Genomic DNA, 56,230 nt, shown 5'->3' with positions numbered 1-56,230 from the left:
CGATCTGGCCCTTGCCGCCGTTCTCGCCGTCGCTGCACGGCTGTTTCGAGCGATACTGGCGTCCATCCAGCATGAAGAACTCGGCCAGCCTGCCATAGCGGACGCGACGATAGATCGGCATCTGCAAGGCGGCGCTCAGGCGCGTGCGGCGGATGGGCATGGCCTCGTAGAAGGCCTGATAGGCGGCGGCGCGGCGTTGCAGGAAATCGCTGGGCGCGACGCCGGAAACCTTGGACCAGACGCCGGAATAGTCGTCCTGAACCTCATGGTCGTCCCAGATGGCGACGCAGGGGGCGACGGCGTGCAGACGCTGAAGGTTCGCGTCGGTGCGATGCAGGGCGTAGCGGTTGCGATAGCCGGCCAGCGTCGTCGCTTCTTCGAGGTTGTAGGGACGCACCACCTGATCGGCGCGATCCGGCCCCAGGCTGTATTCATAGATGTAGTCGCCCAGGAACAGGGTCAGGTCAGGCTGTTCGTCGGCCATATGGCCATAGGCGCTGAAATAGCCGCGCTCCCAGTGCGAGCAGGAGGCGACGGCCAGACGCAGGCGGTCGGCGGCGGCGTTCGGAGCGGGCGTGGTCAGGGCGCGGCCGGTCGGACTCTGCTGGCCCTCGGCGGTGAAGCGATACCAGTAGGGGCGGCCGGGGGCGAGGCCCGCGATCTCGACATGGACGCTGTGGGCGGCGTCGCTTGAGGCGGTCACATCCCCGGCGGCGACGATGCGGCGGAACTGGTCGTCGGCAGCGACTTCCCAGCGCACCGGAATGTTTGCGGACAGGCCGCCCAGCCCATCGGCGGCGAGGGGATCGGCGGCAAGCCGGGTCCAGATGACGAAGCCGTCCGGAGCTGGGTCGCCGCTGGCGACGCCCAGCGGAAACAGATAGGCGCCGCCCGCCTGCGCCCGGCCGAAACTCAGCACGGCGGGCGCGACGACCAAACCCGTGAGCAGGGCGCGACGATCAAGGCGGGGGGCGGAATAAGCCATCATACCATCAGCAAAAGGCGCAAGGCGGGCCGGCGGAACCGGCCCGTCTTGCTTGGGAGGGAGCCTTAGAAGTCCATCGACAGCCGCACGCCATAGGTGCGGCCCTGGCTGGGCGAGGTGGTCGGCCGCGATGAGCTGTTGAAGCCGTTGCGGGTCTCTTCGTAGTAGGTGTTGAACATGTTGCGCACCCACAGGCCCGCCCGCCAGTTGGCGCCGGCCGGTGAAACGCTGAAGTTGGCGTTCCACAGCCAATAGGCGTCGATGATCGAGGCCGAGCTGACCGAATAAAGTTCGTCGCGATAGTTGTAGTTGGTCTCAGCGCGCAACTCCCAGCCTGCCATATCCCAGTCATAGCCGACCGACCCGCCATAGTTCATCTTGGGGAAGCCTAGGCGCTCACCCGAGCGGTCATTGGCGATGATGATGTCCCAGGGGCCGTTTTCGGGGTTGGCTGCGACGGTCGCGGCGGAATCAATGGCGAAATACTCGTCATATTTGCCGGATTTGTATCCGACGTTCTGGGTGATGGTCAGACCATTGATCGGCGCCCATACCAGTTCCACCTCGCCGCCCCAGATGTGAGATTTGGGCACGTTGGTGATCTTGCCGAGGCGGCCGGTTTCGCGGCTGAACTCAATCCCTTGAACCTGCTGGTCCTTGTAGTCGTAGTAGAACAGGGCGCCGTTCAACCGCAGGCGACGATCGAACAGATCGGACTTGATCCCGGCTTCATAGGCGATGACGATTTCCGGCTTGAACGGCGTGGCCGAGGTCGCGTTGTAGGTCGTGAAGCCCCCCGATTTAACGCCTCGGGCGACGCTGGCGTAGAACAGGGCGTCATCCGTCAACGCGTATTCCAGACCCAGGCGGCCCGAGACCTCGTTCAGATCGGTGTCGTAGGTCACCGGCGGCGGCGGGGCCGCAGGCGCCACGACGGTGCCGAAACTCGTCAGGCTTCGCGTTTCCGTCTCCCAACGCAGGCCCGCGATCAGGTTCAGCCGCTCGTTCACCTGATAGGAGTTGTGCGTGAAGATGCCGAAAGCCTTGACGCCTTGATCGTAAGCCGTGTTGATCAGGCTGGACAGGAAGTCGGGCGGGGTGGACCCCCGGAACTCGGTGTAAAAGCCCCCGTCGATACTCTCATTTGCGTAGTGGGCGCCGATCATCCACTGCAGAGGGCCGTCGCTGGTCGAGCTCAGGCGTAGTTCCTGAGCGAAGACATTGATGTCATTGTAAAAGTAGACATCAGACTCCTGGAAGCGCGTGCCGTCCCAGTCGTTGTACTCCTTGCGGGAGAAGGTCTGGTAGGCGGTGATGGACGTCAGGTCCGCCCAGCCGAGATCGGCCTTGATGCGGGCGCTGAGGTCGAAACCGTCGTTGTCCCTAAACGGTTTGGCGTCGGTGGAGACGCCCGCCACATCGGCCAGGCGCTGGGAAATGCCCCAGCCGGTGATGCGCCAGGCGGTGTCTTTGGGATAGGTGACGCTGCCGTTGGCGACCTTGTACGGGCCCAGCAGGCGGAAGCCGCGCCCGTCGGACTTGTCGATCGAATAGGTGGCGGCCAGGTCGGCGGTGACCGTCTCGCTGACGTCCCAGGTCAGGCGGCCGCGAATGGCGGTCTTGTTCAGGTCGCCCAGCTTTTCGCCGGTGTCGCGGTGGTATTGCCAGGCGCCGCCCTGCTCGGTGACGGCGGCCAGACGGCCCAGCAGGGTCGGGGCGATCTGGCCCGAGACATAGCCCTCGACCTTATAGCGGTCGAACGTGCCGTATTCGGCGTTGAAACCGGCCTGGAAATCGGCGGTCGGGGCGTTGGTGATGATATTGACGGCGCCGCCGGTGGTGTTGCGGCCGTACAGGGTGCCCTGCGGTCCGCGCAGGACTTCCAGACGGGCGATGTCGAACATCGCGCCCTGCGTGGTCACGGTGTAGGGGTGGGCCACTTCATCGACATAGATGCCGACGGTCGAAGCGTTGTTCGACGAGTATTCGCGCGCGCCGATGCCGCGGATGCGGAACTGGGGCTGACCGCCGCCGAACTGGCTGTCGACCTCCATGTTGGGGACGGCGTTCTCAAGATCGTTGACGACCGAGATGCCCTTCTCATCGAGCTGTTCGCCGCCGATGACGCTGAGCGATACGCCGACGTCCTGGCTGGCCTGTTCGCGGCGCTGGGCGGTGACGATGATCTCATCGACGCGCGTCGCCTGCTCTCCCGAGCGAGCGTTGCTCTGAGCATTGGCGTTGGAGAAAGCAGCTATTGTCAGTAAACTGACAGAAGATGCCAAGATATATTTGTTCATATCGTCCCCCTCAATACCATTGTTATTCTAACTTATGGTTTTGATGATGCTGGAAAGGCGATCGATCAACTCGTCGATCTGGTCGCGGCTGATAATCAAAGGAGGCGACAGCGCGATGACATCTGCTGTAACCCTTACTAGAATTCCGTCATCGAAGGCGCGGTGGAAGGCTTCCGTGGCGCGGGCGCCGGGCGCGCCGGGACGGGGTTCAAGCTCAATTCCCGCGACCAGACCCATGTCGCGGATGTCGATGACATGCGGCAGCCCTTTCAGACTGTGCACGGCGTCCTGCCAGTAGGGCGTCAGTTCGGCCGCGCGCTGGAACAGGCCTTCGTTCTCATAGACGTCCAGCGTCGCCAGCCCGGCCGCCGCCGCCAGCGGGTGGCCGGAATAGGTGTAGCCGTGGAAGAACTCGATGCCCGGCCCGGCCGCGCCCTCGACCACGGCCTGATAGACGGCGGCGCTGACGCCGACAGCGCCCATCGGCACGGCGCCGTTGGTCAGCCCCTTGGCGCAGGTCATCAGGTCGGGCGTGACGCCCAGGGCCTCGGCCGCCGTCAGGGCGCCCAGACGGCCGAAGCCGGTGATGACCTCGTCAAAGATCAGCAGGATGCCGTGCTGCGCCGTGATCTCGCGCAGACGCTCCAGATAGCCAAGCGGCGGCACGATCACCCCGGCCGAACCGGACATGGGCTCGACGATGACGGCGGCGATGGTCTCGGCGCCGTGGGCCTCGATCAGAACCTCCAGCTCATCGGCCAGGTGCAGGCCCCAGCTCGGCTGGCCGCGCGTGAAGGCGGCTTCCTCGAGATTCAGCGTGTGGGGTAGGTGATCGACGCCGGGCAGGGTGAGAAAGCCGCGCCTGTTATTCTCCAATCCACCCACGGAAATGCCGCCGAAGCCGACGCCGTGGTAGCCCTTCTGGCGGCCGATCAGGCGGGTGCGGTTCTCGAACCCTCTGGCGCGCTGATAGGCGAGGGCGATCTTCAGGGCGCTGTCCACCGCCTCGGACCCCGAACCGGCGAAGAAGACGTGGTTCAGGTCGCCCGGCAGCAGCATGCCCAGACGCGACGCCAGCTCGAACGCCAACGGATGGCCCAGCTGGAAGGTCGGGGCGTAGTCGAGAACCTCGGCCTGACGCTGGATGGCCTCGACGATCGGCCGGCGGGCGTGGCCGGCGTTGACGCACCACAGGCCGGCGGCGCCGTCCATCACCGCACGACCGTCCGGCGTGAAGTAATGCATGTCCTTGGCCGAGGCGAACAGGCGCGGCTGCGCCTTGAAGGCGCGGTTCGCCGTGAACGGCATCCAGAACGGATCGAGGTCGTTGGCGGCTTTGGCAGCGGTCATGCGGTCATCCTCTGTCTTTCGCCAGTAGCGGCCGAACCGCAGCGAAAGGGAAGACTGTTACTTCGGTGATTTAATGTACGGATAAATATAGACAATTTGTCCGCGTGCTCGATTATGTGAGCGCTCTCAACGCTCAGTAGCGAAGCGTCAGCCGCGCGCCGATCGTGCGAGGACGGCCCGGCTGGGCGATGTCCGCGCTGGTGAAGAAGTTGCGCGTCAGATCGTAATCCTGATCGAACAGGTTGCGCGCCCAGAAGGCGATGGACCAGTCGGCGTCTTCAGGCCCCACGGTGATGCTGGCGTTGGCCAGCCAATAGGCCTCGACGTCGTATTTCTGGCCCAGCCAGGACGGGTATTCGTCGCGATAGCTGTAGTTGGCCTCGGCCGTGACGGCGAAGCCGCCGACGATCCAGTCATAGGAAATCGAGCCGCCGTAGGACCAGGCGGGGAAGGGAATCTTCTGGCCTGACTTGTCGATGTAGACGGCTGTGCCGGGCGTCTGCTGGCAGGCGCCGATGTCCAGGTCGACGAAGTCGGTGTACTCGCCCTTCTTGTAGCTGAGGTTCTGGCTGATACGCAGGCCCGCCGCCGGGCGCAGGACGCCCTCAAGCTCGGCCCCGTAAATCTTGGAATCGGCGTTGGTGAAGCGGCCGACCGGGCCGTTGGCGCCGCAGACGGCCGACAGCACCTGCTGGCCGTTGTAGTCGTAGTAGTAGGCCGCGCCGTTGATCTGGACCGCGCGCGACGGGTCGGCCTTGAAGCCCAGTTCATAGGCCCACAGGATTTCAGGATCGAAGGGCTCGATGCCGCTGCTGTCGCCGGTGTTGTAGGTGGTGAAGCCGCCCGACTTGGCGCCCCGGCTGGCCGAGCCATAGAGCAGGATGTTATCGGCGGGTTTGAACTCCAGCGCCGCCTTGCCGGTCAGCGGGGTCATCTTGGTGTCGACGCTGGTCGGGGGCAGGGCGGTGGCGCCGCCGAAGGCCGAACCGAAGCCTTCCAACTCGCGGGTTTCTTCTTCGTAGCGCAGGCCCAGAATGGCTTTCCAGCGCTCGGTGAAGGCGTATTCGGCTTGGCCGAACAGGCTCCAGGACTCGACCTTCTGGTCATAGGTGACCTGGGCGTAGGTGTTGTAGATGTCGATGAAGTCCGAGAAGTAGCGCTCGTGCAGATCCTGTTTCGAATAGTAGAAACCGGCCACCCAGGTCAGGGGGCTGTCGTTGTCCGACGCCAGACGCAGTTCCTGTGAAATCACGTCTACGTCACTGCCGAAGAAGGTATCGGCCTCGACCGAGGGGCTGGAATCCCAGTCGCCGTATTCGCTGCGCTCCAGCGTCTCATAGCTGGTGATGCTGGACAGGTTCATGCCCTTCAGCGCCAGATTGGCGTTCAGCGAGGCGCCCCAGGATGAGTTGTCCCGTCCCGGTTTGGCGTTCACATCGCGGCCGATGGCGGCGGCGAAGCGTTGCGACAGGCCCCAGCCGGTCTTGGAGCGGTCCTTGTCGGCGGGGATCAGATAGCTGGGGCGGTTGACCGCGCCGGTGTGCAGGTCGCTGATCAGATACAGGCCCTGGTTTTCCGATTTGTCGACGCCGCCGTGGACGTCCAGCAGGGCCGTGAAGGTCTCATTGGGCGTCCATTCCAGCAGGGCGCGGGCGCCGGTGCGGTCGGCGTCGCCCAGGCTTTCGCCCGTGTCGCGGTTTCGCTGCCAGGCGCCGCCTTGCTCAGTCGAGACGGCCAGACGGCCGCGCAGGGCGCCAGTCAGCGGGCCTGAGACATAGCCTTCGCCCCGGAACAGGTTGTGACTGCCCCATTCGGTCATCAGGCCGGCGGACAGTTCCTCGGTCGGGCGCTTGGTGACGAAGCTGATGGCGCCGCCGGTGGTGTTGCGGCCGTACAGGGTGCCCTGCGGCCCGCGCAGCACCTCGACCCGATCGATGTCGAAGATCAGCCCCTGCGTCATGACCGGGACCGGATAGGCGACCTCGTTCACATAGACGCCGACGGTGGGCGAGTTGTTGGAGGCGTAGTCCTGAAAGCCGACGCCGCGCATGCGGAACTGGGCCGCGCCGCCGCCGAAGGCCGGTTCTACCTCCAGGTTGGGCGTGGCGTTCTGAAGCTGGTTGACGTTAGTGACGCCCTGCTGCGTCAGGCTTTCGCCGCTGAGGACGCTGAGTGCGATGCCCACGTCCTGAGCCGCCTGTTCGCGGCGCTGGGCGGTGACGATGACCTCGTCCACCGTGGTGGCGGCGGGCTCGTCCGGCGCGCGCTGCGCGGCGACGGAGGTGGCGGACAGGGCCAGCAAGGCCCCGGCGGAAACGCTGACCATCAGACGATTCATCGTCTTCCTCCCCATGAGGCCGCCGCAGTCTTTGAAGCCGCGTTCAGCCGTCGCGACCGGGACAGCCCGATCGCCGAACTATCTTCGTAGCCGACATTTTGTGCAATGCAGCATTCGTTTGCCGTTGCAACGATCGGCCGCGAAAAACCCTCTTCCCTCGGCGATCAGTAGCCGCTTGATGAGGAATTTGGGCAAGGCTGTTTCTTTGTTTGCCTAGATATCTGTCCAATATAGAGAAAATATTCCAATGATCGGAATATCGATCATTCGCAACGGCCCCGTCAGAAGGTTGGCGGCGTGCATGCGCTGATGACCACGCAGGGGCAGTCGCCGATGTTGCGGAAACGGTGCGGCAGGACGCTGGGGAACAGATAGCCTTCGCCCGCCTTCAGCACGCGCGACTGGCCGTCGACGGTGACTTCCAGACGGCCCGAGATGATCATGCCGCCTTCTTCGCCTTCGTGAGACAGCATGACCCGGCCGCTGTCCGAGCCGGGCTGATAGGTCTCGTAGAGGATCTGAAGGCTGGAATCCTGGCTGGAGCCCAACTGGCGATAGGAGACCTCGCCGCGCGAGATGTCGGTCAGTTCGTCGTGGCGATAGAAGTATTTGGTCGGGGTCTCGAACTCCGAGCTGAAGAAGTCGCCCAGCGAGATGCCCGCCGCGTCCAGCAGCCGTTTCAGCGAACCGACGGATGGGCTGGTACGGCCACTCTCGACCAGACTGACGGTGCTGGACGGCACCCCAGCCTTGCGGGCGAGCGCGCGTTGCGACAGGCCGAGGCGATCCCGAAGGGCGCGCAGGCGCGGGCCGATGATGTTTTCTTCTTCCATATCGCCACGCGCCACCCTGTCAGCTCCGTTTGCGGGTCAGCAGATCATAGGCCGCCCGCGCCATGACCTTGGCCGAGTTGGTCATGTCGTCGATGCCGACCCATTCGTCGGGCTGGTGCGCCAGGTCGAGCACGCCGGGGCCATAGGCGATGCAGTCTTTCAGCCGGCCGATGCGGTCGATGTGCTTCTGGTCATAGGTGCCGGGCGAGCAGACGAACTGGGCCTTTTTACCGAGCACCGTCTCGATGGCGGCGGCGGTCGTGCTGGCGACGGGACCGTCGCGGTCGGCCATGCTGGGGGCGACTTCGAACAGGTCGCGCATCTCATAGCGGAAGCCGTGACGCTGGGCCGCCAGCCCGTCGAGGATGGCCTTCACCTCGCCCTTCACGTCCTCCAGAGACTCCTCGATCAGGAAGCGGCGGTCGATGACCATGCGGCTGGAATCAGCGACGCAGGGCGCGGGCAGGCCGTCGAAGCCCTCGGCCTGGCCGCCGTGGATGGAGTTGATGTTCATCGTCGACTGGCGGGCGCCCTCGGGCACAACCGGCATGTCTGAATGGCGGGCGGCCATGGCGGGATAGAGCTTGGATTCGAACTCTTCCATCACCGCGCCCATGTGGCGGATGGCGGAATCGCCCAGGAAGGGCATGGAGCCGTGGGCGATGCGGCCCTTGGTCTCGATCTCGGCCCACCAGACGCCGCGGTGGCCGATGCAGACCCGGTCCACGTTCAGCGGCTCGGGGATGATGACATGGTTGACCTTTGGTTCGGAGAACCAGCCGCGCTCGGCCAGATAGGCGACGCCGCCGTAGCCGCCCGATTCCTCGTCCACCGTGCCGGAGATTTCGAGCGCGCCGGGCAGGGGCAGGCCGGAATCGATCAGGGCCTCGACCGCGATGATGGATGCGGCCAGCCCCCCCTTCATGTCGCAGGCGCCGCGACCGTAGACTTTGCCGTCCTTCACCTCGCCGCCGAAGGGATCGACGGTCCAGCCGGCGCCGACCTCGACCACGTCGATATGGCTGTTGAAGTGGACGCAGGGGCCGGGCTCGCTGCCGGTCCAGCGGGCGATGACGTTGGTGCGCGGGTACTGGTCGCTGTCGCCTGGCGAGCCCTCGCCGCGCACATATTCGACGGTGAAGCCGCGCTTTTTCAGTCGCTCGCCGATGTATTCGGCGCAGGGGCGATAGGCCTCGCCCGGCGGGTTGATGGTCGGAAAACGGATCAGATCCTGGGTCAGGGCGACCAGTTCGTCGGTGCGGCCGTCGATCAGGTCCATGACGGTCTGCAGGGTCGGGGCGCTCATCGGTTGAACCTCATTCGGCGGCCAAGGCGGCCAGCACCGCGTCGGTCATCTCAATGGTGGAAACGGCGGCGACGCCGGGGTGGGCGATATCGGGGGTGCGGACGCCGCTGGACACGACGCGCCGCACGGCGCGCTCCAGTCGGTCGGCCAGGTCCGCTCGGTCGAAGGACCAGCGCAAGCACAGGGCGAAGGACAGGATGGTCGCGATCGGGTTGGCGACGCCCTGGCCCGCGATATCGGGCGCCGAGCCGTGGATCGGCTCATACAGGCCCCGGCTGCGCCCGCCTTGCTCAAGGTCGGACAGGGAGGCGGAGGGCAGCAGGCCCAGCGACCCCGTCAGGGCCGCCGCCGCGTCGGACAGGATGTCGCCGAACAGATTGTCGGTGACGATGACGTCGAACTGGTTCGGCCGACGCACTAACTGCATGGCGCAGTTGTCGGCGTACATGTGCGACAGCTCCACGTCGGGATAGTCGGCGGCGATCTCGGTGGCGACCCCGCGCCACAGGGCGCCCGTCTCCATGACGTTGGCCTTGTCCACCGAGCAGACGCGGCGCTGGCGGGTGCGGGCCAGCTCGAACGCCGTGCGGCAGACTCGGGCGATCTCGGCTTCTGTGTAGGCTTGAGTGTCGTAGGCGCGGCGTTGGCCGTCGGGGGCGACCTCGTTGGCGCGGGGCAGGCTGAAATAGACGCCCGCCGTCGCCTCGCGCACGATCAGGATGTCGAGACCCCGGATCAGGTCGGGCTTCAGCGCCGAGGCGTCCAGGAGTTCGTCGAAGCAGACGGCGGGGCGCAGGTTGGCGTAGAGATCCAGCGCCTGACGCAGGCGCAGGATGCCCATTTCGGGCCGTTGGGCGCGGGGCAGGTGGTCCCACTTCGGCCCGCCGACGGCGCCGAACAGGACGGCGTCGGCGTTGAGCGCCTGCTCGACCAAATCCTCGGCGATGGGCGCGCCCACGGCGTCGATGCTGGCGCCGCCCGCAAGGGCCTCGCTCAGTTCGATGCGCAGCCCGGCGTTCCGTGCCCAGTCGACGACGCGCAGGGTCTCGCGGATGATCTCGGGCCCGATGCCGTCGCCCGGCAGGACCAGAAGCTTGAACGGACGGTCAGATGCAGCGGCCACCGTCGACCTCCAGCGCCACGCCTGTGATCATCGAGGCGTCGTCAGAACAGAGGAAAGCGGCGGCGGCGCCCATGTCCTCGGGCGTCGAGAAGCGGCCGATGGGGATGGAGGCCAGGAATTTGGCTCGCACCTCGGGGGTGTCGGCGCCCATGAAGGTCTTCAGCAGGGGGGTGTCGCCCGCCACCGGGTTCAGGGCGTTCACCCGCACCTGGAAGGGCGCCAGTTCAACCGCCATGGCCCGCGTCGCCGTGATGACCCAGCCCTTGGAGGCGTTGTACCAGGTCAGGTTGGGCCGGGGGCTGACCCCGCCGGTCGAGGCGATGTTCAGGATGGCGCCGGACCCTTGCGCCTTCATCGCCGGGACGAAAGCCTTGGACATCAGATAGATGGCGCGCATATTGACGTTGGCGATGCGGTCGAAGGCCTCGTCCGACAGTTCGTCCAGCGGCTGGGGCGTGTGGCCGACGCCCGCGTTGTTGACCACGATGTCGATCCCGCCCAGCAGGCGCTCAGCGGTCTCGGCGAGTGCGGCCACGTCGGCGGCGCTGGACACATCGACCTTCACGCCCAGATCGGCGTCGCCCAGTTCAGCGGCCAGCGTGCGGGCGGCTTCAAGGTTCAGGTCGGCGACGATGACGCGGGCGCCTTCCTCGGCGAAGCGGCGCGCGATTCCGGCGCCGAAGCCGGAGGCTCCGCCTGTGACGATCGCTCGCTTGCCCTCCAGCCGCTTCGATCTGTTCTCCCCCAAGACGCTACTCCCTTGCGCTATCCGTGATGGGCCGCGACGGTCTTCAGGGTGGTGAAGGCGTAGAGCGCCTCGAACCCCTTCTCGCGACCGTGGCCCGATTTCCCGACGCCGCCGAAGGGCAGTTCCACCCCGCCCGCCGCGCCGTAGTTGTTGATGAAGACCTGTCCGGCGCGCAGCCGTTTCGCCAGCCGCATCTGGCGCCCGCCGTCGGCGGTCCAGACGCCTGCGACGAGGCCGTAGTCGGTGCCGTTGGCGATGGCGACGGCCTCGTCTTCCGTCCCGAACGGGATGACGACGGCGGCGGGGCCGAAGATTTCCTGCTGCGCCAGCGGATGGTCGGGCGCGACATTGGCGAACAGGGTCGGGGCGACATAGGCGCCGCCGGGCGGCAGGTCGGCCAGCGTCGCCTGCGCCACAATCAGGCCGTCGGCGCGGCCCTTGTCGATGAAGCTCTCGACCATGGCCTGCTGTTTCTTCGACACCAGCGGGCCGACGTCGCGGTCGTCCATCGCGGGGCCGACGGACAGGGCGGCGAAGCGTTCGGCCATGCGGCGCACGACTTCGTCATAGACGCCGCGCTGAACCAGCACGCGCGATCCGGCCGAGCAGGTCTGGCCCGCATTCTGGACGCCCGCGTTGACGAGGAAGGGCAGGGCCTTGTCCAGATCGGCGTCGTCGAACACCAGCTGGGGCGACTTGCCGCCCAGCTCCAGCGTCACCGGCACGGCGTTGACCGCCGCCGCCTGCTGGATGGCGACGCCCACGCCGGTCGAGCCGGTGAAGGACAGGTGGTTGATGCCCGGATGGGCGGCCAGCGCCGCGCCCGCCTCGGCGCCCGTGCCGGTCACGACGTTCAGAGAGCCTGCGGGCAGGCGGCAGTCGGCGGCGATGTGGGCGAAGGCGAGGGCGGTCAGCGACGCCTGCTCTGCGGGCTTCAGCACCACGGCGTTGCCGACGCACAGGGCGGCCACGACCGAGCGGCCGATGATCTGCATCGGATAGTTCCAGGGGATGATATGCCCCGTCACCCCGTGCGGCTCGCGCAGGGTGTAGACGGTGTAGCCGTCCTGGAAGGGGATGGTTTCGCCGTGCAGCTTGTCGGCTGCGCCTGCATAGAATTCGAGATAGCGGGCCAGGGCGACGACATCGTTGCGGGCCTGTTTGAGCGGCTTGCCGACGTCCAGCGCCTCAAGTTCGGCCAGCATGTCGATGCGGGCTTCGACCTCGCGGCTCATGCGGGCGAGGATGCGGCCGCGCTCGACGGCCGTCATGCGGCCCCAGTCTCCGTCGAAGGCGGCGCGCGCGGCCTGGACGGCGGAGTCCACGTCGGCGGCGGTCCCGGCGGCCAGAGCGCCCATGACCTCGCCCGTCGACGGGTTCTCAATCGGCAGGGTGGCGCCGTCGGCGGCGGATCGCCATACGCCGCCTATGAAAATCCTGTCCGTGGAAAATGGCGCCGCCATTCGTTTCCCGCCCATCCTGCCTGCGATCTTCTCTGAGGGATCGCTAGCCTGAGAGTGGGCCGCATTACGGATTATGCAACAAGCCCTTTTTGCGCGGGAGCTAAGTCGTTGATTTAGCGTCTGCGATGCTCAAAATATTGAGCGATACTGGCCAATCTCAACGAAAAGCTCAATCCGGGTTGGCGATCGGCGCCGTTGGCGCAGGAGCCTTGGCGGCTTCTTCTTCCAGCCTTCGGCGTTGGTCAGGGTCTTCGTCCGGCTGAGGGGTGGTGACGCTGGGATCGGGCTGTCGGTCGCGGCGTTCTGCATCGCCGGTCTCGCGGCGGGCCTGCTCCTGGAGGCTGTCTTTGTCAGCGGGGCTGCGAGGGTCTCGATCGTTTGCCGTCATCGTCTTCTCCCTGTGAAGGAGGAGAGAGCGAGGTCGTTGCTCGCACCTCTCTCTCCCCTCCACACTGTTCAGGTTCCTGTGCCAAAGCCCTTGGGACCACCGGCGCCAGCAGCGCCAGCGCCGCCGGTTGAGGGCGTCGCGCTTCGGTCAGCGGGGTTGCTGGTCTGCTCTGGATCCTGGTTGGCGGCCGCCTTCCGGGCGGCTCGGCCAGCCTCGACCTCGTCGCCATCGAGGCCGGTCTCGTCGTCGCGGTCGGGGTCGTTCGGTTGGACGTCGGTCATGACGGTTCTCTCTGTTGATTGAGTGAAATCAAGCAACAGGGGGGAAGCTGGTTCCTACAGCAGCGCTACACGAAAAGTTTGGGAACGGGGCGGGAACTGAGGGAAAACCCCAGGCGCCCCAGTGATACGCCCGTCGCTCTGGCCTGAAGACGGCGACGCCTGCCCCTCCAACCACCCAAGCTATCGGGCGGGAGCGCAATTCTACAATTTTAGGAAGGAAATGTGTGGCGGAGAGGGGGGGATTCGAACCCCCGGTACGCTTCCACGTACGCCGCATTTCGAGTGCGGTACATTCAACCACTCTGCCACCTCTCCGCGGGTCGGTAGTCCCTAATGGGGCTGAGCGAGCGGTCTCTCTAATGAAAGCCGTGTCGGGCTGCAAGCCGTATGTCGAAGAAAATCGACTGCCGCTTCAACGCTGTCCGGGAAGAGCCAGTCCCGAAGGGGCGCCGCCGGCCGGTTCGGGGCCGATATAGCGAAAAAGTTCGGCCGGGCGGCCGCCGGTGTCGCTGGCGAAAACGCCTGTGGGCTGGACCAGGCCGGTGCGCTCGACGCCGCGTCGGAAGTTCTGCTTGTGCAGCGACAGGCCCGCCACCGCTTCGGCCGCGTTCTGCAGAGCGGACAGGGTGAAGGTCGGCGGCGTCAGGTCGAACAGGACCGGGCGGTACTTCAGCTTGGAGCGCAGTCGGCCAAGGCCCGTGGCGACGATGCGGCGGTGGTCTGAGGTCATGGACAGGTCGCCCAGAGGCGCCGGGACGGGCCGGTCATGATCGCGGGCGGATTCGGCGACCAGGCCCGCCTCATAGAGAAGTTCATAGCGTTCCAGCACGCGCTCCTCGTTCCAGCGCGCGTCGGGCGAGAGGGCGAACAGGGACTCGGCGCGGCCGCGTCGGGCGGGATCATCGCCTGCCCAGTCGGTCAGATCTGAACGCAGGCTGGCCAGGACGGAGGGGCGGCCCTGGCGCCAGTCCTCCCAGGGAAAGATGTCGAAGATAGGAGTCCACGCGGCGTCCCTGCCCGAGGCGAAGCCGGGAGCGTCGGGCGCCTCGGCGGTCAGGGCCAGGTAGCCGACGGAGACTTCGCGCGCGCGTTCCGGCCCCGGCGTGGCGCGGGGCGCGGCGCGACCGGCGTCGCCGAAGGTGTAGAGCTGCTCGACAAAGCCGAGCGGGAAGCCGGTCTGTTCGGTGACGAAGGCGCGCAGGGCCAGTTCAAAGGTCCGGTCGCGCGACGGATCGAACGGGCCGAAGGGCAGGGCGGAGGCGCCGTCCGGGGCATGTGTGGTCAGCACTACGGCCTGACGTTCGCGCAGGGCGATGACCACGGCCGACAGGCCGATCCGCACGCCCTGTTCGCCCCCCTGCTTCATCAAGCGTCCTATTCTGTGTGCCAGGCGTCGGCGCCGGGCAGGATGCCGACAGCTTCGGCCAGAACGCGGTAGCGGTCCAGATAGCGCTGCTGGGCGACGGCGGCGGGCTGGGGCTCGATCACCAGATCATAGCCGGGCGGCGGGGCGCCGAAGATCTGCAGGGACTCGCGACGTGTGAAGCCGGCCAGCTGCGTCGCCTCATAGAAGGCGCAGGCCTTGTCGGCCTTCTTGATCAGGGTCTTGATCGTCTGCGGCGTCTTGGGAGGCAGTTGGAAGCGGACGTGGATGGCGGCTTCCAGTCGGGCCTCGAAATCCTTGTAGCTGGAGCCAAGCGCCGATTTGAATGGCGAGATCATGTCGCCGATGACGTATTCCGAGGCGTCGTGCAGCAGGGCGGCGAGGCGCCATTTCGGCTCCAGCCCGGGCCGGATGTGGGCGGCGATCTCCTCGACCACCAGGGAGTGCTGAGCGACCGAGAAGGCGTGCTCGCCGATGGTCTGGCCGTTCCAGCGGGCGACGCGGGCCAGGCCGTGGGCGATGTCCTCGATCTCGATGTCGAACGGCGACGGGTCCAGCAGGTCCAGGCGGCGGCCCGACAGCATCCGCTGCCAGGCGCGGGGCGGCTTGGGTTTGCGGACTCGGGGCGCGGGGCCGGCGTCTTCGATTTCTTCGGCCAAGGTCTTGATGTTGCGCATGCTCAGGCTGGTGACTCAGACCGAACGCGCGATCAAGGGCGGCCGTTGCGATAGATGGGGGTTAATCGCCGACGTTGAGCGTCACCAACGCCTTGGCCGCGTCGAACAGGCGGTCCGGGTCGCGGTCCTTGCTGCGGACGGTGGCGACGACGATGGGGCCGCCGACCGGGCCGCGCGCCTCGTATCCGACCGTGCGCCAGCCGCTGGCCGAGGCCTCCTTGCCGGTCATCAGGAAGGTGGCGCGCACCGCCTCGCCGGAACCGCTGGTGCGGATGCGGGCGGCGCCGTCGGTCGCGTCGATGTTCACCGTGTCGTCGCGGGACGAGACGTTGACCCGGCTGGACTTGTCGTCGGCGCGGATGGTCAGGCCGCCGATGCGGATGTTGGCGCGGTCGCCGTCGGCCTCGATCTTCATGCCGGGCAGTCGGACGGTGGCCTTGTCGCCCTGAGCATCGACGCGCAGGCCAGGCATCCTGACCTGGGCGGAATCGCCGGCGGCGGCCTCGGCTTCGGCGGCGGCGCGGGACGCATCGGCTTCGGCGCGGGCTGCGTCCGCCTCAGCCCTGGCGGCCTCGGCCTGGACGCGGGCGTTTTCGGCCTCCACCTCGGCCACGGCCTCGGGCAGGTCGGAGGTCAGGCGGTTCTCAAAGCTTTTCAGGGCCTCGGTGGAAGAGCGGCCGTCCAGTTGAACCAGTTGCAGGATGACTTCCGAACCGCGCGGCCCGCCATAGACGCACGACCCGTCGGCGCGGGCCGAACCCTTGCGCGTCAGCACGCCCTGGGTCTGCGGACACTGCAGGGCGTCGACGACCTTCAGCACCCCGGACGAATCCGAGGTCGACGACGTGGTGATGCGCACCGTGCCGGGGTTGTCGCAGGCGGCGGCCATCAGCGCCAAAGCGATAACAGGCCAGGTGATCTGTTGCATGGTCGGCTCCACTCAAGGTCCCGATTGTGCGCCATAAGCGCCGTGGGGCCAGTGAAATCGCGGTAATCGAAAGACGACGGGAAAGCGGCTGAAATCAGCCGCCCCTTCAGCCCCCGGGACGGGCGCCTTCGCGACGGCTCATGAAGGCCAGGCGTTCGAACAGATGCACGTCCTGCTCATTCTTCAGCAGGGCGCCGTGCAGCGGGGGGATCAGCTTGCCGGGCGTCTTCTCGCGCAGGGTCTCCGGCGCCACGTCGTCGACCAGCAACAGCTTCAGCCAGTCCAGCAGTTCCGACGTCGAAGGCTTCTTCTTCAGGCCCGGCGTGTCGCGGATTTCATAGAAGGTCTTCAGGGCCTCTGAGACCAGGCGCGGCTTGATGCCGGGGAAATGGACCTCGACGATGTCCTGCATCGTCTGCGCGTCGGGGAAGCGGATGTAGTGGAAGAAGCAGCGGCGCAGGAAGGCGTCCGGCAACTCCTTCTCATTGTTCGAGGTGATGACGACGACGGGGCGGACCTCGGCGCGGATCGTCTCGTCCGTCTCCTGGACGTAGAACTCCATGCGATCGAGTTCCTGCAGCAGGTCGTTGGGAAACTCGATGTCGGCCTTGTCGATCTCGTCGATCAGCAGGACAGGGCGGGTCGGGGCCGTGAAGGCCTCCCACAGCTTGCCCTTCTTCAGATAGTTGCGCACGTCGTGCACGCGCTCGTCGCCCAGCTGGCTGTCGCGCAGGCGGGACACGGCGTCGTATTCATACAGACCGTTGTGGGCCTTGGTCGTGGACTTGACGTGCCAGGTGATCAGCGGCGCGTTCAGCGCGCGGGCCAGTTCATAGGCCAGAACCGTCTTGCCCGTGCCCGGCTCGCCCTTGATCAGCAGCGGTCGTTCCAGCGCCACGGCGGCGTTTACGGCGACCTTCAGGTCGTCGGTGGCGATGTAGTTGGACGTGCCTTCGAACCGGCTCATGCGAAACCTGCTCCATTCCGGGGGAAGGGAGCAGGTAGCTTAAAGAGATGGGCGTGAACAGGCGGCAGGATCAGGTGATGCGCTTGGCCGACACCGGATCGCTGGCGGGAAAGGTCTCTTCGACGCCCTCGTCGATCAGGGCTTCCTGACGGTTTTCGGCGTCCTTTTCCTTGTCTTTCAGTTGGTCGGTCTTGCCGCTTTGATGGGGCGCCCGCTTGGCCGGAGGGGTGTTGGGGTCAGCGTCTTCCTGGGTCTTGGTGTGAGCTTTGTCGGTCATGGATTTCCTCATTGTTCGGGGCCGTAGCCCAGGTCCTCTATGTCGTCGTCGGAGAGACGTTTGGCTTCCCAATGGGCGGCGCTGGCCTGGGCTCCGCGCTGGTTGCGCATCAGACCGGCGTAGACCAACTCCACCTCGTCCGCGCCGGAGGTCGTGGCTCCGTCGCCGTCGGCCTGGCTGAGCCGGACGCTGTCGACGCCGAGCAGGGCGTCCGCCTCGGCCTCTATGCCGTCCAGAGCCAGTTCCGCGTCGAGATCCGGGTCATCTTCGTCAAAGGGTTCGGCGTCGGCGTCTCCATCCATTTGGGTGACGTCCAGCACATCTTCGACCTCGTCGAACGACAGGTCGCCGTCGCCGTCATCGTCCAGATGGGTCTCGTCATAGACCTCGGCCTGATCCTGGGCGTCGGTGTCGAAGTCGGGTCCTGCCATCATTGTCTCCCTTCCGACCAGATCAACGGCTCGGCTCGTCAGGGCGTTCCCGCCTGCGGCCATGACGCTGGGGAGGGCGAAGTGAAGGGATGGTTAACCACGTCGCTTTACAGTTCATCAGCGGCCGGCCGTCACGGTGAGGGCGGCGCCACGGAGACCTTCCCTTGCCTCTGAAACTGTCGCTGAAACCCGGCGAGAAATTCGTGCTGAACGGGGCCGTCGTCCAGAACGGCGACCGTCGCGGCGTTCTGATCCTGCAGAACAAGGCCAGCGTCCTGCGCGAAAAGGACATCATGCAGCCCGAGGACGTCACGACGCCCGCGCGCCGCATCTATTTCCCCGTCATGATGATGTATCTGGATGAGGCTGACGCGCCGAAATTCTATGACGAGTTCGCCCTGCGCCTGACGGAGTTCATGGGCGCGGTGCGCAATCCGGACATCCTGAGCGAATGCGTCGCCTGCTCGAAGCACGTGCTGGCGCGTCAGTATTACAAGGCCCTGATGGGCGCTCGCAAAATCGTCGATTACGAAGATCAAAGGCTCGGCAATGTCGCTTCAGGCGTACAAGACGGCGGCGACGCGGGCTGAATCCCCGCGTGAAATGGAATACCGGCTGTTCGGCCAGGTGACGCGCGCCCTGATGCACGCCTCGACCCTGGACAGGTCGGATGTCGCCGGGCGGATGGACGCGCTGGACTGGAACCGTCGGCTGTGGTCGACGCTGGCGACTGCCTGCACGGACCCGGACAACGCCTTGCCGCAGGCGATGCGGGCGCAGTTCATTTCGCTGAGCCTGTTCGTCAACCGCAACACATCCGAAGTCATGCGCGGCGAGGACGATTTCTCGACCCTGATCGAGATCAACCGCATGATCATGCAGGGACTCAGCGGACAGACGGACGCGGGCTGAACGCTTCCTGCGGGCCTAGTTACGAGCCTAGAACAGGTTCGCGGCCCAGTGGGCTATGCCGCTGACGACAGCCACCACCGTGGTCCACACCAGGGCCAGATAGACTCCGCACACCGCTGAGCCGAAGAGACCGGCCAGGATGAAGGCGCCGTCACGCTGGATGATGCCCAGGCCGAACAGGGCCAGGGTCAGGCCGGGCAGGGCGTCGCCGAACGGCACCGGCAGCGCCATCATCAGGGCCAGCAGAATGCAGATCACGCCGATGGCGACATCGGCGGCTTCGCCCGTCAGGACTGGCCAGCGCGGTCTGGTCAGGCGCTCGACACGGCGCAGGCGGGGCAGGATTTTCGCCGTGGCGGAACGATAGGACTGACGGCTTACCGACAGGTTCAACAACCAGCGCGGCAGCCAGACCTTCTCGCGCTGCAGCGCCATCTCGGCGGCGATCAGGATGATCGGAACGGAAAAGACCGCCTTGCCGCCCGGCGGCCACGGAAACAGCGCCATCAGGGCCAGCATCAGGATGACGGCGCCGAAGCCGCGTTCGCCGAAAGCCTCGACCATTTCGCGAAGGGACAGTTTATCGGATTCGCCCTGATCCAGCCGGTCCTGGCCCAGGCGCTCCAGCACGTCGGAGAAAGTCCGTCCCTCATCGGGCGGCGGCGTGGAAACGAGCGTCATCAAGCGAGACTCAAAGCGATGTCGTGCACGACGTTAGGGGCGCGCCGCGACTTGCGCCATCCCCGCCGCGAGTGTTGCGACGAAATAAGGCCTCTAGTGCTTCGAGACGTGTTCAGGTTTGCCCTTGCGCTTGGTGTGGGCGAATTCTTCAAGCTGTTTTTCGCTCATCGATTCCATCATGGATTTCGACGCGCCCTTCAACTTGGACTTGGGCGTATCCCCTCGCTTGGCCGACAGGGCGGCTCCGGCGGCTTTCTGCTGGGCGGCGGATTTGGCGGGCATGACGATCTCCTTTCGAGAAGGGAGCAACTGTTCGCCTGTCCTAGGGTTCCTTGGGCAGGGTTAAACTGATCCGGGTTCGGCCGGCCCGCTGCTGGATTTCGTCGGGCGCGGCGATGCGCAGCGACAGGCCTTCCTTTTCAAGCAGAAAGGGCTCGCCCACGCGCAACTCGTGAAGGTCGACGGCAGCTAACGGCAGGGTGACGACGTGGGCGATCACGCCGTCCGCGACCATGCCGACCGGAACATCAATGAGGGCGGGACTGTGTTCGCTCTTCAATGCGAAGCCCGGAGCCTGCATGACCACCATGCCCTGCGGCAGGGCGATGGCGCCGTCGGCCAGCGGAGTCATCTCCGCCGCCGAGAAGGACAACCCGACTTCCTTGCCGCGATTGACGGGCGATTTCAGTTCCAGAACAAGCCAATGCGCGGCCTGATCGAGGAAGGCTTCGCGGGTCGTGACGCCTTCGGGCGCATGGGCCAGTCTCTCAGCCGCCTGGGCTTTGAGGGCGGGAAGGTCGAAACGCGCGGCGGCGGTCGCGACATCTTCGACGGAACCTTCGCCGATCGTTTGGCGCAGATGGACATCCAGCGGGACGCCCTGGCCGACCCGGGCTCGCCACTGGTCCGCGCCTACGTCCGCCAGCAGCCAGGTCAGGGCGGCGCCGACGGGATAGGCGCGCCAGCGAAACAATTCGGAAACCAGACTCAGGTCCTTCTGGCTGGGCGTTGCGAGCGCTCCGGCGATGGCGGAAGGCAGGGCTGCGTCGGGGCGACCGGCGATCAGATGGCTGGCCTGCAGGCCGATGAACTCGGCCGTGCCTTCGGACCATTCTCTTTGCTGCTGCACCGCCAGCACTTCGGCAGGCAGATCGGCGCTGCGTGCTGTCCTGAGCGCCAGATAGGTTCGCGCCAGATGTCGCCGGGCGCTCGCGTCAGGCTCCAGCAGGGCGGCTTGCAGGACCAGCCGCTCCAGATCCAGCGCGGCGATGAAGCCGGCAAGGTCGGGAATCGCGTCTAGATCGACGAATTCCTGATGCCCGTCGCCTGAAGTCCAGCGGAAGGCCGTGTTCTGGAAGTCGTGGAACTGTTCGTGGAAGAGGGTCGACAGGTCGTCGTCGGGGCCGTCGGGTTGCAACAGCACCGTGTCTGGAACGCCGGAAGGATAGTCGAGTACGAAATGAAACTCGGCGCCTTCCAGGCGGCCGGGTCTGAAGCGGGGCGTGCCGGGCAGGCGGTGGCCGCCGAAGACGGCGCCGATATCCGGCGCATAGAGGATGAAGGGCTGGTCCTTGGGCCAGTAGCCGGGCCACAGGCGACTGAGGGCGTCGGCGTGATGTTCGACGCGCTCGGCCTGCGCCATCAGGGCGTCCTGATCAAGTGTCGGCGAGGGGGCCTGAGCCCAGGCAGCGGAAGTGAAAAGCGCGCCCAGAGCACCCAGCAAAGCCCCCCGCCAGATCACATCAGCTTCCCAGCAGTTCGCGGCCGATCAGGAAGCGGCGGATTTCGTTGGTGCCGGCGCCGATGTCGTAGAGCTTGGCGTCGCGGACCAGGCGCTCGACCGGCCATTCCCTTGTGTAGCCGGCGCCGCCCAGGGCCTGGACGGCTTCCAGCGTGACCTTCACTGCGTTCTCCGAGGCCAGCAGGATCGCTCCGGCTGCATCGTAGCGGGTGGTCAGGCCCTGATCGCAGGCGCGGGCGACCGAATAGACATAGGCGCGGGCGCTGTTCAGGGCGACGTACATGTCGGCCACCTTGCCCTGCATAAGCTGGAAGGAGCCGATGGCCTTGCCGAACTGTTTGCGATCGCGGACGTAGGGCAGGACCACGTCGAGCGCCGCCTGCATGATGCCCAGCGGGCCGGCGGACAGCACGGCGCGCTCATAATCGAGGCCGCTCATCAGCACGGCGGCGCCGCGCCCTTCGCCGCCCATGATGTTCTCTTCGGGGACCTCGCAGTCCTCGAACACCAGTTCAGCCGTGTCCGAGCCGCGCATGCCCATCTTGTCCAGCTTCCTGGAGACGCTGAAACCCTTCATGCCCTTTTCGATCAGGAAGGCGGTGACGCCGCCGTTGCCGTCGCCGGTGCGGGCGTAGACGACCAGAGTCTCGGCGTGCGGGGCGTTGGTGATCCAGAATTTCGTGCCGTTCAGGACGTAGCGGTCGCCCTTCTTCTCGGCGCGGGTGCGCATGGACATGACGTCCGAACCCGAACCGGCCTCGGACATGGCCAGAGAACCGACGTGTTCGCCCGAGATCAGCTTGGGCAGGTATTTCGCCTTCTGCTCGGGCGTGCCCCAGCGACGGATCTGGTTGACGCACAGGTTGGAGTGGGCCCCGTAGCTCAGGCCGATCGAGGCCGAGGCGCGCGACACCTCCTCCATCGCCACCACGTGTTCGAGGTAGCCGAGGCCCAGGCCGCCGAACTCTTCCTCGACCGTGACGCCGTGCAGGCCCAACTCGCCCATCTCGGGCCACAGGTCGCGGGCGAACTCGTTTTTCTCGTCGATTTCAGCGGCGCGAGGGGCCAGCCGCTCGGCGGCCCAGCGGGCGGTGGTGTCGCGGATGGCGTCAGCGGTCTCGCCGAGGCCGAATTCCATGGATTGGGGCGCGAAGGGAATGCTCATGCCCAAAGGCGTAGCATCGTGCGCGGCCTTCGCAAAGACGCCTGTTAGCGCGACTGTTTGTGCTTTGGCGGGAGGTCCTTGCCGCGCAGGAAGCTCCAGGCCGCCACGCCGATGAAGACCAGCCCCGCCGCCGCCAGACCGGCGCCGATCACCACTGTGGCGTCGCCCGAAGCGGGAGCGTTGAGGGCGCGGCGGAAGGCGGCGATCCCGGCTGCGAAAGCCAGTGCGCCGACGCCGCCGATGAACAGGACGGCTCCCTTGTCGCCCAGGGCGGCGTCGCTGGCGGCGTCTTTGGCGGCGCGTTTTTCATGACGCAGGACAGGCACGCTGGGCGGCGCGGCGTCGGCGGAAGCGGCCTCGGCGGACGTAGCCTCGGCGCCGGGGCCTCGCACCGGCGCGGTCAGCAGGGCGTCCAGCGGGGCGGGCTGGTCGGGCGCCGTGTCGAACAGGGCGCGTTCGGCCGAACGGCGGCGATAAAGGGCGTCGACCGGCGGCGAGGCGCGCTCGGGCCAGGCGGACAGGGCGTCGGCGGCCTCGGGCAGGGCGTCGGCGTCCAGCTTCTCCAGCACGTCGGAACCCTGGAAGCGCTCAAGGCCGATGGAGAAGATGAAGCTGGCCAGGGCGTCGAACTGGTGCTGGTTCAGCGGCAGGCGCACCCGCTCGTTCAACAGGGCGACGATGGGCATCAGGTCGTATTGCAACAGCAGTTCAGCCTCGGCTTCGCTGACCACGGCGCCGGGCCGGGCCGAGCGCGAGTGGCCATAGCCGATGACCGGCGTCCCGTCGCGGCGCAGCACGGTGCGCGGGCGAAAGCCCTCGAAACTCTTGATCAGCAGAAGGCCTTCACGAGAGACCTTGCGGCGTTGCGGCGCGGCTGCGGACACGGACTGACCCAATTCGAAACGGGCGTTCTCGCCCTGACCGGGGCGGAGCAAGCCTTGTTCCGAAACGGGCGAGGCCGTTTCAGGTCATATTTACAGCAGGACGATGGTCGCCAGGCCCAGGAAGATCAGGAAGCCGAAGAAGTCGGTCGTCGCCGTCACGAAAACGGCCGAGGACACGGCCGGGTCGAACTTCAGCTTGGCCAGGGTCAGCGGCGTCAGCACCCCCACGCTGGCGGCGACCAGCAGGTTCAGGATCATGGCCGTGGCGATCACGCCGCCGATCCTCCAGTCCTGGAACCAGAACCCTGCCGCCAGGCCGATCAGCGGAGCCAGGACGAAGCCGTTGGCCAGGCCTACGGCCATTTCGCGCCAGAAGGTGCGCAGGGCGTTCGATGCGTTCAGCTCGCGCGTCGCCAGGGCGCGCACGGTAACGGTCAGGGCCTGCGTCCCCGCATTGCCGCCGATGGCCGAAACAATGGGCATCAGCACGGCCAGGGCGACGATCTGCTGGATGGTGCCCTCGAACAGGGCGATGACGCTGGCGCCCAGCACGGCGGTGAACAGGTTGATGCCCAGCCAGGGCACGCGGCCGCGCACGATCTCCAGCACGCTGGACGAGCGGTCCTCGTCCGAGACGCCGGCCAGACGCAGGATGTCCTCGCGGTTCTCTTCCTGAATGATGTTGACGACGTCATCGACGGTCAACTGGCCGACCAGCCGCCCGCCCGTATCGACTACGGGCGCCGAGATCAGGTGGTATTTCTCGAAGATGTAGGCGACCTCTTCCTGGTCGACGTCCACTTCAATGGGGTTCACCGGCTCCATCAACTCGGTGAGGGGCGTGTCGCGCGGGCTGCGCAGCATGCGGCTGATGGCCACCCCGCCGACGGGTCGGTTCATGGGATCGACGACATAGATGTCGAAGAAGAGCTCGGGCAGGTGATCGCCCTGTGCGCGGACGTGGTCGATGGTGTCGCCGACGTTCCAGAACTGCGGCGCCGCCATGAACTCGCGCTGCATGAGGCGGCCGGCCGAATCCTCTTCATAGCCGAGCGAGGATTCGATGGCGGCGCGCTCGACCTCGGGCATGGCGGCCAGCACGCGCTCGCGCTGGTCCTCCTCAAGGTCTTCGACGACCGAGGCGGCGTCGTCCGAATCCAGTTCCTGAAGGGCTTCGGCCAGGGTGGCCGAGGGGACGCGCTCCAGCACCTTTTCACGGATGCCGTCGTCCATTTCGGGCAGGGCTTCGGCCAGCAGATCGGGCGGCAGCCACTGGACCACGACCGAGCGGTGTTCGGCGGTCAGGAAGCCCATCAGATCGGCGACGTCGGCGGGGTGCAGGTCTTCCAGCAGGCTGCGCAGCCGCATGCCGTCGCCGTCGTCGGCCGCGTCCACGACCTTTTCGACGAAGGCCGCCGTCAGGGCGTAGTCCTCGCCGAGGGCGGCGTGATCTTCGTCTTCGAGAGGGGGGTCGTCGGGGCGCAGAGGGGCAAGGTCCGTGTGGGTCACGTGTCTGCCTCCTCTGGAGTTGATATCAGCCGTATCTAGCCGAGATTCGCCCTGTCAGATCAGATGGTGCGGTCGAGAAGACTCGAACTTCCACGGGTTGCCCCACAGCGACCTCAACGCTGCGCGTCTACCAATTCCGCCACGACCGCTCGCATCGGAGGGCGGGCAATAGCGGAGAGAGAGCGGAAAGAAAAGAGTGTTTTGCGGAAATAGCAGAGACAGGCGCAATTCCTGTCTATCGACGGTGCGTGAGGCCTTCTCTCAACGGGAGGACGAGGCTCAGGCCGCGCCGGGTCGAGAAGGCGCAGCCTTCTGATCGCGGCCCAGCATCAAGCCGCGTCGGGTCGAGAAGGCGCAGCCTTCTGATCGCGACCCAGCATCAAGCCGCGTCGGGTCGAGAAGGCGCAGCCTTCTGATCGCGACCCAGCATCAGGCCGCGTCGGGTCGAGAAGGCGCAGCCTCCTGATCGCGGCCCAGCATCAAGCTGCCCCCGCCATGAAGTCATAGACATCCGCGGGGCGCGTCACCGTGATGGCGATGCGGTCGTCGCGAATCTCGATCTCGCCGCGCGCGACCGGATGGTTGTTGGCCAGGATCCAGACCTCGTCCTTTTCCGAGGCGTCCAGAGGGATCACCGCGCCACGGCCCATGCGCAGCAGTTGCTGCATCGGCAGGACCGAACGGCCCAGTACGACCGAAATCTCGACATCGACGGCATCGATCTGGCTCAAAGAGGATACTCGCAAATCAACGGGCGGCCCTTGCGCCGCCGCGTTCGGCCCCACATTGAGGGCATCATGCTTGCCGACCCGTTAAACTCTTCCCAACGCAGCCTGCTCCGCGAGGATGAGCGCCCTGTCCAGTGGGCGCTGTCGTCCGGCTACGTCGACTACGCCGCCGCCGAGGCCGCTATGGAGGCGCGCGTGGCCGCCATCGCGGCGGGGCAGGCCGAGGAGATGGTCTGGCTGCTGGAACATCCGCCGCTTTATACCGCCGGCGTCTCGGCCAAGGACGACGACCTGCTGGCGCCGGATCGCTTTCCGGTGCACCGGACGGGGCGGGGCGGGCAGTTCACCTATCACGGGCCGGGCCAGCGGGTGGCTTATGTGATGCTCGACCTGAACCAGCGCGGCAAGGACGTGCGCGGCTTCGTGCATGGGCTGGAGGACTGGATCATCGGCGCCCTGGACCGTTTCGGCGTCGAGGCGGGGATGCGCGAGGGCCGGGTCGGCGTCTGGGTCGAGCGCAAGGGCGCGGGCTGGAGCCGCGAGGACAAGATCGCCGCCATCGGCGTCAAGGTCCGCAAATGGGTCAGCTTCCACGGCATCAGCCTGAACGTGGAGCCGGACCTGGACCATTTCGGCGGCATCGTGCCGTGCGGCATCACCGAACACGGCGTGACCAGCCTGGTCGATCTGGGCGTGCTGGCGACGATGGATGAGGCGGACGATGCGCTCAAGTCGTCCTTCCAGCAGGTGTTCGGCCCGGTTCAGCCGGGCGTCGCGCCCCTGTGACGCTGGGCGCCCGGCGCGGCGCCGTAGCGGTTGAAGGCCTTTCGGCCGGGCAGGATCGCGAGGTCGAAGGCGGCCAGGGCGAGAGCGGCCGTCGCGACCCAATCCAGAAGCGTCAGCGGTTGCGGCCAGGCCAGGGCGAAGGCCAGCAGGATCGGCCCGCTCCACCAGCCTGAGCGTCCGCGATCATGCAGACGCTGCGACAGGACGCAGAAGCCGCCGTAAAGCAGGGCGGCCGCGATCAGGGCGTGAAGCCAGCCGGGCGTTCGCAGAAAAGCATCCACGGCGATCCAGGCGCCGATCAGGCTGACTGCGCCCGCTGAAAAGCGGCTTCGACCGATGCGTCCCGTAGAATTCAAAAAGAGATCAGCCAGGGCGGTCATTCTGGGGGCACGCGGCGTTTCGGCGCGTTTTGCGCCTGCGGAAACCCGGCCTAGTCGGGAAAGGGGCGCGCGTAAACGCCGCGGTCCGCAAGGCGGTGCAATTTCGTCACAGGGGTGGCGACGGCGCCGTTAATGGGTCTAAAACACGACCAACCCGCATACTGAACGGACTGGGAGAAACCCCCTATGCAACGCCTGCTTTCCGCTTCGGCGGCCGTGCTGGCCCTGAGCTTCGCCGCCTCGGCCGCCTCGGCCCAGAACTTCAGCGATCTGGCGCGTCAGGACCTTCAGGCCATGCACGCGGCCCTGCGCGACAACCATCCGGCCGCCGTGACGCCGGGCGAGGCCAGCGCGACCTTCCGCGGCTGGCTGGACACCGGCCTGCAGGAAGCGCAGGCCAAGGCCGGACAGGTCAACAGCGGCGACAGCCACGCCTATCTGCTGCGCTGGTACGCCAACGGCTTCCGCGATTCCAACATCGCCGCCCGTCCGACCTATGAAGGTCTCGGCCCGTATTTCGCCACCAGCTGGCCGGGCGTGGCCACGGCCTGGCGCAACGGCCAGTACGTCGTCTCCTATGTTCAGGAGGGCGTGCGCGGCGCGCCGCCGCTGGGCGCCGTGCTGAAGAGCTGCAACGCCGAGCCGATCGAGGACCTGGCCAAGGCCAAGCTGGACCAGTTCGAGGGCGATCTGACGACCGAAGCCGGTCGCGTCCGCAGCGCCCCCTATCTGCTGTGGAACCGCAACAACCCGATGACGACGGGCGTGCCGGGGACCTGCGAGTTCCAGGTCGGCCGCCGCACCCGCAGCTTCACCCTGTCGCCGCAGCCGGCCACGGCCCAGAATCTGGAAGCCGCCTATCGCGCCTCGGTCTATACGCCGTCGGGCGCGCCGCTGTCGGTCGAGATGGTCGATGGGCGTCCGTGGGTCAGCGTTCACTCGCTGGCCGACGACGCGGCCTGGGACGCCTTCTTCGCCCAGGTCGAGGCCCAGTCCGCCGCCATTCGCGGGCCGCAGGGCTTTGTGCTGGACCTGCGCGGCGCCAATGGCGCCTCGGCCAACGCCACCTCGCGCGGCTATGGCTTGGCCAACCGCATCTGGTCGCCGGAATTCACCGTCAGCCGCCAGCCGGAAGCCGGTCAGATCACCTATCGCGCCACGCCGGGCAACCGCCAGTGGTTCGCCGACACCCTGAACCGGATGCAGTCTGATCCGCGCTTTGTTCAGGAATCGGGTGCGGTGATCGAGCAGACCCAGGCCATCGTCGCCGCCTTCGACAGCGCCATCGCCGCCGGTCAGCCGACCTTCGTCATGCCGGGCCGCCCGGCGACCCCGGACACCGGCGCCGCCAATCCGGTGCAGGGCCAGGTGGTCGTGTTGGTGGATGCCGGTTGCTCGGGCGGCTGCCTGGACACGCTGGACCTGCTGAGCCGCCTGCCGAACGTGCGCATCGCCGGTTCGACCACGGCCGAAGACACCATCTTCATCGAGCCGACGACCCTGCGTCTGCCGTCCAACTACGCCGACCTGAGCTATGGCCATAAGGCCTGGACGACGCGTCAACGCGGCAACAACTCGCCCTACGCGCCCGCAGGCGCCCTAGCCTACACGGGTGACGCCACCGATGAGACGGCCGTTCGCGCCTGGGTCGCTGGCCTGTTCGGCGCCTGACCGCGACGACCTAAATCAGCCTATCGAGGGCCGGACGGTGGAACGACCGTCCGGCCCTTCCTATTTTCAGACCATGACCCAGACCGAATCTCACGCCGCCATGCGTTCCGCCTCCGGCTATGACCTGACACCCCCGACCGACAGCCAGCGCGCGGCGCTGGAGGCCGATCTGTCGCCGGAAGAGAGGCGCGTGCTTCTGGCGCACGGCACCGAGGCGCCGTTCTGCGGGACCTTGCTGGGCGAAAAGCGGGCAGGGGTGTTCTGCTGTCGCGAATGCGGCCTGCCGCTGTTCCGGTCGGGAACCAAGTTCGAAAGCGGCACCGGCTGGCCCAGCTTCACCGAGCCGGTCGATCCGGCCCATGTTCGCGCCGTGCGCGACGACAGCCACGGCATGGTGCGCGTCGAGACACGCTGCGCCCGCTGCGACAGCCATCAGGGCCACGTCTTCCCGGACGGGCCGCCGCCCACGGGTCTGCGCTACTGCATCAACTCCGTCGCGTTGAGCTTCGTGGCTGAAGGCGCAGCCCTGCCTGATCCTTTGGGGCGCGGCGATGGGACCGCCTGACCTTGGCCGCATTTAGGGGTAGGGTGGTTGTGAACGGGAGTAGATGCGTATGCTGATCGAACTCATGACGGCCTCCCTCTTGCTGGCGAGCAGCGATCCCGAGGGCGTGGTTTCGACCGCTCCGCGCGCGGGCTCGGGCGCCGTGCCGACCGCCAGCGCGGCCGCGCTGGCCGAGACCGTGGGCGAGGCCTCGCCTGCTGTGACGCTGCAGACGGCGGCGCCGCACGGCCTGAGCACCGAAGAACAGATTTCCCGCTGGATCGGAGAACGCAAGACGGATGCGCGTCCGGTCGAGCAATGGGCCGACGCCTGGGAAGAGGCCGCGCCCCGCAAGATGCACGGCGAAGTCAGCGCCGGGATCGGCACGGGCGGCTATAGCGACTTCGCCGCCGCCGTCTCCATGCCGCTGGGCGAAAACGGCACGCTGAACCTGAGCGTCAGCCAGACCAAGAACGCGCCCTGGGGCTATGGCTACGGTCCCTACGGCTATGCGCCTTACGGTTATGGCGCGGGCCGCTATGGGCTGAACGGCTATGGCTGGCGCGACGCCTATGGCGCCATGCCGGGGCCGATGGGGGTGCGCAGTCCGCATGAACGCCCCAGCCGCATCCGCCCCTTCAGCACGGATGAGCGGCAGGCTGAGCCCGCGCGCGACCCGGATGGCGACGCCGGTCGATAGTCAGACCGCCGATAAAGTGCGTCCCATACGCCACGCAGACCTTTTTTAGGCCTGGGCGTCGCATCGCCGCATTCCCTTTATAGGGCCTGATCCCATATGCCCTCGGGCAAAGGATCAGTATGGACAGTTTGCTTACCTCGGCCGCCGACTTCATCGCCCGCAACGCCATGTGGGCCGGCGTGATCCTTGGCGCGGTGACCTTCTTTGAGTCGCTGGTCGTCATCGGCGCCTTCGTGCCGGCGACGGGCCTGCTGGTCGCGGCGGGCGGGCTGGTGGCGGCAGGCGTGCTGGACCCCTTCACCGTCATCGGCGGCTGCGTCATCGGCGCCGTCATGGGCGACGCCATCTCCTACTGGATCGGACGGCGGCTGGGCACGCGGGTGCTGCGTCATCACCTGCTGGTGCCGCACCGCCGCAAGCTGGCCTGGACGCGCCTGTACTGCCGTCGCTACGGCGTGGCTTCGATCTTCATCGGCCGTTTCTTCGGTCCCTTGCGCGCCTTCGTGCCGGTGATGGTGGGCGTGCTGCAGATGCGCCAGCGCGTGTTCCAGATCGCCAACGTCAGTTCGGCCTTCGTCTGGGTGCTGGCCATGCTGGCGCCGGGCTATCTGGCCGCCAAAGGGCTGGCGCGGCTGGAGATGATGAGCGAGGCGCACAATCCGACATTGTGGCTGCTGGCCTTCGTCGCGGTGGTGGCGGCCCTGGTCGTCGCCATGCGTTGGCTGAAGGGCCGCGCGGCGCGGCGCAACGCCCTGCTGGAAGCCTCGGTGCGCGGGCTGGGGGAGTAAGACTCGCCCGCTCTTGTCGGTGTAGGGCGCAAGGGCGAGAGGCCCGCCCTCGGCCATCCTCGGGCTGGTTCTGAGCTGTGTCTGTTCATCCCCGCTCATCCCGGCGGCCGCCGGGATGAGCGGAGGTAGGCAGCGAGAAACACTCAAACAGAACTGCCCACGAAAAAGGGCCCGGCGGATGCCGGGCCCTTTCGCGTTCCTGCCGTGCGGCGGGATCAGTCGTGGGTGTGGCTGTGCGATTCGGCGGCCGTAGCCGTGCCCGAGGCGCTCCAGGCCTGACCGTCTTCGCTTTCGAACCAGAACGGCTTGCGCTCAGCGCCGCCGACCTCGTTCATATGGTTATCGAAAAGCCGGCCGTTGATCATGGTGTGGCTGATCTTGGTCGAGTCCCGCAGGTTCTCGAGCGGATTGGCGTCCAGAACGACCAGGTCGGCCAGCTTGCCGGTTTCCAGCGAGCCGATGTCCTTGTCCATCCCCAGCGCGCGGGCGCCGTTGATGGTGCCGACGCGCAGCGCCTCGTGCGGGCTCATGCCGCCCTGTTCGAACATCCACAGCTCCCAGTGGGCGCCGAGACCTTCGCGCTGACCGTGGGCGCCGATCTGGACCGAGACGCCCTGATCCATCAGCCGCTTGGATTCGCGGGCGATGGAGATGTGGTTCAGCTCTTCCGGCGGGGTCTTCACCGGACGACGCGAGCGGTCGTCCAGAATGCGGCGCGGGACATACTGGCTGAGGATCGGGTCTTTCCAGACGTCGGTGACCTCATACCAGTGGTTCTCGCCCCAGGCCCCGCCGAAGCCGACGATCAGGGTCGGGGTATAGGCCGTACCCGTCTGCGACCACAGCTGGACCGCATCGTCGTACATGCGCGCCACCGGCACCGAGTGCTCGATGGTGGTGTGACCATCGATCAGCATGCTCATGTTGACGTTATAGAGCGAGCCGCCTTCCGGCACGACCATCATGCCCAGTTCGCGGGCGGCCTGCATGATCTGCTGACGTTGTTCGCGGCGCGGCTGGTTGTAGCTCTTGACGCTCCAGGCGCCGACGGCCTGCATCCGGCGAAGGTGCGAGCGCGCGTCGTCCAGGCTGTTGATCACGGCGGTGGTCGGCGTGGCCGCGCCGTACAGGACCGTGCCGGTCGAGAAGATTCGCGGCGCGACCACGCGACCGGCCTTGGCCAGTTCGCTGTGGGCGAAGATTTCGCTGTTGTTGTTGGACGGATCGTGCAGCGTCGTCACGCCGAAGGCCAGGGCGGCGTAGTTCACCCAGCTCTGCTGCGGGATGATCTGATCCGAGCCCATGCGGCCGTGCCAGTGGGCGTCGACCAGACCGGGGATGATGGTCTTGCCGGCCATGTCCATGACGTGGGCGCCGGCCGGAACCGTGACCGAGCCGCGCGGGCCGATGGCCTCGATACGGTTGCCGTTGATGACGACGACGCCGTCCTCGATGACTTCCTCGCCCTTCATGGTGATCAGGCGGGCGCCCGACAGGACGGTGACGCCGGTCGGTCGGGCGTAGTCGGTGCTGAAGCCGATCTTGATGCCATGCTCGGCGGGCTTGGGCAGATCGGCCGGGGCGCCGTCGACGAAGGCGAAGCTTTCGCTCAGCGGACGCGAGAACAGCTCCGGTCCCATCGACCACTGCAGGCGGCTGGAATCGCCCGACCAGTGCAGCCATTCGCCCGCATCGCGAGTGACGCGCGTCTGCGGCAGGGCCTTGGTGTCGGCGCCGACCGTGATGGCGCGGCCCGTGGAGGCGAAGGGCGCGATATAGGCGTTGAAACGCTCGGTCCAGGCGATCCACTGCTCGTCCGGCGAGACCGAGAACTCAGCCGCCCATTCGCTGCTCAGGTGGTTGCGCACCTCGCCGCCCGACAGGTTCATCGAGCGCAGGACGCGCTTGTCGCCCTCACGCGCGCTGACGAAGATGCGGTCGTTGCTGGCGCCGAACTGCGGCGTCGTGCCCGAATCGGTGATCTTGACCGGCGCGCCGCCGCGCACGGAGACGCGGTAGACGCCTGGCTCGCGGCTCCACAGGGCCGAGCGCAGATAGCCGTCGCTGGAGGTGCGGTAGACGACCGTCTGTCCGTCCGGCGAGAAGCGCGGCTCCAGATAGTGGCCGGGGTTGGTCGTGATGGTCCGGCCTTCGCCGCCTGCGACGGGAACGACGCGGATGGAGCCCAGTTTGTCGTCGCTCCAGGTCGTGTAGACGATCGAGCGGCCGTCGCGCGACCAGGACGGATAAAGCTCGAAATGATCGCTCTGGCGAGTCAGGCGGCGCGGCGTTCCGGCCACGCCGTTACGCAGGTCGCGGACCCACAGATTGCCCAGGGCTTCGAACACCACCTTGGAGCCGTCGGGCGAGGTCTGGGCCCAGCGGATCATCTTCACTTCGAACTGGTCCGGCGCCACCTCGACGGGGAAACGGGCGGTCTCCTGCACCCGGCGGGTGTCGGTGACGCGGAAGGGAATCTCGCTGACGGCCTTGGAGGCCACGTCGATGCGGCGGATCTTGCCGCCCGCCCAGATGACGATGGAGCCGTTGTCCGGCGTCCAGGCGAAGCCTGGATAAACGCCGTGGATGGCCCAGGTCTCCTGCATGTCGCGGTCAAGGGCGTCGTAGATCGGCGTCTCGCGGCCCGACTCCAGGTCCATGACGTAGAGGACCGACTGGTAGCGGTCGCGGCGCACGAAGGCGAGCGACTTGCCGTCCGGCGACGGCGTCGGGCGCACTGAACCGCCCGGGCCGGTGACGAAGGGTTTGATCTCGCCCGTCTCGCGATCCAGGCGACGGATCACATAGAGCTGGGTGTTGGGGTCCTTGGAATAGTCGAAGACGCCCCCCGGCGTGGCGTCGTCGCTGAAGTACATATAGCGGCCGTCGGGCGAGAAGGCGGGCTCGCCCGTGTCCTTCTGCTGGGTGCGGCGTTCGGTCAGTTGCACGCCGCTGCCGCCGCCCGAGCGGTGGTACATCCACATCTCGCCCGCGCCCAGCGAGCGTGAAGAGGTGAAGTGTTTGCGGCCGACGACGAACTGGCTGTCGGGCGTCCAGGTCGGGGAGTTCAGCAGGCGGAACGTTTCATTCGACACCTGACGCGGGTTGGAGCCGTCGCGGTTCATGACCCACAGGTTTTCGCCGCCGCCACGGTCGGAGGTGAAGGCGATGAAGCGGCCGTCCGGCGAATAGCGCGGCTGCATGTCCCACGACACGCCGGAGGCGATCGGACGGGCTTCGCCGCCGCCGATGGGCATCACATAGATGTCGCCCAGCAGGTCGAAGACGATCTCGCGGCCGTCGGGGCTGACGTCGACGGCCATCCAGGTGCCTTCGTCGACGTTGATGTTTATGTCGCGCTGGGGACCGATGGGATTCTGGACATCCCATTTCGGCGCCGCCGTCTGGCTGGAATCCTGGGCGAAGGCCGGGAAAGCCACGGCCAGAGCCGCAGCCGTAGTCAATAGAACGCGCTTCATGAAAGCCCCCTCGGCTATCAAACGTATACAGATGGGGGCGAAGCTAGCGGCAGCGGCCGGACCTTGGCTAGTCGGGATAAGGTCGGCAGGTCCGAATATTCTTCGGTGAATCGTGAGGACCTCGGCCTGCTTGTTCAAAAGCAGAGCTTGAGGCCTGACCAGCTTTCGGCGCCGAGGCGGTGGATCAGGATTATCGGGCCGGAAATGGACGAGGCCCAGACCGGAAGGTCTGGGCCTCGATGGTGCCGCCGGGCAGGATTGAACTGCCGACCTCAGCCTTACCAAGGATGCGCTCTACCACTGAGCTACGGCGGCGGGTCACTGAGGAAGCGGCCGTATAGCCAAAGGTTTTGGCCGGGCCAAGCCAAAAATGCACGCTTGATCAAAATCTTTGGGCGCGGTCTGCTGTCGCCATGGATAAGCCGACCAAAGACGCCGATGGGGCGGGCCCTGAGCCCTCCGCGCCTTCTTCACCTGCGCCCGCCGCCTCGGCCAAGGCCGAGCGGGCGGCGCGACTGGCCGCCGCCCTGCGCGCGAATCTGCGCCGTCGCAAGGCGCCGGGCGCGGGTGGGGCGCGACCGGTCAAGGAAAGCAACTGAAAGTCATCCCTCTTGCGACGTTCCGGCCTTTCGCCTGCGCCGCCAGGCTTGCTAGATAGCCGGTTCGCCGGGCCGTAGGGGTCCGGGCCTCCCAGGACTTCCCCGACACTCATGGACAGCATCGTCATCCACGGCGGCCACCGCCTCAACGGCTCCATTCCGGTCAGCGGCGCCAAGAATTCGGCGATCAAGCTGATGGCGGCGTCGATTCTGACGGATCAGCCCCTGTTGCTGACGAATATGCCTCGCCTGGCCGATACGCGATTCCTGGGCCAGCTGCTGCGTCAGTTCGGCGTGGAAGTGACCGAGCAGGACGGCGCGGACGGGCAGGAGACCCTGTTTCATGCGCCGGAACTGACCTCCACCTTCGCTCCCTATGATCTGGTGCGTCAGATGCGGGCCTCGTTCAACGTGCTGGGACCGCTGCTGGCGCGCACGGGGAACGCCAAGGTCTCCCTGCCGGGCGGCTGCACCATCGGTGCGCGTCCGGTGGATCTGCACCTGCAGGCCCTGACCGCTATGGGCGCGGCGATCGAGCTGGAAGAGGGCTATGTCTCCGCCACCGCACCCAGAGGGTTGCGCGGGGCAGAGATCGAGTTTCCCTTCGTCTCCGTCGGCGCGACCGAACACGCTCTTCTGGCCGCCGTGCTGGCGGACGGGACAACGGTGCTGAAGCGGGCCGCGCGCGAGCCTGAGATCGGCGATCTGGCCCGCTGCCTGATCGCGATGGGGGCCAGGATCGAGGGGCTGGATACGGACGTGCTGACGATCACCGGCGTCTCGTCCCTGTCAGGCGCGACCTGGTCGGTGATTCCCGACCGGATCGAGATGGGCTCCTATGCGCTTGCTGCGGCGATGGCTGGGGGCGAGGTGCGCCTGACCAAGGGCCGCGCCGATCTGATCACCGCCCTGACCGACAGGATGATCGAGGCGGGGGTTGAGATCGAGCCCACGGACGACGGCCTGATCGTGCGCCGCGACCCGACGCAGCGGCTGAAGGCGGTCGACGCCACGACCGAGATCTATCCGGGCTTCGCCACCGACCTGCAGGCGCAGTTCATGGCCCTGATGACGACGGCCGAAGGCGAAAGCGTCATCCAGGAAAACATCTTCGAGAATCGCTTCATGCACGCACCGGAACTAGCGCGTCTGGGCGCGGACATTACCGTCCACGCCGGTCAGGCGGTGGTGCGGGGCGTCGAGGGGCTGAAGGGGGCGCCGGTCATGGCGACCGATCTTCGCGCCTCCATGTCTCTGGTCATCGCCGGTCTTGTGGCCGAAGGTGAGACGACGGTCGGCCGCGTCTATCATCTGGATCGCGGCTTCGAGCGCATGGAAGAGAAACTGGGCGCCTGCGGCGCCGATGTCCGACGCATCAAGGGGGAGGGCGATGACCACTGACGGCGAATCCATCCCTGATCCCGTGATCGACGGCGATGGCGAGGAGGCCGCGCCGATCGCGCCGCTGCGCCTGCTGGCCGAGGATGCGGACGACCTGCAGATCATTTCGGCTGCGCTTCAGGACGCCATCATGCGCCCGGTCGACATCCGCTGGGAAAAGGAGGCGCGGCGCCTGACGGTGGTCCTGTCGCGCTTCTGTTGGGAATGCGGGGGCACGCGCGTCATGGCGGCCATGCAGTTCGGCGACGTTCAGGCGGTCAAGAGCCGCCGTCTGCCGCGCCTGCCGGATCAGGCGCTGGAACTGCTGGCGATGGACTTTCATCCGACCGAGGCGCCGGGAGGCAAGGTGTTCATGATGTTCGCCGGCGGCGGAGACCTGCGAATCGACGTCGAATGCCTGGACGCGGTCCTGACCGATCTGTCCGAACGCTGGCCCGCCCGCGTGGCGCCGACTCATCTGGACGAGGCGGGCTGATGAGCGCGACGCACAAGCTGACGGCGATCGAGATCGACAACGCCTCCCTGCCTGCGGCCACGGCCGAGATCGAGCATGAGCGCCGCGTCGCCATCTTCGACCTGGTGGAGCAGAACAGTTTTGTCCCCGAAGGCGCCGAAGGCGGCCCCTATGGGCTGAAGCTGTCGTCACAGGACAATCGCCTGGCCTTCGACATCACCGGCCCGGATTTCAGCCGCACCCACGTCCTGTCCCTGACGCCGATGAAGACGGTGATCCGCGACTACGGCCTGATCTGCGAAAGCTATTACGAGGCCCTGCGCGGCTCTTCGCCCAGTCAGATCGAGTCGGTCGACATGGGGCGCCGGGGACTGCACAATGAAGGCGCCGCCCTGCTGAAAGCGCGTCTGGAAGGCAAGGTCGAGATGGACCAGGAGACCGCGCGGCGGCTCTTTACTTTGGTCTGCGCCCTCTACCGTCGGGGCTGAACTCGACTATCTAAGCGTTTTGGTGCATTAGGCGCCCTCACTTTTACGGCTCGCGCTCACGCCCGGCGCGAGCCTTATGCCGTATTCACAGGGGCGAGAGAGGCCGCATGGCTAAGGAAGAACTTCTGGAGTTCCCCGGCGTGGTCAGCGAATTGCTGCCGAACGCGACGTTCCGCGTGACGCTGGAAAACGATCACGAGATCATCGCCCACACTGCGGGCAAGATGCGCAAGAACCGCATCCGGGTGCTGGCCGGCGACAAGGTGCTGGTCGAAATGACGCCCTATGACCTGACCAAGGGTCGCATCACCTATCGCTTCAAGTAAGGACGCGCGTGTCGCGTCCTGACGCCCTGGCTCCGAGGCTGATCCTGGCCTCGTCGAGCCCGCGCCGTATCGAACTGCTGGCGCAGATCGGCATTGCGCCCGATCTGGTCGACCCTGCCGACATCGACGAAACGCCCGAGCGGGCCGAGACGCCCGCGCGTCTGGCCCAGCGGCTAGCCTGTTCCAAGGCCGCCGTCGTGGCCGAACGCCATCCCGACGACGTGGTCCTGGCCGCCGACACAGTGGTGGCTGTCGGGCGCCGTCTGCTGGAAAAGCCTTCTGACGAGGCCGAGGCGATCCGGTTCCTGAAGCTGCTGTCGGGACGCAATCATCGCGTCTTCACCGGCGTGGCCGTGATCCACGGCGGGCGGACGTCCTGGCGGGTGGTGGAAACCCGCGTCAGCTTCAAGCCGCTGTCGGACGGCGAGATCGCCGCCTATGTCGCCTCGGGCGAATGGCGCGGCAAGGCCGGGGGCTATGGCATCCAGGGCCGGGCGGCGGCCTTCATCACCCGAATTGTCGGCAGCCATCCCGCCGTCATGGGCCTGCCTCTGTATGAGGCGGCGAATCTTCTTCGCGGCGCCGGCTGGCGAGGCGAGGGGGCTTGATGTCCGATATCGAGGTCTTCCTGGACGCGGCTCCGGGCGAGACCCGAGGCGTGGCGTTCCGCGACGGCCGCGCCGAGACGCTGATCCTTCATAGAGACGACGACCGGCCCGAGCATCGCCTGGGCGCGCGCGTCGTGGGGCGGGTGGCGCGGCTGGCGCCGGGGCTGCACGGCGCCTTCGTCGACCTGGGCTGCGGCGAGCCGTTCGGCTTCCTGCCTCTGGGCAAGGCGGATCGCCCGGCCGAAGGCGCCAAACTGGAACTGGAAATCACCGCTGAGCCCCGCGAGCGCAAGGGGCCGGTGCTGCGCCGTCTGGCCGAGGCGAGCGGCGAGCCGCGCCTGCTGGCGCCGGGGCCGGATATTCAGGCGATTCTGAAGACCCTTTATCCTGACGCGCTCATTACGACCGGCGCCGTGGCCATTCGCGCCGCGACGGAGGCTCAGGAAGAGGCGCTGGCGGGCGGGGTTGTCGCGCCTGCGGTCGGGCTGGACCTGGCGATCCAGCGCACGCGCGCCCTGATCGCGGTCGACATTGATTACGCCCCTGTCGTCGGTCGTGATTCCCGCAAGGGGCGCGAGGCGGTGAATCGCGAGGGGCTTCGCCAGACCGCGCGCCTGCTGGGCCTGACAGGGTGGGGCGGTCTGGTGGCGGTCGATCTGGCGGGCGTGGGCCTGCATCCCGAAAGCACGTTGAACATGGCGCGTCAGACCTTCGCCGGGACGCAAGGCGTAGCGGTGGGGCCGCTCAGTCGGTTCGGGCTGCTGCAACTGTCCCTGCCGTGGGGGCGAACCCCGGCGGACGAGCGGCTGGCCGGGCCGGGCGCAGCCGAACGCGCCGCCCTGCATCGCCTGCGGTTGGCGTTGGCGACGGATCGGGCGACGCCGCGTCTGACGCTGCATTGCAGCCCGGCCTCTGAAACGATTCTGTCGCCGTGGGCGGCTGAACTGGGGCCGCGCGCCCATATCCGCCCCGACGCCGCGCCGGGCGACTTTCATATCAAGGAGGGCTGACGCATGGCCCAGTGCCCCATTTGCCGTCGCGCCGAGGCCGTCGCGGCCTATAAGCCGTTCTGCTCCAAGCGTTGCGCCGACATCGATCTGCAGCGCTGGTTCACCGGCGGCTACGCCATTCCGGCCGAAGAAGCGCACGATGATGAAAAAGATCGTGGAATTGAGTGAATTGGCGTCTGGACAGCCCGTCCGGGCTCGCCTATAGAGCCGCCTCTCGCGACGCAAAGCGACGCCTGGATAGCTCAGTTGGTAGAGCAGCGGATTGAAAATCCGCGTGTCGGTGGTTCGAATCCGCCTCCAGGCACCACTTTCCCCTCATTGATGAATATTCGCCTCGGTCCCGAAAAAGCCGAAAATTCATCACGGGCTTAAACTTTTCTTAACAATCGGTAGCACTGCAAGTTTGTTGCCGTTCTGTGTCCTGAGTGTGCATTTTTTGTGCGCGACGTGCCGAACAGCGTCCGGCCGGGGGTGAAAAGACATTTTCCGCCCTTGACGCTAAGATAGGGCTTCGCCAAAGGGACAGGACCGCATTCCTGCTTGCAGGCTGTGGGCGGCGAGATATTGTCTCTGTCGCCAGGTCCGCAGACGTTTCGGCGTTTGGAGGATTGCGGCGCCGACCGGCGGGGGAGAAATCCGGCGGGAGGAAAAGATTTCACTGTAAAGGCGCGGCCGACTGACGCGGTCGCCGTCTTGGGTTCCACGAGTCAGACCAAAGCAGGAACTGGCGAAACATGCTCGATAAGAAGACGAATATCCTCCTCGCTATGGCCGGCGCAGCCGTCCTGATGGCGAGCTCGCCGGTTCTGGCGCAGGACGCAGCCGCTCCGGCCGCTCCGGCCGCCGCTTCGGCTCCCGCCGCTGCCGACGCCGCCGCTCCGGCCGCCGACGCCGCCGCCCCGGCTGCTGATGCAGCCGCCACCGAAGAAGCCGCCGCTGAAGGTCACGGCGGTGCGGGCCTGACCCCGATCGCCATGTTCATGATGGCGCACCCGGTCGTTAAGGTCGTGATGGCAGGTCTGATCCTGGCGTCGATCTTCTCCTGGACGCTGCTGCTCATCAAACTGGTCGAGTTCAGCTCGCTGGGCAAAAAGACCAACCGCTTCCTGGAAGAGTACCGCGGTGCTCGCACCCTGGCTGACATCCGTCGCCTGGCCACCTCGGAAGAGTTCGACGGCAACCCGCTGGCCGACATGGCCGCCGCCGCCACCGGCGAAGTGGAACTGTCGCGTCAAGCCGGCCTGGACGTCGCTGGCGTTCACCGCGGCTCGACGATCGACCGCGCGAACAACGCCATCGGCGCCGTTCAAGGTGGTCTGGGCATCCGTCTGTCGGGCGGCCAGCAGTTCCTGGCGTCGGTCGGTTCGGGCGGTCCGTTCATCGGTCTGTTCGGCACCGTGTACGGCATCATGAACTCGTTCATCGGCATCGCCGAGTCGAACACGACCAACCTGGCCGTCGTTGCTCCGGGTATCGCTGAAGCCCTGCTGGCCACCGGTATCGGCCTGTTCGCGGCTATCCCGGCGGTTATCTTCTATAACTACTTCAACACCCGCATCGCTTCGTACGGCGCTCGCGCCGACGGGTTCAACGCTGAGCTCATCAACTCGATCTCGCGTCAACTCGACAAGGGAGCGTAAGCCGAATGGCCGCCAAACTTTCCGGTTCCGGCGGCGGCAAGTACACCGTCGAGGCGAACAGCGAAATCAATGTCACGCCTTTCGTGGACATTATGCTCGTTCTCCTCATCATCTTCATGGTGGCGGCTCCGCTCGCCACCGTGTCGGTGCCGGTGACGCTTCCTCGCGCCGTCGCTCCGCCGGCCCAGAATCCGCCCAAGCCTGTCTTCATCTCCATCCAGAATGGCGGTGAAGTGTGGATCGGCGACTTCCGGACCTCGGTGGGCTCGTTGGGCGATGATCTGAAGGTCCAGATCGGAACACGTGACCCTGAGCAGGAGCGGATCTTCATCCGTGCTGACCAGCAAACGCGTTACGGGGACTTCATGCAGGTCATGAACGCCTTGCAGGATAATGGTTTCTACAGTGTCGCCCTGGTTGGCGAAGATCAGTCGTAAGGGGGCGTGACGCAAGCATGACTGCTGAACATCGCGAGCATCGCGACCCTCTGCTCGACGCTCCGAGAAAGAAAAAACTTTCGACGGGCGCAATGGTCGGAATCGGCATCTCTATCGCCGTTCACGTTCTTGCGGGTCTTTACCTCTACAAGAGCAAGTTCGAACTCCAGGAGTTCAACTATGTAGACGAGGCTGTAGATGTGGAGCTGATGGCGCCGCCGCCACCGCCTCCGCCTCCGCCGCCTCCGCCTCCGCCGCCGGACACGCCTCCGCCGCCGAAGCTTCAGGTGCGCGAGCCGGTCGTCAACACCTCGGCGCCTCCGCCGCCGGTGACCTTGCCGATCGAGCCGACGAAGAAGGAAGACCGCGTCGAATACACGGGCCCGCCCGTGATCGTCCCAGGTCCTCCGCCTCCGCCGGCGCCGCCCGCGCCGCCGCGTCCTTCGGTGATCACCAACCCGCAGTGGGCTCGCCCGCCGCGTCCGACCGAACGGGACTTCCCGCAGCGCGCTCTTGATCGCGGCGTGGGTGGTTCGGCCACGGTCGAATGTACGGTGACCCCGAGCGGTCGTCCTGAAGACTGCCGTGTCGTCTCGGAAGAGCCGTCGGGCATGGGCTTCGGCGCCGCAGCGGTCCGCATCGTCCAGCGCGGGCAACTTTCGCCCCGCACGGTCGATGGCGCTGCAACGAACGCCAAGTTCGTGGTCCGGGTGCCGTTTAACCTGGACTAAGCGAGCGATCGCACTGAAACGAAAAGAAGCGCCTCGAGGTTTGGCCTCGGGGCGCTTTTTTCATGGCGCCAGCTGTTCAGGAACAGGGTTGCGCAACAGCGTCGGCGGCGAAGCGCGGCCTGGCGTCCTCTGGCGACGGATCGACCTGCCGCTTGCTGGATAGACGGCAGATTGCGCTCACCTGACATGGAGCCGAGCGGACAGGCTGTGCATTATGCAGAGCGAATTGCTGTCTGGAGGCCCCATGTCCCACAAACCCATCCTCGTCGCTCTGGCCGTTGGCGCGAGCGTTGTCGGCGCCGGCATCGGCGGCTGCGCCTATAATGAGGCGCTGGGCCGCAGCCAGTTCGTTCTGATGGACGACAGCGCGCTGATCCAGCAGTCCCAGGCTGCCTGGGCCGAGACCCTGCGGACGCAGAAGGTGTCGAACAACGCCGCCCAGAACGCGCGCGTTCGCCGCGTCGGCGATCGAATCGTCCAGGCGGCGAACCTGACCAATCGTCACTGGGACTATGCGGTGTTCGACGACGCCACGCCGAACGCCTTCGTCCTGCCTTCCGGCCATATGGGCGTGACGACGGGGCTGCTCGCCATCGCCAAGAACGACGACCAACTGGCGGCGGTGATCGGCCACGAGGTCGGCCACGTCGTCGCGCGCCATGCGGCCGAGCGGGCATCGACAACGCAGACGACGGGTCTGGTTCTGGGCGCCGTGCAGAGCCGGGCAGGGGATTATGGCCAGGCAGTGCAGGCTTTCGGCGGCCTGGGCGCCCAGTTGGGCGTGCTGCTGCCTTTCTCGCGCAGTCATGAACTGGAGGCGGATCGGCTGGGCGTCGATTACATGGCGGCGGCCGGTTACAAGCCGTCCGAGTCGCTGACGCTGTGGCGCGCGATGGCGGCTGGGCGGCAGTCGGGCACGCCGGAGTTCGCCTCGACCCACCCGTCGGATCAGACCCGGATCGCTCAGTTGCAGCAATATATCGCCAGCCGAGGTTGGAACTGACGGGGATAAAACATAAATTCTACGCGAGGGTGAAAAGGCCGCTTGCCCCCGACGGCGAGGCCCGCTAGAGAACCGCCCTCGCGCAGAGATGTGCAGCCTTAGCTCAGCTGGTTAGAGCGCCGGTTTGTGGAGCCGGAGGTCCTCAGTTCAATCCTGAGAGGCTGTACCATTCTCCTTCGAATCGCTTTCGCGATGCTCGAAGGAGAATAATGACGATGACGTCGCCGGCGTGGGACCCCCAGCAATACAATCGCTTCGAACGCCAGCGCGATCGCGCGGCCATCGACCTGCTGTCGCATCTGCCGGACGATCTGGACCCGCATGAGGTCTGGGACATCGGCTGCGGCACGGGACAGCATGCGGCGCTGCTGAAACGACGCTGGCCGGGCGCGCGGGTGCATGGGCTGGATTCCAGCGCGACGATGCTGGAACAGGCGCGCGGCCTGCCGGACGACGTGCGCTGGGTGCAGGGCGATCTGGAGCGCTGGGCGCCGGATGCGCCGGTCGATCTGATCCTGGCCAACGCTTCGCTGCAGTGGGCGCCGGATCATGCGGCCCTGTTCCGGCGGCTGACCGAGGCGCTGGCGCCGGGCGGCGTGCTGGCGGTGCAGATGCCGATGGCGTGGGAGACGCGCCACCATACGCTGATGCGTCAGACGGCGGCGGACGGACCGTGGCGCGAGCGGCTGAGCGGCGTGGACACCATTCAGCCTCTGCTGGCGGCGGAGGGCTATTACGATGCGGTGGCGGATCTGTGCGAAGAGGTCGACATCTGGTCGACCACCTATCTGCATGTGCTGGAAGGCGATGACGCCGTGCTGGAGTGGATGAAGGGGACGGCGCTGCGGCCCTATCTCACCGCGCTTTGCGAAGACCCAGCCAGCCGCGACGCCTTCCTGTTGCGCCTGAGCCAGGTGTTGGGCCAGGCGTTTCCAAAACGTCCTGAGGGAAGGACTCTTCTGCCATTTCCTCGACTGTTTCTTCTGGCGCGTCGGAGCGGCGGCGCCGGTGCAGGGTCTCGACCGGGCCGTTGAGGCTGTCCAGGGCGGCGCGCGCGGCCTCATAGCCGGCGGCGACGCCGGGCTCATAGGCCTTCCAGTCGCGGATATCGACGCCGTCTGAGGGCGGCAGGATCAGCAGGTCCGTCTCCGCGCGGGCCTGCATCCGCTCGGCCTCGCTCGACAGGGTGGCCGAGCGCATCAGGATGGAGACGATCGGCGGGCCGTGCTTCCATGCCCCCGACAGGATCCAACGCCACCAGGAGGGGGGATTCTCCAGCGCCGAAGCGTCCACGCCGCGTGACTGAGACACGTCGACGCCGACGACCGGGCCGCTGTTCAACCGGCGCATCACGTCGCTGGGGAAGTTGCGCAGAACGGCGCCGTCGACCAGCACCTGGCCGTTCATCACCACGGGCGGCATGACGCCGGGAATGGAGATGGAGGCGCGTAGGGCGTGGCGCAGCGTGCCCTCGCGGTGCACCTCCAGCCTGCCTGCGGTCAGATTGGTCGAGACGGCGAAGAACGGCAGCAGCATGTCCTCCATCTGCACGTCGCCGAAGGCCTCTTTCATCAGCGCCTTGACCTTGCGGGCGTGAGTCATGGCGATGATGGGCGGGGCGATGTCGGCCAGGGGGTCGGACAGGACGAAGGCCTGGCGGATGTGGTGCTCCAGTTCTTCGTCGGACCAGCCGAGAGCGGGACCGGCGCCGATGACCGCCCCCATTGAGGCGCCGCCGATGAAGTCGATGGGCGTGCCCGCCTCGCGCAGGGCCTTCAGCGCGCCGATGTGGGCATAGGCGCGCGCGCCGCCGCCGGACAGCACCACTCCGACGGAGGAGCCGGTGATCAGCCGGGCGATCCGCGCGGTGTCTTCGAACAGGCCCTCGACAGCGTGGAACCAGCGGCCGGGCTTCAGCACGTCCAGCCAGGCGCGGGTGTTGCTGGGACGCGGCATCCGGGGATCGCGCAGCAGGATCAGGTCGGTGCGTTGGCCCGCATCGTCCCACTCGTCGGCCACGGGCGGGGCGGGGGGCGGGGGGCAGTCGGCGGCGCCGACCAGGAACAGCCGATCGACCTGACGCGCGCACAGGGCGGCCCAGTTCGGCTCGTCCGCCTCGGCGACATAGAGGACATAGTCGTGGGCGTCCTCGACCCGCGAAAACCACTCGGCGGCGGATGACAGGGCCGAACTGTCGATGACGTGGCAGGTGGCGCCCTGAGCCTCGACTGCGCGGGCGACGCGCTCGACGAAGGCGCGGATCGGCTTGTCGCGGGCCGAGACGAAGCCGAAGACGTTGGGCTCGGTCCCGCCGCCGCGCTCACGCGCCCGGGTAAGCATGATCTGGCCCAGCTCCGACATCAGCAGGGGATCGTTGCGCGCGGCGTCGAAGAAGGCCTCGCGCGGCAGGGCCAGCACGTCGCTGTCGCGCAGGGCGACAACGTCCGACATGTGCGAGGTCCCCGCCAGCATGGCCAGTTCGCCGACCGGCTCGCCGGGCTTGATGACCGCGATCATCTGGGGGGTGCGGCCGTCGTCGCGACGGAAGACGCCCAGTCGCCCGGCGCGCAGCAGATAGAGGGTGTCGGCGCGGTCGCCGGCGGAAAACAGCCGCTCGCCCCGCGTCAGGGCGAACCAGCTGGCGCGGCTGTCCTGCGCGTCCTCGAAGGCGCGGGTCAGGGCGGCGGCGAGGGTGTCCGGTCGAAGCGGGGCCATGGGAAGGAGATATAGCCGATTTCGTCTTCGGTGAACCGAACGGCTTCCCCCCGGCGCGGAAGCCTCCTAAACCTTAGGCATGCCCAAGCTGATTTCCGCCGTCGATCGCAACAGTCCTGCTTTCAAAACGCTGGATGCGCACAATCGCGCCCTGCGGGACGTGCTTTATGAAAAGGTCGCCAAGGCAGCGCGGGGCGGGTCGGACGCTAGCCGCGAGCGCCATGTGGCGCGCGGCAAGCTGTTGCCGAGGGATCGGGTCGAGCGGTTGCTGGATCCGGGCTCGCCGTTTCTGGAGGTGGGCCAACTGGCCGCCGATGGGATGTATCGGGACGAAGCGCCGGGCGCCGGGATGATCTGCGGCGTCGGCCGGGTGTCGGGCCGCGAGGTCATGATCGTCGCCAACGACCCGACGGTGAAGGGCGGCGCCTACTTCCCGGTGACGGTGAAGAAGCACCTGCGGGCGCAGGAGATCGCCGAGCAGAACAACCTGCCGTGCGTCTATCTGGTCGATTCCGGCGGGGCCAACCTGCCGCACCAGGCCGAGGTCTTTCCTGATCGCGATCACTTCGGCCGCATCTTCTTCAACCAGGCGCGGATGAGCGCGCGCTCGATCCCGCAGATCGCCTGCGTCATGGGCAGTTGCACCGCGGGCGGCGCCTATGTGCCGGCCATGTCGGACGAGACGGTGATCGTCCGCAATCAGGGCACCATCTTCCTGGCCGGGCCGCCGCTGGTGAAGGCCGCGACCGGCGAGGTCATCTCGGCCGAGGAACTGGGCGGGGCCGAGACCCACGGCCGCAGGTCCGGCGTGGTCGATCATGTGGCCGAGAACGACGAGCACGCGCTGGAGATCGTGCGCTCCATCGTCGCCAATCTGAACACTGCCAAGCCCCAGCCGCTGGACGTGCGCGAGCCGCGCGCTCCGGCCTACGACCCGGCTGAGCTGTACGGCATCATCCCCGAGGATGTCCGGGCCCCCTATGACGTGCGCGAGGTCATCGCCCGCATCGTCGATGGCTCGGAGATGGACGAGTTCAAGGCATTGTACGGCACGTCGCTGGTGTGCGGCTTCGCCCGCATCTGGGGGATGCCCGTCGCCATCCTGGCCAACAACGGCGTGCTGTTCTCCGAGAGCGCCCAGAAGGGCGCGCACTTCATCGAACTGGCCTGCAAGCGCAAGATTCCGCTGCTGTTCCTGCAGAATATCAGCGGCTTCATGGTCGGCGGCAAATACGAGGCCGAGGGCATCGCCAAGCACGGCGCCAAGCTGGTGACGGCCGTCGCCAGCGCCGAGGTGCCCAAGTTCACCGTCCTGATCGGCGGCAGCTTCGGGGCGGGCAACTACGGCATGTGCGGCCGCGCCTATTCCCCGCGCTTCCTGTTCACCTGGCCCAACAGCCGCATCAGCGTGATGGGCGGCGAGCAGGCGGCCAGCGTCCTGGCCACCGTCCACCGCGACGCAGAGACCTGGACGCCGGAAGAGGCCGAGGCCTTCAAGGCGCCGATCCGTCAGAAGTACGAGGACGAGGGCAACCCCTATTACGCCACCGCCCGCCTCTGGGACGACGGCGTCATCGACCCGGCCCAGACCCGCGATGTGCTGGGCCTGGCCATCAGCGCCAGCCTGAACGCACCCATCCCCGAGACGACCTTCGGCGTGTTCCGGATGTAACCGGCGAAAGCCTGCACCAAAGCCGTACTGCCGCGTTTCACTTCGGCAAGGAGCCGACCATGACCGACCAGAAACCGACCGAAGACGACCTGAACGCTCTGGACATCACCGACGCCGAGGCGGCGGAGATGAACGCCATCGCCCATCCCTTCGTCGCCGATCCGGCGCCGGATGCGAACGACGATCTGGTGCAGATCGACGCCACGGCCGACGGCGTGGTCTTCGTCACCATCAACCGGCCGCAGAAGAAGAACGCCTTCGACGCCGCCACCATCGCCGCCCTGTATGAGGCGTTTGAGACCCTGCAAGGCGCGGACCGGGTGCGGGTGGTCTTCATCCGCGGCGCGGGCGGGACGTTCAGCGCGGGCGCCGACCTGAACTGGATGCGCGACGCGGCCGACTGGTCCGAAAGCGACAACCGCGACGACGCCATGGGCCTGGCGAAGATGCTGAAGGCCCTGCACGACGTGCCGGCGCTGACGGTGGCTCTGGTCGAAGGCGCGGCCATGGGCGGCGGGGCGGGCATCGTCGCCGCCTGCGACATGGCCGTGGCGGTCGAGGGGACGCGCTTCGCCTTCTCCGAGGTCAAGCTGGGCCTGATCCCGGCGACCATCGCCCCCTATGTCATCGAGGCGGTCGGCGCGCGCCGCGCGCGCCAGCTGTTCCTGACGGCCAACATCTTCGACGCCGATTACGCCGCTCATGCGGGGCTGATCGACATGGTCCTGCCCGAAGGCTCGGTGGACGAGTTCATCTCCATGCTGACGGACAGCCTGTCGGGCAATGCGCCGGGCGCCATGGGCGACGCCAAGCGGCTGGTCAACGATGTCGCAGGCGAGGATATCGATCATCGCCTGCTGGAAGAAACCGCCAAGCGCATCGCCCGCGCCCGCGTCTCGGCCGAGGGGCAGGAAGGCGTGCGCGCCTTCCTCGACAAACGCGCGCCGAGCTGGGCGCAATAAGGTAGCCGAATGTTCAAGTCCGTCCTGGTCGCCAATCGCGGCGAGATCGCCTGCCGTGTCTTCCGCACCGCCCGCCGCATGGGCCTGCGCACCATCGCCGTCTATTCCGAGGCGGACGCTGACGCCCTGCACGTGCGCGAGGCGGACGAGGCGGTGCTGATCGGCCCGGCGGCGGCGCGCGAATCCTATCTGGATGCGGCCAGGGTGCTGGCGGCGGCCAAGGCGACGGGGGCGGAGGCCATCCACCCCGGCTACGGCTTCCTGTCCGAGAACGCCGACTTCGCCGAGGCCGTGGCGGCGGCGGGCATCGTCTGGATCGGCCCCAAGCCGTCCTCGATCCGCGCCATGGGGCTGAAGGACGCGGCCAAGACGCTGATGATCGAGGCGGGGGTGCCCGTCACCCCCGGCTATCAGGGCGAGGACCAGTCGCTGGAGACTCTGACGGCCGAGGCGAACCGCATCGGCTTTCCGGTCCTGATCAAGGCGGTCGCGGGCGGCGGCGGCAAGGGGATGCGCAAGGTCGACCGCGCCGAGGACTTTGCTGAAAACCTGGCCTCGGCCCAGCGCGAGGGGCAGTCGTCCTTCGGCGATCCGCGCGTGCTGATCGAGAGCTACATCACCCGTCCGCGCCACATCGAGGTGCAGGTCTTCGGCGACAGCCACGGCAATGTCGTCCACCTGCATGAGCGCGATTGCTCGCTGCAGCGCCGCCACCAGAAGGTGATCGAGGAAGCCCCGGCGCCCGGCATGGATCAGGCCACGCGCGACGCCGTCACCGCGGCCGCCGTGCGCGCCGCCAAGGCCGTGGACTATCAGGGCGCGGGGACCATCGAGTTCATCGCCGACGCCTCCGACGGGCTGAAGGCCGACCGCATCTGGTTCATGGAGATGAATACGCGGCTGCAGGTCGAGCACCCGGTGACCGAGGCCATCACCGGCGTCGATCTGGTCGAATGGCAACTGCGCGTCGCGGCGGGCGAGCCGATCCCGCTGGCGCAGGCCGACATCCCGATGAAGGGCTGGGCCATGGAGGCCCGCCTCTACGCCGAAGACCCGGCCAACGGCTTCCTACCGTCCATCGGGCGGCTGGATCACTTCGTCATGCCCTCCCAGGACTTTGGCGACATCCGCGTCGACACCGGCGTGATGCAGGGCGGCGAGGTCAGCCAGTTCTACGACCCGATGATCGCCAAACTGATCGTCCACGAAGACAGCCGCGAAGCCGCCGCCGCCCGCCTGGCCGACGCCTGCCGCGAGGTAGAAGTCTGGCCGGTGAAGACCAACGCAGGCTTCATGGCGCGCTGTCTGGACCATCTGCGCTTCGTCGAGGGTGACGTGGACACCGGCTTCATCGCAGCGGAGGAGAGCGCGCTGATGGCGGCGTCCGCTTCGGAAGCAGTCTTAGCAGGAGCCGCTGCTCTGCTCGACGGTCTTGCCCGCGATGACGACCGGGCGTTCTGGGGAAGTGGGCCTTTCGACCCGTGGACGCCGACCCCGGACGGCATATTCGGGTTCCGCGCCAATAGCTCGCCTGGGGCTAAGGTGCGGGTCTATTCGGCGGATGCGGCATCGGACTTCGTATTTTCGTCTAGGCCGGATTGGAATTGGAACGTGAGCGCGGGCGCTACCTCGTTGGTCACTGACGTGCAATGGGGGGGGCGTGGCAAGGGAGCCTCCGTGATGTTCGACGGTCGGCCTGCCGCCTCGATCCTATCGGTTGAAGATGACGTCGTCGTTTTCCGCGCCGGGGAAGTTTCGCGGGTGTCGCTGTGCCGACCGACAACGGCCACAGTAGGCGCCGCCTCGGACGGCGGCCTGCGCGCGCCCATGCCGGGCAAGATCGTCGCGGCGCCCGCCAAGGCCGGCGACGCCGTGATCAAGGGGCAGCCGGTCGTGGTGCTGGAGGCCATGAAGATGGAGCACGCCCTGACCGCGCCCTTCGACGGCGTGGTGGCCGAGTTCAACGTCGCTGTGGGCGATCAGGTCACGGACGGCGCGGTTCTGGCTGTGGTGAAGGCGGCGGACTAAACCCCCGCTCATCCCGGCGGACGCCGAGAGTTGGCCCGAGCAAGTTTGTCGAGCTTCGCGTGCGGGGCTCTTACTGGGTCCCGGCGTCCGCCGGGATGAACGGAGTAGAGGCGGCGTTTCATGCCCCTGCACATGATCAAGCTCTGCGTCGGCGTGTCCGAGGTCGAGACGCTGGAGGCCAACGCCGCCCGGTCCGACTGGCGCATCGTCCACACCCGCATGACGCCCAAGCGCGCCGCCGAGATCGAGGACGGCGGCTCCCTTTATTGGGTGATGAAGGGCGTGGTGACTTGCCGTCAGCGCATTCTGGACATCACGACCGTGGGCGAGGGCAAGGCCAGCCGGTGCGAGATCAAGCTGGACAGCCAGGTCATCCGCACCGCGCCGCTGGCCCGGCGGCCGTTTCAGGGCTGGCGCTATTTCGACAAGGACGTGCCGCCGGACCTGTCTATAGCCGAGCCGACGGACCTGCCGCTCGAACTGGCGCGGGAGTTGCGCGAACTGGGCGCCTGGTAGGCGCCCGAAACACACGGAAAATCGATTGACGCGCGCATGGGCGCGTGGCTGTTGCGGCCTCCGATGACCCACGCCCTGTTCAGCTTCAAGACCCGCGCCACCCTGTCCGAGCTGCTGAAGCTGGCCTGGCCGGTCGTCATGGCGCGTCTGGGCATCATGACGATGGGGCTGACGGACGCCATCGTCGTCGGCCACTACGCCAGCCGCGAGCTGGCCTTCCACTCCCTGGCATGGGCGCCGTCCTCGGTCGTGCTGACCACGGCGGTCGGGCTGATGATGGGGGTGCAGGTCATGACCGCCCGCCTGCTGGGCGAGGGCAGGGGCGATGAAGTCGGCGCCGTCCTGAGGCGCGGGATGACCTATTCGCTGCAGATCGGTCTGGTATCGATGATCGGCCTGCTGCTGCTGGGGCCGTTCGGACTGGTTCACATGGGGCTGGAGGACGGTCTGGGCGAGGGCGCGACGCCCGCCCTGATGGTCTTCGCCCTGTCGATGCCCGCCTATCTGATTTCGGTCTGCGCCCAGTTCTTTCTTGAGGGCCTGCACAGGCCCAAGGCGGGCATGGTCGCCATGTGGGTGGCCAATGCGGTCAACCTGGCGCTGAATCTGCTGCTGGTGCCGGACCTGCTGGGCATCGGCCTGCATGGCGCGGTGGCCTCGGCCTGGGCGACGTTCGGCGCGCGCACGGCGCTGGCGATCTTTCTGGTCGTCTTCATCCTGCGCCTGCCCGAGGCGCGGGCCTGGGGCGTGTTCAAGAAGCCCAAACGCGACAAGGCGGTCGAGAGCCAGCAGATGAAGGTCGGGCTGGGCGCGGGGGCGTCGAACTTCATCGAGGTCGGCGCATTCGCCGCCATGACCCTGTTCGCCGGTCAGCTGGGCGCCGCCCAGACCGCCAGCTGGGCGGTCGTGATCAACATCTCGGCCATCGTCTTCATGGTGCCGATGGGGCTTTCGTCCGCGACGGCGGTGCTGGTCGGTCGCAGCTATGGCGCGGCGGACAAGGCGGGCGTGATGCGCGGCGGTCTGGCCGGCATCGGCGTGGTGACGGTGCTGGCCTTCATCATCGCCCTGATCATCTGGCCGTCGGCGCGGCTGATCGTCGGCGCCTATACGACCGACCCGGCGATCCTCGCCATTGCGGCTCCGGCGCTGGTGCTGGCGACGCTGTTCTTCGTCGCCGACGCCATGCAGGTGGTCGCAGCACAGGCCAACCGTGCGGCGGGCGACGTGGTGTGGCCGACGCTGATGCACCTGTTGTCCTATGGCCTGATCATGATCCCGCTGGGCTGGTTCCTGGCGCACCGGATCGGGGTGGACGGACTGGTCTGGTCGGTGATCGTCGCCAGCCTGATCTCGGGCGCGCTGCTGACCGGGCGCTTCGTGCGCATCGCGCGGCGGCTGACGTAGATTTCTCCCTCCCCTTCATGGGGAGGGTGGTCGCAAAGCGACCGGGTGGGGAGAGCCAGGTGACGGAACGCGCGCTTGGTTTGCCTTGCCGCCCCCACCCGGCCTCGCCCTTCAGGCTCAGCCACCCTCCCCATGAAGGGGAGGGAGAAGGCTAAAGGTGACGGCGCCCATTTCGCCCTCTATATCCGACGCCTCCCTGTCAGACGTTGGAACATCATGGCCCGCATCCTCATCACCTCGGCGCTGCCCTACATCAACGGCATCAAGCACCTTGGGAATCTGGCCGGGTCGATGCTGCCCGCCGATGTGTGGGCGCGTTTCATGCGGGCGAGGGGGCATGATGTCCTCTATGTCTGCGCCACCGATGAACACGGCACCCCGGCCGAACTGGCCGCCGCCGCCGCCGGTCAGGATGTGCGCGCCTATTGCGACGAGCAGCACGAGGTGCAGCGCCGCGCGGGCGAGGCCTTCAGCCTGTCGTTCGACGTGTTCGGCCGCAGCTCCAACGCGCCGAACACCCGCCTGACCCAGCATTTCGCCAAGGTGCTGGAGGAGCGCGGCCTGATCGAGGAGCGCGTCGACCGGATGATCTATTCGATCGACGACGCCCGCTTCCTGCCCGACCGTTACGTCGAAGGCACCTGTCCGCACTGCGCCTATGAGAAGGCGCGCGGGGACCAGTGCGACAACTGCGGCCGCCTGCTGGATCCGACCGATCTGATCAATCCCTATTCGGCGGTGTCGGGCAGTCGCAATCTGGAGGTCCGCGACACGCGGCACCTCTATCTGCTGCAGACCAAGGTGGCCGACGATGTGCGCGCCTGGGTCGACGCCCGCTCGCCCCAGTGGCAGCCGCTGGCTCGCTCCATCGCCTATAAGCATCTGGATGAAGGCCTGATCGACCGGGGCATCACCCGCGACCTGAAATGGGGCGTGCCGGTCGTCGGGCCCGACGGCGGTCCGCGTCCGGGCATGGAGGGCAAGGTCTTTTACGTCTGGTTCGACGCCCCCATCGAGTACATCGGCGCGACCGAGGAATGGGCCGACAAGACCGGCGGGGACTGGCGCTCGTGGTGGCGTCTGGATGAGGGCGCCGAGGACGTGCGCTACGTCCAGTTCATGGGCAAGGACAATGTCGCCTTCCACACCGTCAGCTTCCCCTCGACCATCCTCGGCTCAGGCGAGCCGTGGAAGACAGTGGACCAGCTGAAGGCCTTCAACTGGCTGAACTGGTACGGCGGCAAGTTCTCGACCAGCATGGGTCGGGGCGTCTTCATGGATCAGGCGCTGGAGCTGCTGCCTGCCGATTACTGGCGCTGGCATCTGACGGCCTATGGGCCGGAACATTCCGACGCGGCCTTCACCTGGGAGCAGTTCCAGTCGACGACGAACAAGGACCTGGCCGACGTGCTGGGCAACTTCGTCAACCGCATCGTCAAGTTCACCGAGTCCAAGTTCGACGGCGTCCTGCCAGCCGAAGGCGAGGCCGGGCCGCTGGAGATCAAGCTGGCCGCCGACATCAAGGCCGGGCTGGACGAACTGACCGCCGAGTTCGAGGCCATGGAGTTCCGCAAGGCGGCTCAGGCCGCGCGCGCCCTGTGGGCCCTGGGCAATGAGTATCTGCAGGTCGCCGCGCCGTGGACGGCGCTGAAGACCGACCGTGAGCGCGCCGCCGTCGGCGTCCGCACCGGCCTGAACCTGGTCGCCCTGTTCGCCCGGATCACCGCCCCCTTCATGCCCGAGGCGGCGGCCCGCATCGCCGCGACCGTGGGCTCGACCGACCTGTCCTGGCCGGACGCGCAGGTCGATCTGCTGAACGCCCTGCCGACGGGGCAGGCCGTAGCCTCTGCCCAGGTGCTGTTCGCCAAGATCGAGGACGCTCAGGTCGCCGAATGGACCGAACGCTTCGGCGGCGCTGAGGGGTAAGGGCCTTAACGACCAAGGCATGCAATAAAGAAAAGGCCCGGAGCGATCCGGGCCTTTTTTTGTTTCAGGGCGCAGGCGGCGCGGGCTCGACCGTCTGCGGCGGCGGGGCGCCCCGCTCTCGACCGCCGGGCAGGGCGTGGGGCGTATGTGAGTTTGCGCCCTTGCCGCCCTGACGCAGATGTTTGGCTTCTTCCTCCGCGCCGATCGCCAGGAAGGCCGGGGCCGAGGCGTTGAACTGTTCCGTATGGCCGGTGCGCACGATCACCGAACGGCCGCCGTCCCAGATCATGTGCAGCGCGACGTACAGCACGATCGCCAGGCCGACATAGGCGATCCAGCGATAACGGTTCAACAACTTGGCGATGAAGGTGGCCGCCAGACCCATCAGGGCGATCGACAGGATCAGGCCGAACACCATGATCCACGGGTGATCATGGCTGGCGCCCGCCACGGCCAGCACATTGTCCAGCGACATGGTCAGGTCAGCGATCATGATCTGGATCAGGGCGGCGCCGAAGGTCTTGCGCTTCAGGCCCATTTCCTCGGGCGAGGGGCCGCCGCCGTGTTCGATGGCCATCGCGCGTTCGATCTCGGCCTCGGCTTCGGCCTGATCGTGGGTGGCCTGTTCGCGCAGCTCGCGCCACATCTTCCAGCAGACCCACAGCAGCAGGAAGCCGCCCGCCAGCAACAGGCCGACGATAGCCAACAGCTGGACGGTGATCAGCGCCAGACCGATGCGCATGACGACGGCGGCGGCCAGGCCTACCAGGATGGCCTTGCGGCGCTGTTCCTGCGGCAGGGCGGCGGCGGCCAGGCCGACGGCGACAGCGTTGTCGCCGGCCAGCACCAGGTCGATCATCAGAACCTTGCCGAGGGCGGAGGCCTGACTGATCAGTTCGGGATTGGAGAGGAAGTCCATGCCGCACTCATAAAGCCCGAGGGGACCCGCGCCAAGACGCCGCAGGGGCGAAGTGGCGCGGGGGCGTTAGCTAGCGGGCCCTAGCTTGCGCGCCCCTGAGCCCGCGCGGCTTCATAAAGAGCGATGGCCGCGGCGTTGGAGACGTTCAGGCTCTCGAAACCGCCGGGCATGGGGATGCGGGCCATCGCTTCGCAGTGCTCGGCCACCAGGCGGCGCACGCCGTCGCCTTCCGAGCCCATGACGATGACGGTCGGACGGGGATCCAGCGCCTGTTCCAGCGTCAGGTCCGAGCCGCCGTCCATGCCGATGGCGCGCCAGCCGTGGTCGGCCAGTTTTTCCAACGCGCGGCTGAGATTCGTCACGCGGGCGCAGGGCAGGCGCTCGGTCGCGCCGGCCGAGGCCTTGGCCAGGGCGCCGGCGAGGGCGGGGGAGTGGCGATCCTGCACGACGATGCCGCGCGCGCCGAAGGCCAGGGCCGAGCGGAAGATGGCGCCGACATTCTGGGGGTCGGTCAGTTGATCCAGCATGACGATGACGCCCTCAGCCGGTTCGGCCAGGTCTTCCAGATCGACGCCTTCCAGCGGCTGGACCTTGAAGGCCATGCCCTGATGAACGGCCCCGGCGGGCAGCATCCGGCCAAGGGCCACCGAATCGACCACTTCGATTCGGTGGCCGTTCGCCAGATTCTCGCGCTGAATCTCTTCGGCGCGGTCTTCTGTGACCATCAGACGGCCCATTCCGCGCCTCGCCGGATTCGCCAAAGCGGCCAGAACCGGGTGGCGTCCCCAAAGAAAATTATCGGCGTCCGGGCGCGATCGGGCGGGTCTGCGCTCGTTTTCGCCGGGGCTGCGTCCTTGCGGCGCGGGGGTTTGAGCCCGATTTGGGCGTGTTTCGTCCCTCTTGTGGAAAGATTGTTTTTTACCGGTTTTCCGGTCGTTGCGTTCTCGAAATGACGACACTATAAGACGGCCTCCGATTTGGGCCCCAGGGCTTTCGGTTCAGGCGCTTCCTCTACTGCAGGCGTCGCCCGACAGCGAAGGCTTTCGTCGCGAAATGATCGAAAGATTGTTTCCGGCGTTTCCAGACCGGCATTGACATAAGGCGCGCTGGGGGAATGTCCCGAGCGGCAAAGGGGGCGGACTGTAAATCCGCTGCGTAAGCTTCGCAGGTTCGAGTCCTGCTTCCCCCACCACGCGCCTTCAATGCCCGCCGGGCCGGGAGTCCAGAAAGGAATCGGGTGCGGAAACGTCGCTCTTCAAACGAAGGGCGGTGCAGCCGCATTCTTCGCGCGGGTATAGCACAATGGTAGTGCAGCAGCCTTCCAAGCTGAATATGCGGGTTCGATTCCCGCTACCCGCTCCAGGTTTTATGAACTGAGCACAGCGCCCCTCCGTTCCGGACCCGGGCCACAGGAGTTTGGCCATGGCCAAGGAAAAGTTCGAACGCACCAAGCCGCACGTGAACATCGGCACGATCGGCCACGTTGACCACGGCAAGACGACGCTGACGGCGGCGATCTCGATGACGCTGGCGAAGGCCGGCGGCAGCAAGGCGATGAACTACGCCGACATCGACAACGCGCCGGAAGAAAAAGCGCGCGGCATCACGATCAACACGTCGCACGTGGAATATGAGACGGCC

The 56,230-nt window shown here is 66.8% G+C and carries 55 protein-coding genes, 7 tRNA genes and 1 pseudogene (1 of these 63 cut by a window edge); 31 read left to right on the top strand and 32 right to left on the bottom strand.

All coding sequences use genetic code 11. The features are described 5' to 3' along the window. The 18 genes from D1604_RS08045 to D1604_RS07960 all read right to left on the bottom strand — a co-directional run. On the bottom strand, positions 1–985 hold the 5' portion of the coding sequence (locus tag D1604_RS08045) for an alkaline phosphatase D family protein (RefSeq protein WP_233551959.1). 596 nt of this gene lie to the left of the window's left edge; 985 of the gene's 1,581 nt are visible here — the first part of the coding sequence; it begins with the start codon at positions 983–985; the stop codon falls past the left edge of the window. 65 nt (positions 986–1,050) lie between these two features. Continuing rightward, complete coding sequence (locus tag D1604_RS08040; RefSeq protein ID WP_119412874.1) at positions 1,051–3,285, bottom strand: TonB-dependent receptor; 2,235 nt, start codon at positions 3,283–3,285, stop codon at positions 1,051–1,053. Between the two features lie 27 nt (positions 3,286–3,312). Continuing rightward, the gene (locus tag D1604_RS08035) at positions 3,313–4,635 is read right to left on the bottom strand and encodes an aspartate aminotransferase family protein (protein ID WP_119412873.1); all 1,323 of its coding nucleotides are present in this window, start codon (positions 4,633–4,635) and stop codon (positions 3,313–3,315) included. 133 nt (positions 4,636–4,768) lie between these two features. Continuing rightward, the gene (locus tag D1604_RS08030; protein WP_233551958.1) at positions 4,769–6,973 is read right to left on the bottom strand and encodes a TonB-dependent receptor; all 2,205 of its coding nucleotides are present in this window, start codon (positions 6,971–6,973) and stop codon (positions 4,769–4,771) included. A gap of 281 nt (positions 6,974–7,254) precedes the next feature. After that, a complete protein-coding gene (locus tag D1604_RS08025) occupies positions 7,255–7,821 on the bottom strand; it encodes a cupin domain-containing protein (RefSeq protein WP_233551957.1) in 567 nt (188 codons plus the stop codon). Positions 7,822–7,825: 4 nt separating this feature from the next. Continuing rightward, positions 7,826–9,112 carry an acetylornithine deacetylase/succinyl-diaminopimelate desuccinylase family protein gene (locus D1604_RS08020; RefSeq protein WP_119412872.1) on the bottom strand — a complete coding sequence of 429 codons (1,287 nt, stop codon included), beginning with the start codon at positions 9,110–9,112 and terminating at the stop codon, positions 7,826–7,828. Positions 9,113–9,122: 10 nt separating this feature from the next. Next, positions 9,123–10,235, bottom strand: a complete 1,113-nt coding sequence (gene leuB, locus D1604_RS08015) for a 3-isopropylmalate dehydrogenase (RefSeq protein WP_119412871.1) — start codon at positions 10,233–10,235, stop codon at positions 9,123–9,125. Next, complete coding sequence (locus tag D1604_RS08010; RefSeq protein ID WP_119412870.1) at positions 10,219–10,983, bottom strand: glucose 1-dehydrogenase; 765 nt, start codon at positions 10,981–10,983, stop codon at positions 10,219–10,221. Before D1604_RS08010 ends, leuB begins: the two co-directional genes overlap by 17 nt. A gap of 17 nt (positions 10,984–11,000) precedes the next feature. Then, positions 11,001–12,446 carry an aldehyde dehydrogenase family protein gene (locus D1604_RS08005; protein WP_119412869.1) on the bottom strand — a complete coding sequence of 482 codons (1,446 nt, stop codon included), beginning with the start codon at positions 12,444–12,446 and terminating at the stop codon, positions 11,001–11,003. Positions 12,447–12,615: 169 nt separating this feature from the next. Then, positions 12,616–12,834: a hypothetical protein gene (locus tag D1604_RS08000; protein ID WP_119412868.1), complete on the bottom strand. Its 219-nt coding sequence runs from the start codon at positions 12,832–12,834 to the stop codon at positions 12,616–12,618. 68 nt (positions 12,835–12,902) lie between these two features. Continuing rightward, on the bottom strand, positions 12,903–13,115 hold the full coding sequence (locus tag D1604_RS07995; protein WP_119412867.1) for a hypothetical protein: 213 nt from the start codon (positions 13,113–13,115) through the stop codon (positions 12,903–12,905). A gap of 225 nt (positions 13,116–13,340) precedes the next feature. After that, positions 13,341–13,430 (bottom strand) — tRNA-Ser (locus D1604_RS07990). Positions 13,431–13,527: 97 nt separating this feature from the next. Beyond that, the gene (locus D1604_RS07985; RefSeq protein WP_119412866.1) at positions 13,528–14,481 is read right to left on the bottom strand and encodes an NUDIX hydrolase; all 954 of its coding nucleotides are present in this window, start codon (positions 14,479–14,481) and stop codon (positions 13,528–13,530) included. An 8-nt stretch (positions 14,482–14,489) separates the two neighbouring features. Then, the gene (locus D1604_RS07980; RefSeq protein ID WP_024353214.1) at positions 14,490–15,083 is read right to left on the bottom strand and encodes a YfbR-like 5'-deoxynucleotidase; all 594 of its coding nucleotides are present in this window, start codon (positions 15,081–15,083) and stop codon (positions 14,490–14,492) included. A 154-nt stretch (positions 15,084–15,237) separates the two neighbouring features. After that, on the bottom strand, positions 15,238–16,104 hold the full coding sequence (locus D1604_RS07975; protein WP_119412865.1) for a methyltransferase type 11: 867 nt from the start codon (positions 16,102–16,104) through the stop codon (positions 15,238–15,240). Positions 16,105–16,210: 106 nt separating this feature from the next. Further along, entirely contained in the window at positions 16,211–17,071 is an 861-nt protein-coding gene (locus tag D1604_RS07970) for an AAA family ATPase (RefSeq protein ID WP_119412864.1), read from the bottom strand. Between the two features lie 70 nt (positions 17,072–17,141). Further along, a complete protein-coding gene (locus D1604_RS07965) occupies positions 17,142–17,348 on the bottom strand; it encodes a hypothetical protein (protein ID WP_024353211.1) in 207 nt (68 codons plus the stop codon). An 8-nt stretch (positions 17,349–17,356) separates the two neighbouring features. Continuing rightward, entirely contained in the window at positions 17,357–17,779 is a 423-nt protein-coding gene (locus D1604_RS07960; RefSeq protein ID WP_233551956.1) for a hypothetical protein, read from the bottom strand. Between the two features lie 164 nt (positions 17,780–17,943). On the opposite strand from D1604_RS07960, the gene flbT reads away from it, so the two are divergent. Together flbT and flaF are read left to right on the top strand one after the other, a co-directional pair. Next, positions 17,944–18,369, top strand: coding sequence for a flagellar biosynthesis repressor FlbT (gene flbT, locus D1604_RS07955; protein ID WP_003168590.1), 426 nt, complete (start codon positions 17,944–17,946; stop codon positions 18,367–18,369). Then, the gene (gene flaF, locus D1604_RS07950; protein WP_029673182.1) at positions 18,329–18,691 is read left to right on the top strand and encodes a flagellar biosynthesis regulator FlaF; all 363 of its coding nucleotides are present in this window, start codon (positions 18,329–18,331) and stop codon (positions 18,689–18,691) included. Before flbT ends, flaF begins: the two co-directional genes overlap by 41 nt. A 27-nt stretch (positions 18,692–18,718) precedes the next feature. Here the strand turns inward: flaF and D1604_RS07945 are convergent, their stop codons facing one another. The 8 genes from D1604_RS07945 to D1604_RS07910 form a co-directional block, all read right to left on the bottom strand. Continuing rightward, positions 18,719–19,372 carry an exopolysaccharide biosynthesis protein gene (locus D1604_RS07945; RefSeq protein ID WP_119412862.1) on the bottom strand — a complete coding sequence of 218 codons (654 nt, stop codon included), beginning with the start codon at positions 19,370–19,372 and terminating at the stop codon, positions 18,719–18,721. Between the two features lie 93 nt (positions 19,373–19,465). Next, positions 19,466–19,654, bottom strand: coding sequence for a DUF3008 family protein (locus D1604_RS07940; protein ID WP_024353207.1), 189 nt, complete (start codon positions 19,652–19,654; stop codon positions 19,466–19,468). A 40-nt stretch (positions 19,655–19,694) separates the two neighbouring features. Next, the gene (locus tag D1604_RS07935; RefSeq protein WP_147399896.1) at positions 19,695–21,014 is read right to left on the bottom strand and encodes a hypothetical protein; all 1,320 of its coding nucleotides are present in this window, start codon (positions 21,012–21,014) and stop codon (positions 19,695–19,697) included. Between the two features lie 100 nt (positions 21,015–21,114). Beyond that, positions 21,115–22,278 (bottom strand): isovaleryl-CoA dehydrogenase, encoded by a 1,164-nt coding sequence (locus D1604_RS07930; protein ID WP_119412860.1) that lies wholly within the window; start codon positions 22,276–22,278, stop codon positions 21,115–21,117. Between the two features lie 44 nt (positions 22,279–22,322). Beyond that, the gene (locus tag D1604_RS07925; RefSeq protein ID WP_119412859.1) at positions 22,323–23,213 is read right to left on the bottom strand and encodes a lysozyme; all 891 of its coding nucleotides are present in this window, start codon (positions 23,211–23,213) and stop codon (positions 22,323–22,325) included. A 39-nt stretch (positions 23,214–23,252) separates the two neighbouring features. Continuing rightward, on the bottom strand, positions 23,253–24,671 hold the full coding sequence (gene mgtE / locus D1604_RS07920; RefSeq protein WP_119412858.1) for a magnesium transporter: 1,419 nt from the start codon (positions 24,669–24,671) through the stop codon (positions 23,253–23,255). Positions 24,672–24,735: 64 nt separating this feature from the next. Next, positions 24,736–24,820 (bottom strand) — tRNA-Leu (locus D1604_RS07915). 330 nt (positions 24,821–25,150) lie between these two features. Then, positions 25,151–25,456: a FliM/FliN family flagellar motor switch protein gene (locus tag D1604_RS07910; protein WP_199683734.1), complete on the bottom strand. Its 306-nt coding sequence runs from the start codon at positions 25,454–25,456 to the stop codon at positions 25,151–25,153. A 12-nt stretch (positions 25,457–25,468) separates the two neighbouring features. On the opposite strand from D1604_RS07910, the gene lipB reads away from it, so the two are divergent. Continuing rightward, entirely contained in the window at positions 25,469–26,185 is a 717-nt protein-coding gene (gene lipB / locus D1604_RS07905) for a lipoyl(octanoyl) transferase LipB (protein WP_119412857.1), read from the top strand. Here the strand turns inward: lipB and D1604_RS07900 are convergent. Next, the gene (locus D1604_RS07900) at positions 26,161–26,565 is read right to left on the bottom strand and encodes a DUF805 domain-containing protein (RefSeq protein ID WP_119412856.1); all 405 of its coding nucleotides are present in this window, start codon (positions 26,563–26,565) and stop codon (positions 26,161–26,163) included. The genes lipB and D1604_RS07900 overlap by 25 nt on opposite strands. Before the next feature lie 186 nt (positions 26,566–26,751). Here D1604_RS07900 and D1604_RS07895 point away from each other — a divergent pair, with 186 nt between their 5' ends. From D1604_RS07895 to D1604_RS07880, 4 genes are all read left to right on the top strand, one after another. Beyond that, the gene (locus D1604_RS07895; RefSeq protein WP_119412855.1) at positions 26,752–28,236 is read left to right on the top strand and encodes a hypothetical protein; all 1,485 of its coding nucleotides are present in this window, start codon (positions 26,752–26,754) and stop codon (positions 28,234–28,236) included. Between the two features lie 73 nt (positions 28,237–28,309). Beyond that, positions 28,310–28,801, top strand: a complete 492-nt coding sequence (gene msrB, locus D1604_RS07890; RefSeq protein ID WP_119412987.1) for a peptide-methionine (R)-S-oxide reductase MsrB — start codon at positions 28,310–28,312, stop codon at positions 28,799–28,801. Positions 28,802–28,850: 49 nt separating this feature from the next. Beyond that, positions 28,851–29,480 (top strand): hypothetical protein, encoded by a 630-nt coding sequence (locus tag D1604_RS07885; RefSeq protein ID WP_233551955.1) that lies wholly within the window; start codon positions 28,851–28,853, stop codon positions 29,478–29,480. Between the two features lie 119 nt (positions 29,481–29,599). Further along, positions 29,600–30,268: a DedA family protein gene (locus tag D1604_RS07880; RefSeq protein ID WP_024353198.1), complete on the top strand. Its 669-nt coding sequence runs from the start codon at positions 29,600–29,602 to the stop codon at positions 30,266–30,268. A gap of 215 nt (positions 30,269–30,483) precedes the next feature. On the opposite strand, the gene D1604_RS07875 is transcribed toward D1604_RS07880, so the two are convergent. Together D1604_RS07875 and D1604_RS07870 are read right to left on the bottom strand one after the other, a co-directional pair. Then, on the bottom strand, positions 30,484–33,747 hold the full coding sequence (locus D1604_RS07875; RefSeq protein WP_119412853.1) for an amidohydrolase family protein: 3,264 nt from the start codon (positions 33,745–33,747) through the stop codon (positions 30,484–30,486). A 240-nt stretch (positions 33,748–33,987) separates the two neighbouring features. Then, positions 33,988–34,062, bottom strand: a tRNA-Thr gene (locus D1604_RS07870). Between the two features lie 98 nt (positions 34,063–34,160). On the opposite strand from D1604_RS07870, the gene D1604_RS07865 reads away from it, so the two are divergent. From D1604_RS07865 to D1604_RS15910, 15 genes and pseudogenes are all read left to right on the top strand, one after another. Further along, positions 34,161–34,346: a hypothetical protein gene (locus D1604_RS07865; RefSeq protein WP_119412852.1), complete on the top strand. Its 186-nt coding sequence runs from the start codon at positions 34,161–34,163 to the stop codon at positions 34,344–34,346. A gap of 111 nt (positions 34,347–34,457) precedes the next feature. Next, positions 34,458–35,747, top strand: coding sequence for a UDP-N-acetylglucosamine 1-carboxyvinyltransferase (murA, locus tag D1604_RS07860; protein WP_119412851.1), 1,290 nt, complete (start codon positions 34,458–34,460; stop codon positions 35,745–35,747). Further along, positions 35,737–36,222, top strand: coding sequence for a DUF2948 family protein (locus tag D1604_RS07855; protein ID WP_119412850.1), 486 nt, complete (start codon positions 35,737–35,739; stop codon positions 36,220–36,222). Before murA ends, D1604_RS07855 begins: the two co-directional genes overlap by 11 nt. Beyond that, complete coding sequence (locus tag D1604_RS07850) at positions 36,222–36,689, top strand: UPF0262 family protein (protein ID WP_024353193.1); 468 nt, start codon at positions 36,222–36,224, stop codon at positions 36,687–36,689. Before D1604_RS07855 ends, D1604_RS07850 begins: the two co-directional genes overlap by 1 nt. A 107-nt stretch (positions 36,690–36,796) precedes the next feature. Then, the gene (gene infA / locus D1604_RS07845) at positions 36,797–37,015 is read left to right on the top strand and encodes a translation initiation factor IF-1 (RefSeq protein WP_003164348.1); all 219 of its coding nucleotides are present in this window, start codon (positions 36,797–36,799) and stop codon (positions 37,013–37,015) included. 8 nt (positions 37,016–37,023) lie between these two features. After that, the gene (locus D1604_RS07840; RefSeq protein WP_119412849.1) at positions 37,024–37,623 is read left to right on the top strand and encodes a Maf family protein; all 600 of its coding nucleotides are present in this window, start codon (positions 37,024–37,026) and stop codon (positions 37,621–37,623) included. Beyond that, positions 37,623–38,633, top strand: coding sequence for an RNA-binding protein (locus D1604_RS07835; protein WP_119412848.1), 1,011 nt, complete (start codon positions 37,623–37,625; stop codon positions 38,631–38,633). Before D1604_RS07840 ends, D1604_RS07835 begins: the two co-directional genes overlap by 1 nt. Before the next feature lie 3 nt (positions 38,634–38,636). Continuing rightward, a complete protein-coding gene (locus D1604_RS07830) occupies positions 38,637–38,801 on the top strand; it encodes a DNA gyrase inhibitor YacG (protein WP_119412847.1) in 165 nt (54 codons plus the stop codon). A gap of 63 nt (positions 38,802–38,864) precedes the next feature. Continuing rightward, positions 38,865–38,940: transfer RNA gene (locus tag D1604_RS07825), tRNA-Phe, on the top strand. Between the two features lie 427 nt (positions 38,941–39,367). Further along, positions 39,368–40,273: a MotA/TolQ/ExbB proton channel family protein gene (locus tag D1604_RS07820; protein WP_024353190.1), complete on the top strand. Its 906-nt coding sequence runs from the start codon at positions 39,368–39,370 to the stop codon at positions 40,271–40,273. A gap of 5 nt (positions 40,274–40,278) precedes the next feature. Then, positions 40,279–40,710, top strand: a complete 432-nt coding sequence (locus D1604_RS07815) for an ExbD/TolR family protein (protein ID WP_024353189.1) — start codon at positions 40,279–40,281, stop codon at positions 40,708–40,710. Between the two features lie 17 nt (positions 40,711–40,727). Then, positions 40,728–41,441 carry an energy transducer TonB gene (locus D1604_RS07810; RefSeq protein ID WP_024353188.1) on the top strand — a complete coding sequence of 238 codons (714 nt, stop codon included), beginning with the start codon at positions 40,728–40,730 and terminating at the stop codon, positions 41,439–41,441. A gap of 244 nt (positions 41,442–41,685) precedes the next feature. Beyond that, complete coding sequence (locus D1604_RS07805; RefSeq protein WP_119412846.1) at positions 41,686–42,444, top strand: M48 family metallopeptidase; 759 nt, start codon at positions 41,686–41,688, stop codon at positions 42,442–42,444. Between the two features lie 92 nt (positions 42,445–42,536). Beyond that, a tRNA-His gene (locus D1604_RS07800) sits at positions 42,537–42,613 on the top strand. Positions 42,614–42,653: 40 nt separating this feature from the next. Continuing rightward, positions 42,654–43,058: pseudogene (locus D1604_RS15910) on the top strand (methyltransferase domain-containing protein); the annotation flags it as partial. A gap of 241 nt (positions 43,059–43,299) precedes the next feature. Here the strand turns inward: D1604_RS15910 and D1604_RS07790 are convergent. Next, positions 43,300–45,159 carry a patatin-like phospholipase family protein gene (locus tag D1604_RS07790; protein WP_119412844.1) on the bottom strand — a complete coding sequence of 620 codons (1,860 nt, stop codon included), beginning with the start codon at positions 45,157–45,159 and terminating at the stop codon, positions 43,300–43,302. 79 nt (positions 45,160–45,238) lie between these two features. On the opposite strand from D1604_RS07790, the gene D1604_RS07785 reads away from it, so the two are divergent. From D1604_RS07785 to metG, 6 genes are all read left to right on the top strand, one after another. Continuing rightward, a complete protein-coding gene (locus D1604_RS07785; RefSeq protein WP_119412843.1) occupies positions 45,239–46,831 on the top strand; it encodes a carboxyl transferase domain-containing protein in 1,593 nt (530 codons plus the stop codon). A 59-nt stretch (positions 46,832–46,890) separates the two neighbouring features. Then, entirely contained in the window at positions 46,891–47,793 is a 903-nt protein-coding gene (locus D1604_RS07780) for an enoyl-CoA hydratase-related protein (protein ID WP_119412842.1), read from the top strand. Positions 47,794–47,802: 9 nt separating this feature from the next. Next, the gene (locus D1604_RS07775) at positions 47,803–49,821 is read left to right on the top strand and encodes an acetyl/propionyl/methylcrotonyl-CoA carboxylase subunit alpha (RefSeq protein WP_119412841.1); all 2,019 of its coding nucleotides are present in this window, start codon (positions 47,803–47,805) and stop codon (positions 49,819–49,821) included. Between the two features lie 120 nt (positions 49,822–49,941). Further along, positions 49,942–50,337 (top strand): DUF1489 family protein, encoded by a 396-nt coding sequence (locus tag D1604_RS07770; RefSeq protein WP_119412840.1) that lies wholly within the window; start codon positions 49,942–49,944, stop codon positions 50,335–50,337. Between the two features lie 63 nt (positions 50,338–50,400). Continuing rightward, the gene (locus D1604_RS07765) at positions 50,401–51,744 is read left to right on the top strand and encodes an MATE family efflux transporter (RefSeq protein ID WP_035302782.1); all 1,344 of its coding nucleotides are present in this window, start codon (positions 50,401–50,403) and stop codon (positions 51,742–51,744) included. Between the two features lie 216 nt (positions 51,745–51,960). Beyond that, positions 51,961–53,670, top strand: a complete 1,710-nt coding sequence (metG, locus tag D1604_RS07760) for a methionine--tRNA ligase (RefSeq protein WP_119412839.1) — start codon at positions 51,961–51,963, stop codon at positions 53,668–53,670. 64 nt (positions 53,671–53,734) lie between these two features. On the opposite strand, the gene D1604_RS07755 is transcribed toward metG, so the two are convergent. Beyond that, positions 53,735–54,589: a TerC family protein gene (locus D1604_RS07755; protein ID WP_024353179.1), complete on the bottom strand. Its 855-nt coding sequence runs from the start codon at positions 54,587–54,589 to the stop codon at positions 53,735–53,737. Between the two features lie 80 nt (positions 54,590–54,669). After that, positions 54,670–55,548, bottom strand: coding sequence for a 23S rRNA (guanosine(2251)-2'-O)-methyltransferase RlmB (gene rlmB, locus D1604_RS07750; protein WP_119412838.1), 879 nt, complete (start codon positions 55,546–55,548; stop codon positions 54,670–54,672). Positions 55,549–55,697: 149 nt separating this feature from the next. Here rlmB and D1604_RS07745 point away from each other — a divergent pair. From D1604_RS07745 to D1604_RS07735, 3 genes are all read left to right on the top strand, one after another. Next, positions 55,698–55,781 (top strand) — tRNA-Tyr (locus D1604_RS07745). Positions 55,782–55,877: 96 nt separating this feature from the next. After that, a tRNA-Gly gene (locus D1604_RS07740) sits at positions 55,878–55,951 on the top strand. Between the two features lie 60 nt (positions 55,952–56,011). Then, positions 56,012–56,230, top strand: a 219-nt coding sequence (locus D1604_RS07735) for a GTP-binding protein (protein ID WP_233551951.1), incomplete at its 3' end; no start/stop codon positions are given.

The sequence above is a fragment of the Brevundimonas sp. LPMIX5 genome (genome assembly GCF_003576505.1).
GTDB lineage: Bacteria > Pseudomonadota > Alphaproteobacteria > Caulobacterales > Caulobacteraceae > Brevundimonas > Brevundimonas naejangsanensis.
This window is presented reverse-complemented; position numbering and strand designations above follow the sequence as displayed.

Coding starts and splice junctions, on each gene's coding strand:
- D1604_RS08040 (WP_119412874.1), bottom strand. CDS start 3,285: ATGAACAAATATATCTTGGCATCTTCTGTCAGTTTACTGACAATAGCT.
- D1604_RS08035 (WP_119412873.1), bottom strand. CDS start 4,635: ATGACCGCTGCCAAAGCCGCCAACGACCTCGATCCGTTCTGGATGCCG.
- D1604_RS08030 (WP_233551958.1), bottom strand. CDS start 6,973: ATGAATCGTCTGATGGTCAGCGTTTCCGCCGGGGCCTTGCTGGCCCTG.
- D1604_RS08020 (WP_119412872.1), bottom strand. CDS start 9,112: ATGAGCGCCCCGACCCTGCAGACCGTCATGGACCTGATCGACGGCCGC.
- D1604_RS08005 (WP_119412869.1), bottom strand. CDS start 12,446: ATGGCGGCGCCATTTTCCACGGACAGGATTTTCATAGGCGGCGTATGG.
- D1604_RS08000 (WP_119412868.1), bottom strand. CDS start 12,834: ATGACGGCAAACGATCGAGACCCTCGCAGCCCCGCTGACAAAGACAGC.
- D1604_RS07995 (WP_119412867.1), bottom strand. CDS start 13,115: ATGACCGACGTCCAACCGAACGACCCCGACCGCGACGACGAGACCGGC.
- D1604_RS07985 (WP_119412866.1), bottom strand. CDS start 14,481: ATGAAGCAGGGGGGCGAACAGGGCGTGCGGATCGGCCTGTCGGCCGTG.
- D1604_RS07980 (WP_024353214.1), bottom strand. CDS start 15,083: ATGCTGTCGGGCCGCCGCCTGGACCTGCTGGACCCGTCGCCGTTCGAC.
- D1604_RS07975 (WP_119412865.1), bottom strand. CDS start 16,104: ATGCAACAGATCACCTGGCCTGTTATCGCTTTGGCGCTGATGGCCGCC.
- D1604_RS07970 (WP_119412864.1), bottom strand. CDS start 17,071: ATGAGCCGGTTCGAAGGCACGTCCAACTACATCGCCACCGACGACCTG.
- D1604_RS07965 (WP_024353211.1), bottom strand. CDS start 17,348: ATGACCGACAAAGCTCACACCAAGACCCAGGAAGACGCTGACCCCAAC.
- D1604_RS07960 (WP_233551956.1), bottom strand. CDS start 17,779: ATGGCAGGACCCGACTTCGACACCGACGCCCAGGATCAGGCCGAGGTC.
- flaF (WP_029673182.1), top strand. CDS start 18,329: ATGTCGCTTCAGGCGTACAAGACGGCGGCGACGCGGGCTGAATCCCCG.
- D1604_RS07945 (WP_119412862.1), bottom strand. CDS start 19,372: ATGACGCTCGTTTCCACGCCGCCGCCCGATGAGGGACGGACTTTCTCC.
- D1604_RS07940 (WP_024353207.1), bottom strand. CDS start 19,654: ATGCCCGCCAAATCCGCCGCCCAGCAGAAAGCCGCCGGAGCCGCCCTG.
- D1604_RS07935 (WP_147399896.1), bottom strand. CDS start 21,014: ATGGCGCAGGCCGAGCGCGTCGAACATCACGCCGACGCCCTCAGTCGC.
- D1604_RS07930 (WP_119412860.1), bottom strand. CDS start 22,278: ATGAGCATTCCCTTCGCGCCCCAATCCATGGAATTCGGCCTCGGCGAG.
- lipB (WP_119412857.1), top strand. CDS start 25,469: ATGCTTGCCGACCCGTTAAACTCTTCCCAACGCAGCCTGCTCCGCGAG.
- D1604_RS07900 (WP_119412856.1), bottom strand. CDS start 26,565: ATGACCGCCCTGGCTGATCTCTTTTTGAATTCTACGGGACGCATCGGT.
- D1604_RS07895 (WP_119412855.1), top strand. CDS start 26,752: ATGCAACGCCTGCTTTCCGCTTCGGCGGCCGTGCTGGCCCTGAGCTTC.
- msrB (WP_119412987.1), top strand. CDS start 28,310: ATGACCCAGACCGAATCTCACGCCGCCATGCGTTCCGCCTCCGGCTAT.
- D1604_RS07885 (WP_233551955.1), top strand. CDS start 28,851: ATGCTGATCGAACTCATGACGGCCTCCCTCTTGCTGGCGAGCAGCGAT.
- D1604_RS07880 (WP_024353198.1), top strand. CDS start 29,600: ATGGACAGTTTGCTTACCTCGGCCGCCGACTTCATCGCCCGCAACGCC.
- D1604_RS07875 (WP_119412853.1), bottom strand. CDS start 33,747: ATGAAGCGCGTTCTATTGACTACGGCTGCGGCTCTGGCCGTGGCTTTC.
- D1604_RS07865 (WP_119412852.1), top strand. CDS start 34,161: ATGGATAAGCCGACCAAAGACGCCGATGGGGCGGGCCCTGAGCCCTCC.
- murA (WP_119412851.1), top strand. CDS start 34,458: ATGGACAGCATCGTCATCCACGGCGGCCACCGCCTCAACGGCTCCATT.
- D1604_RS07855 (WP_119412850.1), top strand. CDS start 35,737: ATGACCACTGACGGCGAATCCATCCCTGATCCCGTGATCGACGGCGAT.
- D1604_RS07850 (WP_024353193.1), top strand. CDS start 36,222: ATGAGCGCGACGCACAAGCTGACGGCGATCGAGATCGACAACGCCTCC.
- infA (WP_003164348.1), top strand. CDS start 36,797: ATGGCTAAGGAAGAACTTCTGGAGTTCCCCGGCGTGGTCAGCGAATTG.
- D1604_RS07835 (WP_119412848.1), top strand. CDS start 37,623: ATGTCCGATATCGAGGTCTTCCTGGACGCGGCTCCGGGCGAGACCCGA.
- D1604_RS07830 (WP_119412847.1), top strand. CDS start 38,637: ATGGCCCAGTGCCCCATTTGCCGTCGCGCCGAGGCCGTCGCGGCCTAT.
- D1604_RS07820 (WP_024353190.1), top strand. CDS start 39,368: ATGCTCGATAAGAAGACGAATATCCTCCTCGCTATGGCCGGCGCAGCC.
- D1604_RS07815 (WP_024353189.1), top strand. CDS start 40,279: ATGGCCGCCAAACTTTCCGGTTCCGGCGGCGGCAAGTACACCGTCGAG.
- D1604_RS07810 (WP_024353188.1), top strand. CDS start 40,728: ATGACTGCTGAACATCGCGAGCATCGCGACCCTCTGCTCGACGCTCCG.
- D1604_RS07805 (WP_119412846.1), top strand. CDS start 41,686: ATGTCCCACAAACCCATCCTCGTCGCTCTGGCCGTTGGCGCGAGCGTT.
- D1604_RS07790 (WP_119412844.1), bottom strand. CDS start 45,159: ATGGCCCCGCTTCGACCGGACACCCTCGCCGCCGCCCTGACCCGCGCC.
- D1604_RS07785 (WP_119412843.1), top strand. CDS start 45,239: ATGCCCAAGCTGATTTCCGCCGTCGATCGCAACAGTCCTGCTTTCAAA.
- D1604_RS07780 (WP_119412842.1), top strand. CDS start 46,891: ATGACCGACCAGAAACCGACCGAAGACGACCTGAACGCTCTGGACATC.
- D1604_RS07775 (WP_119412841.1), top strand. CDS start 47,803: ATGTTCAAGTCCGTCCTGGTCGCCAATCGCGGCGAGATCGCCTGCCGT.
- D1604_RS07770 (WP_119412840.1), top strand. CDS start 49,942: ATGCCCCTGCACATGATCAAGCTCTGCGTCGGCGTGTCCGAGGTCGAG.
- D1604_RS07765 (WP_035302782.1), top strand. CDS start 50,401: ATGACCCACGCCCTGTTCAGCTTCAAGACCCGCGCCACCCTGTCCGAG.
- metG (WP_119412839.1), top strand. CDS start 51,961: ATGGCCCGCATCCTCATCACCTCGGCGCTGCCCTACATCAACGGCATC.
- D1604_RS07755 (WP_024353179.1), bottom strand. CDS start 54,589: ATGGACTTCCTCTCCAATCCCGAACTGATCAGTCAGGCCTCCGCCCTC.